This is a genomic window from Streptosporangium sp. NPDC049046, from assembly GCF_040649155.1.
GTDB lineage: Bacteria > Actinomycetota > Actinomycetes > Streptosporangiales > Streptosporangiaceae > Streptosporangium.
In genome coordinates, this window is the sequence record NZ_JBEZEZ010000010.1 from 229,070 (window position 1) to 284,289 (window position 55,220).

The following is a 55,220-nucleotide window of genomic DNA, read 5'->3' on the forward strand; positions in this document are numbered from 1 at the left end:
CGGGCGCGGCGGGCTGCCCGGCCTGTGCCTGCTGGTGACCGACTCTCCGGGGGGCACGCCCGCCAGGGCACGGCTCGACGCGGTGGCGGCCACCCTGGACGGCTTCGAGCTGTCCCGTGTCGACCTGGAACAGCGCAGGGAGGGTGATGTGCTCGGTGTGGCCCAGTCGGGGCGCAGATCGTCGCTGAAGATGCTCAGGCTGCTGCGTGACGAGGACGTCATCCACGCCGCGCGCCTGGACGCCGAGGCGATGCTGGAGGCCGACCCCGAGCTCGCCGGCCATCCCGTGCTCCGCGCCGAGATCGACAGGCTCCTCGCGGACGAGCGCGCGGAATATCTGGAGAAGACCTGATGGGGCGGGTGACGAGGTGTCCGCGGGTTCTTCTCGGGGCCGAGGGCGTTCACCGGCCCCTGTGCCCAACTGCGGGGACGGCCTCCCCCCGAATGCCGTCCCCGCTTGGGCCCACTCCCGGGTCAGGTGCCGAGAGCACCGGCGTGCGGAAGGGCTCACGATCACGCCGGTCGGCCTCCCCCTGGGTCACTTGGAGGCCGCAGGAATCATCATGCAAGGGACCGGCACCGGACGGAACGACCCTTACGCTTTCGTCGCCACTCCTTGCCCACTCTTGACCTAGATCACCTATCAGGACCCTTTTGACCTGCGGTTATGTGATGCGTCGCGACACGCCGGGGTGCGTGCGGCGCCGCTGCGCCCGCGGTGTGGACGGCGGCGCGGACGGCACTGAGAGGATGGCCGGGTGAGCCGAGTCATCGCGGGAAGCGCAGGAGGACGGCGGCTGGCCGTGCCACCGGGGCGGGGGACCCGCCCCACCAGTGACCGGGCGAGGGAGGGGATCTTCTCCACCGTGGGGTCGCTGATCGGCCCGCTGGAGGGCTGCCGGGTGCTCGACCTCTACGCGGGCTCGGGGGCGCTCGGGCTTGAGGCGCTCTCCAGGGGAGCGGATCACGCGCTCCTGGTGGAGTCGGACGCGAAGGCGATCCGGACGATCAGGCAGAACATCGCCTCGCTGGGACTGCCGGGGGCCGAGGTCGCCGCCGACAGGGTGGAGCGCCTGCTGGCGAGGGGCCCGGGGGGCACCGGAGACGCCGGAGATACAGAAGACACGGGGGGCGCCGGGAGACCGTACGACCTCGTCTTCGCCGACCCGCCGTACGCGCTGGCCGGCGAGGAGGTGGACGCGATGCTCGTGTCGCTGCGCGACCGGGGCTGGCTGGCCGAGGACGCGCTGGTCGCGGTGGAGCGGGAGAGCAGGGGGAAGGGTCTGGTCTGGCCCGCGGGGTACGAAGAGGAGAGGGTCCGTCGTTACGGCGAAGCGTCCGTTTGGTACGGTCGCGCCGCCGGGAATCCTTAGAGCAGGGGGTCCACCTTGCGTCGCGTTGTCTGTCCGGGATCCTTCGATCCCGTCACGAACGGTCATCTGGACATCATCGGCCGGGCTTCCCGGCAGTACGACGAGGTCGTCGTAGCCGTACTGATCAACATCGAGAAGAAGAGCCTCTTCACGGTGGAGGAACGCATCCAGACCCTCCAGACGGTCACCAAGGAGTACGGGAACGTCCGCGTGGACAAATTCCACGGACTCCTGGTCGACTACTGCAGGCAGCAGGAGATCCCCGCCATCGTGAAGGGCCTGCGCGCGGTGAGCGACTTCGACTACGAGCTCCAGATGGCGCAGCTCAACTACCGGATGTCCGGGGTGGAGACCCTGTTCATGGCCACCGGGCCCGAGGTCTCATTCCTGTCGTCCAGCCGCATCAAGGAGATCGTCAAGTACGGTGGGGACGTGGCCGGGCTGGTTCCCGATCTTGTACAGGAACTCCTGGTCGAACGGCTCAGGGGCTAGGCCCTGCTATTCTCTTGTTTCGGCCTTGCACGACGGCGATGATGCGCCATGCCTAACGAGAGCGAAATGACTCAGCACCTTGACCCCCGCGCCCCATGGGTGATCTCCACCCATGATCTTGGGCGACGACCGGGGTCGATGCGCCGGATGAATCTCGCGCTCCCGGCACCGGCGGACATCGGCGTCGACATGATCGGCGTCCCCAAGGACGCCGACGTCGAGCTGGACATCCGGCTTGAGGCGGTCATGGAGGGTGTGCTCGTCACGGGCACTGCGCAAGCCCCGCTGCGGGGGGAGTGCGCACGCTGCCTGGAACCGGTCATCTCGCGCAGCGAGGTGGACTTCCAGGAGCTGTTCTTCTACTCGGCAGAGGATGCTGCCGAGAGTGACTCGCTTCTCGACGGTGAGCTTCTCGACCTCGAACCCGTGTTTCGCGACGCGGTGGTGCTCACACTGCCGTTGAGCCCGGTCTGCGGTGAAGACTGCGCCGGGCTCTGCGTGGAGTGCGGTGTCAGGCTGGCCGATGCCGAGCCTGACCACGGCCACGAGGTGATCGACGCCCGCTGGGCGAAGCTGCAAGGTCTGGTTCCGGAACATAACAACGATCAGGAGAGCTGACGTGGCTGTCCCCAAGCGCAAGATGTCGCGGAGCAACACTCGCTCCCGCAGGTCGCAGTGGAAGGCCGCCGCGGTTTCGCTCGTGAGCTGCCCCCAGTGCCGCTCGCCGAAGCGTCCGCACGTGGCGTGTCCGACCTGCGGCACTTACAACCGCCGTCAGGTGATCGAGCCCTCCGCCTGATCGCATTCTGACCGACGGATGCCGACCGGGCCCGCCACGGGTCCCGGTCGGTGTCAACGTCTGCGCCCTCTGCGATGGCGGTCCGCCCGCGGCTGTGGTGGACGCCGGGGTTCGCGGTAGAACGCGTGCCCTCCCGGCGCCCACCACATCTTCGGGCATCTTCCTTTCCCTACCTTCGCCATCGCGCATTCGCTGAGAGAACGTGCGAGGAGAAGTCGTGGGTACAAGCGTCAAGCCTGTCGCCGTGGAGTTCGTCAAGGAAGAGCTGGAGCGCCTCCTTCTGGTGCGCCTCGACGTCGCGATCCTGGAGCGGGCGCTGACGCACCGCTCCTACGCGTACGAGAACGGCGGCCTGCCGACCAACGAGCGCCTGGAGTTCCTCGGAGACTCGGTGCTGGGCCTCGTCGTCACCGACACCCTTTACCGCAACCACCCCGACCTGCCCGAGGGGCAGCTCGCCAAGCTCAGGGCCGCGGTGGTCAACATGCGCGCCCTCGCCGACGTGGCCCGCACCCTGGGCCTGGGCCGCTTCCTGCGGCTCGGCCGGGGCGAGGAGGGCACCGGAGGGCGCGACAAGTCCTCGATCCTTGCCGACACCCTTGAGGCGCTCATCGGCGCGGTCTACGTGAACAGGGGCCTGGACGAGGCGTTCCGCGTCGTCCACCTGCTCTTCGACCCCCTCATCACCCGCTCCGCCTCGCTCGGCGCCGGGCTCGACTGGAAGACCTCCCTGCAGGAGCTCACCGCGTCCGAGTCGCTCGGCGTGCCCGAATACCATGTCGAGGAGAGCGGTCCCGACCACGCCAAGTCCTTCACCGCGGTCGTCCGCGTCGGTGGCGAGGGGTACGGCTCGGGGGCGGGGCGCTCGAAGAAGGAAGCCGAGCAGCAGGCCGCGGAAGCCGCCTGGAACCGCATCCGCGAGGACCGCGAGCGGCGCGAGGCCAGCTGATCCGTCGGCTGATCCGTCGCGAGAGGAGGGACGCATGCCCGAGCTGCCCGAGGTCGAGGTGGTACGCCGCGGCCTGGAGCGGTGGGTCTCCGGCCGGGTCGTCGCCCGTGCCGAGGTGCTCCACCCGAGGGCGATCAGGCGGCACGTCCCCGGCGCCGCGGAGTTCTCCGCCCGGATGGAGGGCCGCACGATCGGCCCCGCCGAGCGCAGGGGCAAATACCTGTGGCTGCCCCTGGGCGGCTCGGACGCGATCCTCGCCCACCTCGGGATGAGCGGTCAGCTGCTCGTCGTGGAGCCGGACTCGGCGCCGGAGAAGCATCTGCGCGTCAGGATCGGCTTCGCCGACGGCGGTCCCGAGCTGCGCTTCGTCGACCAGCGGACCTTCGGCCACGTGCTGGTGACCGGTATGACCCAGGCCGGCGGCCGGGCGGTGCCCGAGCCGATCGCGCACATCGCGGCCGACCCGTTCGAGAGGCACTTCGACGACGACGGGTTCGCCCACCGGCTGCGCGCCAGGCAGACCGAGGTCAAGCGGGCGCTCCTGGACCAGTCGCTGATCAGCGGTGTCGGCAACATCTACGCCGACGAGGCTCTGTGGCGGGCCAGGCTGCACGGCGCCCGTCCCACCGCGACGCTGACCGGACCGAAGGTGGCCGAGTTGCTGGCCGCCGCCCGGGGGGTGATGGCCGCGGCCTTGTCGGAGGGCGGCACATCCTTCGACAGTCTTTACGTGAATGTCAACGGGGAGAGCGGTTATTTCGACCGTTCCCTCGCGGTTTACGGTCGGCGCGACGAACCCTGCTCCCGGTGCGGTTCCCCGATCGTCCGCGAATCGTTCATGAACCGTTCCTCCTACAGTTGCCCCCGCTGCCAGCCCAGGCCCAGGAAGGTCGCGGCATGACGGAGGTACGGCTCACCGCCTGGGTGAGGGGCCGGGTGCAGGGGGTGGGTTTTCGCTGGTGGACGCGTGCGCGGGCGCTTGAGCTCGGCCTGGTCGGCTGGGCGCGCAACACCGAGGACGGCCGGGTCGAGGTGGTCGCGCAGGGCCCGGAGAAATCGTGTGCCAGGCTGCTCGAACTCCTCAGGGGCGGTGAGACTCCCGGCCAGGTCGCCGGAGTCGTCGAACGCTGGAGTGAGACCAAGGGCGGTGTCGAAGGTTTTGTCGAGCGCTGACCGCTTCCCCAAACCGCCCAAAATGAGGTATAGTTGACTGTCGAGAGTGCCTACTGGTGCATCCACCTGGAGCGTTCAGCTTGACCGTCTCCCTCACCGGTGCGACTCTTGATAAAGAACCACGCGCACCCCTCCCGCGGCAAAGAAGTGCGCGAACCAGTCTGGTCACTCAGCGTGGAGGACCCTTTACTATGGCGAAGGCTCTACTCGGCCACGTCGGCGGTCCCGACCCTCGTATGGTCTCGGAAATGCGTCGCCTCCAGCAGCGCATCCGTGATCTCGAGGGAGAGCTCACCCGGCTCCAGGCCCAGAACGACGAACTCGCGGCCAACACCCGCGATGAGGAGTTCAACCGTCTGCAGGATCGCGAGCCGGCCCTCACCTAACGGGGGCCGGGGCGGAACAACACTGTACAGGGACGCCTCGTTGGGGCGTCCCTTGTCATAGCGATACGCACGTCACATCCGTTACGTGCGCTGTATATGTCGTGCCAGGAAGGCAAGCTGCTCGGGTAACACCCTGCGGCGGTAGGCCGTGTCCTGGCACCCTTCTGTGATGCCGCCTTCGGCGGTGGCGCCCAGTGCCTTCAGGCCCTTCAGCATGGTCTGGGTCTGCCTGGCCCACGCGTCGCGCTCACCGCAGCCCAGCCAGACCGGGATGTCCACGAGCTCACGCAGTGGCGCCTGCGCCGCGCTCACCGTCGGCGACGCCGCGACCACCGCGGCCACCTGCTCGGGACCGAGCTCCGCGGCGAGCCTCAGCGCCCCGGCGCCGCCCGACGACCACCCCATCAGCCCGATCTTCGTGGTGTCCATCCCGTTCGTGTTCAGGTACGGCAGCAGGGTGCCGGGAATGTCGGCGGAGGGCCAGTCGTCGATGGAGACCACCGCGAAGCGCCCGCCTCCCGCGGCCAGGTAACGGTCGATCGCGTACACGTCGAACGGCGTGCGCGCGTCACCCGCGGCCCCGTGCAGCATGATCACCGCGGGGAGCCCGTCCTCGGCCCCCGGCGGCAGCCCTATGATCACCCGTCGCCGGTCGACCCGGCTGCGTTGGAGCGTTCCAGGAGAGGTCACCGGGGGCTCGGGAACCGCGCCGCAGACGATCTGGGCGTACGCGCCCCGGATGCCGTCGGGGCCGGCCGCCAGGGCGGCGCCACCGAGGCCGAGGGCGGCCAGCCCGCCGCCCACCAGGAAGGCACGTCGCCCGAGATGTCCCCTGTTGCCCGATGGGTGGGATGGAGCCTCGTCCCCGCCGCGTTCCGCGTCCATGCAGGGCACGATAGGCGGTGCGCGGGCGGGCGCGGGTGAAGAACGGTAGTCTTCCCGCGTGACCGCGGCAGTGGGCCGACAGTCGGCCGGCAGTGCTCTGACAGTGGTCTGACAGGGGCGGACGCGTTCACCGGCGCCCGGGACGCGGCGCGTGACACGCCGGTCGGCGCGGCCGCGCCATGAATGGGGGGGTTCGTTGTATCTCAAGACCCTCACCCTGCGCGGGTTCAAGTCCTTCGCCTCGGCCACCACGCTCCGGTTCGAGCCGGGCATCACCGCCGTTGTGGGTCCCAACGGATCCGGCAAGTCCAACGTGGTCGACGCCCTGGCCTGGGTCATGGGCGAGCACAGCGCCAAGTCGCTGCGCGGCGGCAAGATGGAGGACGTCATCTTCGCCGGCACCTCCTCGCGAGCACCGCTGGGACGCGCCGAGGTCACGCTGACCATCGACAACACCGACGGCATGCTCCCGATCGACTACACCGAGGTGACGATCAGCCGCCTGATGTTCCGGGCGGGCCAGAGCGAGTACGCGATCAACGGTGACACCTGCCGCCTGCTCGACATCCAGGAGTTGCTGTCGGACTCCGGCATCGGCCGCGAGATGCACGTCATCGTCGGGCAGGGCCAGCTCGACCAGGTGTTGCACGCGGGGCCCGAGGAGCGCAGGGCGTTCATCGAGGAGGCCGCGGGTGTCCTGAAGCACCGCAAGCGCAAGGAGAAGGCGCTGCGGAAGCTCGACGCGATGCAGGCCAACATGACCCGCGTCCAGGACCTCACCACCGAGCTGCGCCGCCAGCTCAAACCGCTGGGCCGCCAGGCCGAGATCGCCCGTAAGGCCGCCGTCATCCAGGCCGACCTGCGTGACGCCAGGCTCCGGCTGCTCGCCGACGACGTACTCACCCTGCGGACCACCCTGGAACGGGAGATGGCCGACGAGGAGGCCGTCCGCACCCGCCGCGCCGAGGTGGAGACCGAGCTGGAGCAGGGCCAGGTCGCCGAGTCGGAGCTGGAGTCCGCCGAGGCCGAGGCTCAGCCGCGCCTCGCCGCGGCCCAGGAGACGTTCTTCCGGCTCTCCTCCCTGCGCGAGCGCCTCAGGGGCCTGGCGGGGCTCGCCGCCGAGAGGCACCGGCACGCCACCGAGACCGCCGTGGAGCGGCGCGGGCGCGACCCCGAGGACTTCGAGCGCGAGGCCGAGGAGGTCCGCGAACAGGAGCGGGTCCTGGCCGAGTTGCTCGAAGGAGAGCGGGAGTCGCTCGCCGAGGCGGTGGCCAGGCGCGCCGAGACCGAGGCCGCGCTCGCCGCCGAGGAGCGGAGACTCGCCGCCGAGGCGAGGGCCGCCGCCGACCGGCGCGAGGGCCTGGCCAGGCTGCGGGGGCAGGTCGGGGCCGCGCGCAGCCGGGCGGGGGCCGCGGAGGAGGAGATCGGCAGGCTGAGAAACTCGCTGCGGGAGGCCGAGCAGCGCGCCGAGGAGGCCCAGGCCGAACACGAGGGCCAGGAGCGCGCCGAGCCGTCCGCCGACCCCGCTCTCGCCGAGGAGCTGGAGATCGCCCTGGAGACGGTCGAGCAGGCGAGGGAGTCCGTCGAGTCGGCCAGGGCCGGCGTCGAGGAGGCGAAGGCGGCCGTCGCGGGCCCCAACTCCGCGCTCGGCGCCGCCAGGGCCGCCCTCACCGCCGCACGCGAGGCCGACCAGCGGGCACAGCGCGAGGTGGCGGCCCTCGGGGCGAGGTTCGAGGCGCTGGAGATGGGCCTGGCCGGTGGTGCCGACGGTGGTGCCGCGTTGCTCGCCGCCGACCTGGCCGGGGTGCTCGGCCCGGTGGCGACCATGCTGTCCGTGCGCCCGGGCGCGGAGGTGGCCGTCGCCGCGGTGCTCGGGGCCGCGGCCGAGGCCGTCGCCGTCGACTCACTGCGCAGCGCCGCCGACGCCATCGAGTTCCTCAGGGGCCACGAAGGAGGCCACGCCACCCTCGTCATCGCCTCCGGCGGGGTGGGGGAGGCCCCGTCGGGCTCGCCGGGGCCGGTGCCGGTGACCGGAGCCGAGTGGGCGATCGACCTGGTCACGGTCTCCTCCGAGCTGCGGGCCGCCGCCGCCCACCTGCTCGCGGGCGTTCTGGTCGTGGACGACCTCGCGACCGCGAGCAAGGCGGTCGAGCAGGGTCCCGAGCTGCGGGCCGTCACCCGCGCCGGTGATCTCCTGGGATCCCACATCGCCCGCGGCGGCTCCGGGGGCGGTACCTCCGCGCTCCAGATGCGGGCCGCCCTCGACGAGGCCGCCGCGGACCTCGCCCGGGCCAGGGTCGCCGCCGAGCTGGCGGGAACGGAGCTGGAGGAGACCGCGGAGGCCGAGGCGGAGGCGCAGCTCGCGGTCGAGGCCGCACAGGCGCGGGTCGCCGAAGCGCAGACGGGCGTGCAGAACGCACAGGCGGGGGTGAACGCGGCGCAGGCCGCGCTGGACCGGGTGAGGGCGAGGCAGCGCGAGGCGGACCAGAAGGTCGCCGCGGTGGCGAGGCGGCTCGCCCAGCTGGGCGCCGCCGCCAAGGCGGCCCGCGACGAGTGCGAACGCCTGGCCGGGGGCGTACGGGCCGCCGAGGAGGCGCGCGACCGCGACGCGGCGGGTCTCGCGGAGCTGGAGGAGCGGCTCGCCGCGGCCGACGGTGCCGAGGAGCTGGAGACCGAGCCCAGCACCGACCTCCGCGACGAGCTCGCCGAGATCTGCGCGACGGCGAGGCAGGACGAGATGGAGGTCCGCCTCGCGGTGCGGACGGCGGAGGAGCGGGTCAGGGGCATCGAGGGCAGGGCCGAGGAGCTGACGCGCGCCGCCGAGCGTGAGCGCGAGGAGCGCTCCAGGGCGGCCGAGCGCCGCGAGTGGCGGCGCAGGCAGGCAGGGACGGCCCAGGCGGTCGTCCGGGGCGCCGAGCTGGCGCTGCGTGCGCTGGAGACCTCGCTGGAGGCCGCCGCGGGCGAGCGCGACGAGGCGGAGCTCGCGCGCGGGCAGATCGACGCCTCGCTCAAGGCTGTGCGGATCCGGGTCAGGGAGCTTTCCGGCGAGCTGGACAAACTGGTCAACCGGGCGCACGGCAGCGAGGTGGCCCGCACCGAGCAGCGGCTCCGCCTGGAGCAGCTGGAGGGGCGGGCGGTGGAGGAGTACGGCGTCGAGGCCGACACCCTCATCGCCGAGTACGGCCCCGGCGAGCCGGTTCCGACGACCGACGGCGACCCCGTTCCCTACGACCGCGACGAGCAGCTCAAGCGAGCCAGGGCGGCCGACCGCCAGATGTCCCAGCTCGGCAAGGTCAACCCGCTCGCGCTTGAGGAGTTCGCGGCGCTCGAGGAGCGGCACTCGTTCCTCACCTCGCAGCTGGAGGATCTCAAGAAGACCCGCCGCGACCTGTTGCTCGTGGTCAAGGAGGTCGACGACCGGGTCGAGCAGGTCTTCGGCGCCGCCTTCGCGGACGTGGCCCGTGAGTTCGAGACGATCTTCACGCGGGTGTTCCCCGGCGGTGAGGGCAGGCTGCTGCTCACCGATCCGGAGAACATGCTCACCACCGGCGTCGAGGTCGAGGCGAGGCCGCCGGGCAAGAAGGTGAAGCGGCTGTCGCTGCTGTCGGGCGGCGAGCGGTCGCTGACGGCGGTGGCGTTCCTCGTGTCCATCTTCAAGGCGCGCCCCTCGCCGTTCTACGTGATGGACGAGGTCGAGGCCGCGCTGGACGACACCAACACCCAGCGCCTGCTCACCCTCTTCGAGGAGCTCAGGCAGACCTCGCAGATCATCATCATCACCCACCAGAAGCGCACCATGGAGATCGCCGACGCGCTGTACGGGGTGTCGATGCGCGGGGACGGCGTCACCCAGGTCATCAGCCAGCGCCTGAGGGAACACGAGTCCGTCTGAGAGTGCGGTTCGCGAGCCTGTGCCCGTGATGCCGCAGTGTGATCGTATGGATTTGTAGCTTTATCGACGGTTGGCGGATCCAGTCGTGCCGTTCGGCGGCGGGCGGCCCACGACGCTCCCCGGCGGGCCGGCTTGGGCTTGCCGGCATGGTTCGCGTACTCCGGCTCAGCGCGAACTCACCGAGGCGTTCGCCGCTCGGTTTCAGGCGTCGGGGATCCAGTTTCCGTGGAAGCCGAGCGGGACGCGCACGGGCAGGTGGATGCGGGCCACGGGCGGTCCCGTGAAGTCCTGTGCCGACAGGATCACCAGGTCGGAGGCGCCTCGCTCGGGATCGGCGACATAGGCCATCAGGTAGCCGTCGTCCTCCTCGCCGCGACCGGACGGGTTGGCGACGAACGCCGCTTCCCCGACGGCGGCGTCGCGTGCGAAACCGTGCACCTCCGTCGTGCCACGCCGCAGGTCGTGCTTGACGAGTGCGTTGGTGAACGCCTCGTCGGGGTGCGGGCCGTCAGGTGTGAACGGCACGCCGTAGATCGGGCTCACCGCGGAGTAGCCGTAGCGGTGCGGGCGCGAGGCGAACGCGTCGTTCACACGGGGGAAGTCCTGAGCCCGGTCGTCGATGCGGCGCTGGTCCACCCTGCCGCTTGCCGGATCGATGGTCCAGCGGTCGAGCGTGGGCGAGATCGCGCCCGGATCGGCGACGTCGACCGGCCCTTCGGATCTGATCAGGTCGACCGTGATCGTGGAGCCGTCGTCGTAGGCGTTGAGTATGTGGCTGACATAGAAGGACTCGACCGGCAGCCAGCGGATGTCACCGCCCGTCCTGGGGAGCACGCCGACGCGCGCCTGGTGCTCGGGATCCCATCGGAACAGCATCGCTGTCATGCTGAACGTCAGCGGGATGTCGAACACGATGACGTAGTTCTCCGACAGCGCGAAGTCGTGCAGGAACGGGGTCTCACCGGACAGTGGAATGTCCGTCACACGGGTGACCGTGCCGGCGGGGTCGGTGACGATGTACTGCGCGAACGGCCGTCCGATCGCATAGGCCAGGGAGTGCAGGTCACCGGTGCGCGGATCCACCTTGGAGTGCGCGTTGGCGCTGGAGCCCTCGGGCGTGGCGGCCATCGGGCACGCCCCGATCGTGTCCAGCTCGTAGCCGAGCTCGTGAGGGAGCCCGCCGGCCTCGACGAGGGCGAGTGTGCGGCCGGCGTGGCCGATCACGTGGACGTTCGGGGACGGAGGCAGGAACGCGGGAGGCTCCTCCCCGCGCTGCAGCCTGTCCAGGGCGTCGGCGATCTCCGCCGAGCGGACCCAGCGGTTGCGGTACCACTCGGCGCGGCCGTCCCGGATGCGGACGCCGTGCACCATGCCGGCGCCGAAGGCGTAGAAGTGGGTGGCGGGATCTTCCACGCCCAGCGGGTTGGGCCCTATCCGGAGGTAGCGGCCTTCCAGGTCTGCGGGCAGACGGCCGGTCACGGGCAGGTCGTAGACGGTGACCTCCTCCTTGACAGGGGCGAAGTGGCCTTCGAAGTAGTGGTTGCGCCGGTCTTTGGTGGCGTCCTGCATGGTTCTTTCCTCCCGTTGGTACGGCGTACGACCGGGACGGTACCCTGCGTATAGGCGGGCATCAGCGGTTCAATGGGTGGCGATCGATCCTGTACTAGGACACAATTCATCGCCCTCACCGCCTCCACCAGGCAGGTGACGGCGTTCTTCGCGGGGGATGACCGCATTTTCTGTACTAGGACAGCAGCCGCTTCCGGCGTGAGGAGACGATCGATCGTGAACCGGCCCGGCGCTGCGCCGCCGTACCTGCGGATCGTCAGTGAGATCAAGCGGCGCGTCGAGGCCGGCGAGCTGCGTGCAGGCGACCGCGTTCCCTCCACCAGGCAGGTTGCCGAGCAGTGGGGGGTGGCCCCCGCGACTGCCGCCAAGGCGCTGAACACGCTGCGGCAGGAGGGAGTGGTGGTGGCCATCTCCCGCGTCGGCACCGTCGTGGCGGAGCCCGCGCCCGGCTCGTTTCCGCCCTCCCGCGTGCCGGGCGCCCCGCAACGGAAGGAAAGGCGACGGTCCGCCTCTGCGACCGTCCACGACGACAGGCGGGAGCGGATGGTCCGTACGGCGATCGCCATCGCGGATGCCCAGGGGTTCGACGCGGTGTCCATCCGCAGCGTCGCGACCGCGCTCGGCATCCCCACCATGTCGCTGTACGGGTACGTGCGCGGCAAGGAGGAGTTGGCCGCTCTCATGGTCGACACCGCGTTCGGCGAGCTGGAGCTTCCGGCGACACCTCCGGCGGGCTGGCGAGCGCGACTGGAACTCGCGGCCCGCCTGCAGTGGCGACTCTACCTACGGCATCCCTGGCTGCCCCGGCTCGTCTCGCTCACCCACCCGCAGCCCATGCCCAACATGCTCAGATACGGGGACTGGGGGATGGGCGTCGTGCGCGAACTGGGGATCGAGCCGGATGCCGGCAGGCTCGTGTGGTGGGCGGTGTCCAACTACGTCCGGGGGACGGCCACGAACCTGGAGCCGCAGGCCGAATCGGAGCGGCATACGGGCCTGTCCACCGGGGAGTGGTATTCGGCCTACCTGCCGAGGTTCCGTGCCGGCCTGCCCTCCGGCGCCCTCCCCGCGCACGTGGCGCCCGCGACCTTCGACCTGACCGGGTTCTTCGAGAGCGGCCTGCGAATCCTGTTGGACGGGGTCGCCGTGCTGATCGGCCGGCAGCGCCTGTCGTAGGAACGCGCTCCGCGCGGCCCCGGCGTTGAACCGCCCCTTGAGGGCGGAGGTAGCTTGCGGGCAACGATCGCAACCTGTAGGTTGCCATTTAATGGCAACCTACAGGTTGCGAAGGAGGGGTATGGTTCCGGACGAGATCGAACGTGTGGTGATACTGCGACACCCCGTCGAGCGGGTGTGGGCCGCGCTGACCACCGCGGAAGGGCTCTCACGATGGTTCGGCTCGGCAGCGGAGATAGATCTGCGGCCCGGCGGGCGAGCGTTCTTCCGTTGGGACGACCTCGACCAGGAATCCGTCGCCACGATCGCCGTGGTCGACCCACCGCACCGTTTCGCCTTCAGGTGGGCCATCGAGGGCCTGCCGGGGCACGGCACACCCCGGACACTCGTGGACTTCACCCTGGAGCCGGTACCGGACGGCACTCGGCTACGCCTTGTGGAGAGCGGGTTCACCCAGGCCGCCGACGATGTGGCCCGATCCGCTCACAAGGCCAACAGCCAAGGATGGGACACGGAGCTCGTCGACCTGGAGACCTACCTCGATGCGGCCGCCTGACGCGGAACGGCAGGCCGTCGCGGTGTTCGCGGCACTCACCGATCCGACGCGGCGGGCGCTGCTGGAGGAGCTCGCCCGGGCGGGTCCCGCGACCGTCACCGATCTGGCGCGGCGGTTGCCGGTCAGCCGCCAGGCGATCGCCAAGCATCTCGGCCAGCTCGCCGAAGCGGGCCTGATCAGCTCCGGCGAACCGACCGGCCGTCGCCATCCCTACCGGCTGGAACCAGCCGCCATTCACACGGCCCAGGTGTGGCTGGCCAGGCTCGCCCACAGGTGGGATGACCGGCTGGTCGCGCTGGAACGCGCACTGGACACCACCGCCACGAACCAAGGAGCCCCGCAAGAATGAGCAAGCCCGAATTCACAGCCGGCCTGAACATCGCCATGAAGATCCCCAAGGCGCAGTACGAGGTCACGGTGGCTTTCTACCGCGACACTCTGGGCTTCGACGTCAAAGAGGACGACGTCCCCTACGCTCCGACCGTCTCGAGAACCCATTCGGTGCGGTTCGGTGCCAACACGCTGTGGCTCGACTGCGTCGACAACTACAGTCGGCCCGACCTGTGGCTGCAACTCCACACCGACGACCTGGACGCGGCGACGAGAAAGCTGGCCGGCATCGGCATCCACCCGTGTGACGAGGTGGAGCCCCTGGAGAACCTCGACTCCAGAACCCACTGGATCAAGAACCCGGCCGGTGTCGTGCATCTGCTCGCGGAGTCCGGCCGATCCTGACGCCCCGCTGAGGCCGGCACGCCCCCGACAGGCGAAGCCCGGCTCCCGGCCTCCCGAGTCGCTCAAGCTTCGATGCCTCGACCACGTCCACGAGCACCGGGGTGTCGGAGCATCCCGGGGCGTCTGGAAAACTGTGGTCTTGTGGAAGCCTATCTCGGCATAATCGCGATCATCGTCGTCATCGCCCTGCTGGCGGCCGGCGGCATGCTCCTGCTGTTCAGGTCAGGGGGTAAGACCGCGCCGCCGCCGGTCCGGCCGCCGGAGGCGCCGTCGATCCCCGAGGAGACGAAGGCCCCCGGCCGGGGCTCGGTCGTGGACGACGACACGGCGACGACCACCGTGCCGCCGCCCGCCAGGCCGGTCGAGCCGGAGGTCACCGTCGTCGCGCCGGTGATCGAGATTCCTCCGCCGTCGGCGGGACGGATGGCACGGCTCCGCGCCCGGCTGGCCAGGTCGCAGAGCACGCTGGGCAAGGGGCTCCTCGAGCTGCTCTCCCGCGACCGTCTCGACGACGACACCTGGGACGAGATCGAGGAGACCCTGATCACCGCCGACGTCGGCGTGGCGCCGACCCGGGCGATGGTCGACGAGTTGCGCACCCGGGTGAAGGTGCTGGGAAGCCGGACGCCGCAGGAGGCGCGGGCTCTGCTCAGGGAGCAGCTGCTCGTCCAGATCGGCGTCGACATGGACCGCACGCTGCACGTCACGCCGCACGGCGAGCGTCCCGCGGTGGTCCTCGTGGTCGGTGTGAACGGCACCGGCAAGACCACCACCACCGGCAAGCTGGCGCGCGTCCTCATCGGCGACGGAGGCAAGGTCGTGCTGGGCGCCGCCGACACCTTCCGCGCCGCCGCCGCCGACCAGCTGCAGACCTGGGGGAACCGTGTCGGAGCCGCGGTCGTACGCGGGCCCGAGGGCGGCGACCCCGCCTCCGTGGCCTTCGACGCCGTCGCCGAGGGCATCGCGGAGAAGGCCGACGTGGTGATCGTCGACACCGCGGGGCGGCTGCACACCAAGACCGGTCTGATGGACGAGCTCGGCAAGGTCAAGCGCGTCATCGAGAAGAAGGCCACGGTCGACGAGGTCCTGCTCGTCCTCGACGCCACCACGGGTCAGAACGGCATGCGTCAGGCGCAGGTGTTCGCCGAGGTCGTCAACATCACCGGCATCGCCCTGACCAAGCTCGACGGCACCGCCAAGGGCGGCATCATCATCTCCGTCCAGCGCGAGCTGGGGGTCCCGGTCAAGCTGGTCGGCCTCGGTGAGGGACCCGACGACCTGGCCCCGTTCGACCCCGAGGTCTTCGTGGACACGCTCCTCGGAGAGTGAGTCCCACTGCCGCGGGCCGTACCCTCGCGAGGCCCCGAGCCGCCACGGGCCGGGGGTACTCCCCGGTGTCGCCCGGACGGCGCGCGGCGTCCGGGCCGTTTTCCCAGAGCCGTTCCCGGACGGAGGACCGGGTCAGCGCGGGGGGTGCTGCGGCAGGGTGCCGATGGGGACGACGAGCGGGGTGCCGGTCACCGGGTCCTCGATGACCTTGGCGTCCAGCTCGAAGACCTCCGCCAGCAGGGTCTCGGTGAGCACCTCGGCCGGAGGGCCCGCGGCGACGACCCTGCCGTCCCGCATCGCGACCAGGCGGTCGGCGTAGCGGGCGGCGAGGTTCAGGTCGTGCAGGACCATCACCACGGTGCGGCCCAGCTCTCCGTGGAGCCTGCGTACCAGCTCCAGCACCTCGATCTGGTGGGCCAGGTCGAGGAAGGTCGTCGGCTCGTCGAGCAGCAGCAGGTCGGTGCCCTGGGCGAGGGCCATGGAGATCCACGCCCGCTGCCGCTGCCCGCCGGACAGCTCGTCCAGCGGCCGCTCGCCCAGATCGAGCAGTCCGGTCATGGCGAGGGCCTCGCCGACCGCGGACTCGTCGTCGGAGGACCACTGGCGGTACCAGGTCTGGTGCGGGTGCCGTCCCCTCGCGACCAGGTCGGCGACGGTCAGTCCCTCGGGAGCCGAGGGGGCCTGCGGCAGCACGCCCAGGATCCTCGCGACCTCCCTGGAGGGCATCTTGTCGATGCGCTTGCCGTCGAGCAGCACCTCGCCGCCCGACGGCCTGAGCAGCCGTCCCATGGCGCGCAGCAGCGTGGACTTGCCGCATCCGTTCGGCCCGATGATCGTGGTCACCGTCCCGGCCTCGATCCCGAGGTCGAGACCGTCGACGACGACGCGGTCCCCGTACCCCAGCCTGACGTCGACGGCTTGCAGTCTCACTGGCGGGCCTTTCTGCGCACACGGACGAGGAGATAGATCAGGTAGGGGGCGCCGAGGACCGCGGTGACCACGCCCACCGGCAGTTCGACGGGGGTGAACGCGGTCCTGGCGACCAGGTCGGCGCCGGTGGTGAGGACCGCGCCCATCAGGGCGGAGACGACGAGCGGGGGCTGTGCCACTCCGGCCAGGCGCAGTGCGATCTGCGGGGCGGCGAGGGCGACGAACGCGATCGGCCCGGCCGAGGCGGTCGCCGTCGCCGCGAGCAGCACGGCCGCGAGGATCATCACCCCCCTCGCGAGGTTCATCCGTACGCCCAGGCCGGTCACGGTGTCGTCACCGAAGCGCAGCGCGCCGAGCGAGCGGGTGCCGAGCAGTGTCGCCGGGACGAGGAGGGCGAGCGCGAGCGCGACCGGCACCACATGCTCCCATCCCCGGCCGTGCAGTGAGCCGCTGATCCAGACCATGGCCCGGCTGCTGTCGTTGACGTCGCCGACGGTGAGCAGCCAGTACTTGAGGTTGGTGCAGATCGCCGAGACCCCGATGCCGATCAGGACGAGCCGGTAGCCGTCCAGGCCGTCGCGCCAGGCCAGCGCGTAGACCGCCAGCGCTCCGGCCAGCCCGCCCAGCAGGGCGACGAGGGGGACGCCCACCTCGGCGAGGGCGCCGCTGGTGCCGCCCCAGGTGTTTCCCGCCGCCACGATGACCGCGACCACGGTCACGCTCGCGCCGGTGGTGACGCCCAGGATGTCGGGGCTGGCCAGCGGGTTGCGGGCGACGGCCTGGGTGATCGCCCCGGCGAGGGCGAGCGCGGCGCCGACGAGGGCGCCGGTGAGCGCGCGGGGGAGCCTGAGCTCCATGATCACGAAATGGTCCGGGCCGTCGGCGGTGATCGCGTGAAGGACGTCGAGAACGCTCATCGGGATGTCGCCGAGCCGCATGCTGAGCGCCATGAACAGCGCCGTCATCGCCAGCAGGACGAGCGCCGCGACGACGGAGCGCGGCCGGAGCGGCCAGGAGGCGGGTCCGACGCGCAGGGCGCGCCTTCTCAGGGAGGGGGCGGTGGAGACGGTCACAGCCGCACCGGCTTCCTGCGTCGTACCAGGACGATGAAGAACGGCGCCCCGGCGAGGGCGAGGACCACGCCCACCTCCAGCTCACCGGGGAAGGCCACCACGCGGCCGATCACGTCGGCGAGGAGCAGGGCGGCGGCGCCCGCCAGGCCCGAGTACGGCAGCAGCCAGCGGTGGTCGGGGCCGGAGAGCGGCCGGGTGAGGTGCGGCACGATCAGGCCGATGAAGGCGAGCGAGCCGCAGGCCGCCACGGAGGCGCCGCTGAGCAGGGTGATGGCGGCGATGCCGACGGCACGGGTGAGGGTGATGTTCTGCCCGAGCGCACGGGCGACGTCCTCGCCCAGGGAGAGGGCGTTGAGGCCGGGCGCGTTGAACAGGGCGAGGAGCAGGCCGGCGGCGACGAACGGGAGCACCTGCCAGGCCACGTCGGCCCCCCTGGCCGCTATGGAGCCCGCCTGCCAGAAGCGGAAGACGTCCATGGCCTGCTCGTCCAGGAGGACGAGCGCCGAGGTGAGCCCGTACAGGAACGCGCTGACCGCGGTGCCCGCGAGGGCGAGGGTCACCGGGGTGGGGCCGCCTCTGCCGCCGGCCATGCCGAGGGCGAAGACCGCCGCGCTGGCGACGAGGGCTCCGGCGAGACCGAACCAGATGTAGCCGTACGGGCTGGTGACGCCCAGCGCGATGATGCTGAGGACCATCGCGAACGCGGCGCCCTGGGTGACGCCGAGCAGTCCGGGATCGGCGAGCGGGTTGCGGGTGTGGCCCTGCATGAGGGCGCCCGCGACACCGAGGGCGATCCCGGCCATGACGCCGATGGCGGTCCTGGGGATCCGCAGCGACCGCACGACGATGTCGTTCTCGGTGCCGGTGGGGCCGGTGAGCGCGTGCCAGACGTCGGCGGGAGGCACCGGTTTGGCGCCGACGGCGAGGCTCAGCACGACCGCCGCCGCGAGGACGGCGAACGATACGGCGAGGACGAGCAGGCGTCGCCGACGGGTTTTCTTCGGCCCCGCGAGGGGTGCGGGCCGTGCGACGGCCACCGCGTTGATCACCTGACCTCCCCTTTCTTGCCCGAGCCGGTACGAGTATGTCAGTTTAGGTATGGCTAAGCTAAATAAGGCTGACCTTAATTTGACGAAGGAACCGATGAAGATGAGAGCGTTGCGCGTCCTGGCCCTCGGAGCGGCGGGAGTGGTGCTGTCCGGTGGTCTCGCCGCCTGTGGTTCGACCACCTCGGGGAGCGCGGGGGAGACCTCGGGAGCCGCGGGCGCGTCCGCGGCTCCCGAGGCGAGCGACGCGGCGGCCTACCCCCGGACGGTGAAACACGTCATGGGGGAGACCGAGATCCCGGCCCGGCCCAAGCGGGTCGTCGCCCTCGACCAGAGCTTCGTCGACGCGGTGCTGACCCTGGAGACCGACGTCGTGGGGTTCACCAGCTACCGGGGCATCGATGACAAGCTGCCCGGCTATCTCGCCCCGGTCCTCGGTCACGCCAAGGAGGCCACGTCGGTCGGGACCCTGGAGCAGCCGAGCCTGGAGCGGATCGTCGCGCTCAAGCCCGACCTGATCATCTCCGCCAAGGTCCGCCACGAGGCGCTGTACGACAAGCTGGCACAGATCGCGCCGACGGTCTTCAGCGAGACCACGGGGGCGATCTGGCAGGAGAACCTCAAGCTCGTGGGCGAGGCCCTGGGCAAGGAGGATCTCGCCGAGCGCAGGCTCACCGAGTATCGGGACCGCGCCGCCAAGATCGGCGAGTCCATCAAGGCCAAGGACGGCGAGTTGCCCACCGTCTCCGTCGTCCGCTTCGCGGGCGAGCCGACCGTCCGCCTGTACGTGGAGAACTCCTACTCGGGACTGGTGCTGAAGGACGTCGGCTTCCCGCGCCCCGAGGACCAGCCGACCGTGACCGACACCATCATGGTTCCGATCAGCCAGGAGAACATCTCCCAGCTCGACGCCGAGCACATCTTCGTCGCGGCCTACCAGGACCCGGCGGTGAAGCCGGTGAAGGAGAAGTTCGAGGCCAACCCGCTCTGGGGCAGGCTCAAGGGCGTCAAGCACGACGTCAGCGACGCCACCTGGATGAGCGCCGTCGGCATCCAGGGAGCGCACTCCATCCTCGACGACCTGGCGACGTTCTTCGAGGTCGACCCGGCGAGGGCCGCCTGACCTCCCGCCCGGCGCCGTGACCGGTGGCGGGCCCGCGAGCCGAGACGGGGGCGTTCGGGTGAACCTGGGGGCGTGTCGATCCGTCTCTTAGAGGGAGATTAAGTCCCCAATGCGCGGGAAGCGGGGAGGCGTGGAGATGGGTGTCGGAGTTTCTCGGGGTGCGGGCCTCGCCCCGCCGGTCGGCCTCGGCCGTCCGGCGGGGGTGGCTTCCCGGGTCGTGGCGATCGACGTTTCCCCCCACCCGAAATGGGCTGCTACCTGGGGTTATGTGATGATAGACACATCTCCTACCGAATCGGGAGAACGATGTTACGATACTGAGACTTGTCCGGCTGTAGAGCGTGTCGCACCCGCCATCGGCACAGCCAAAGATCAATCCCCTGACCACGTAGAGCTTTTAACGGCCTCCTTACGAGGTGCCTGCGAGCATCGGATACGCCGTCAGAAGGGGTGCGTCACCACTTTGCCGGACGGTAATTGGGGGGAAAGCGCGAGGGGGGTCCAATGATCACGATGACGGAAGAGCAGCGCCAGGACTGGTTCGAACGCGATGTCGTGCCGGTCACCAGTCAGCTCTACGCATCCGCGATGCGTCTGACCCGTAACACCGCCGACGCCGAGGACCTGGTTCAGGAGACCGTCACCAAGGCGTTCACCTCCTACCACCAGTTCCGCGAGGGCACCAACCTCAAGGCGTGGCTGCACCGCATCCTGACCAACAACTTCATCAACGACTACCGCAAGAAGCAGCGCTCGCCCAAGCTCTCTGCCACCGAGGAGATCGAGGACTGGCAGCTCGCCGCCGCCGAGTCCCACATGTCCAGCGGTCTCAAGTCCGCCGAGACCGAGGCGCTGGAGCAGCTGCCCGACAGCGCGGTCATGAACGCCCTGCGCTCCCTGCCCGAGGACTTCCGGGTGGCCGTTTACCTGGCCGACGTGGAGGGCTTCGCCTACAAGGAGATCGCCGAGCGGATGGGCACCCCCATCGGCACGGTCATGTCCCGCCTCCACCGGGGCCGGCGCCAGCTTCGCACGATGCTCGAGGACTACGCCCGCGAGGAGGCCGGTCTCCGGGTGTCCGAGGAGGTCCAGGCCGCCTGACGGCCTCTCCGCTCCCGGTCCTTCCCGCCTTTCGACGTCACGTACGGCCCGCATCCCACGAGGGCGGGCCGTACGTGTGTCCGGGGATGGGCCGTCGTCGCGCGTCCGAGGGGCCGGTGAGTCCCTGTGTTCCCGTGCGTCCCGCCTGTCCGGGTCTGTCGGCGAAGAAGCGGTCAATCCAGCGTGATGTGGAGTCTCACCCTCAGCTCCCCGCCCACGCCGCGCACCTGCACCAGGTCGCAGAGCTGGCGGCTGATCCAGAGCCCGTAGCCGCGTGGTGACCCCGGCTCGGGCGGGAGGTAGCCGGGCAGCGGGACGTCCAGGTCACCGCCGCCGGAGTCGGCGATCTCGCACACGATCTCCCCGCCGGCCGTCCAGATGGACGCTCGGCCGTGTCCCGCCCCGTGCTCCACGCTGTTGGCCGCCATCTCCGAGACGCTCAGCACGAGTGAGGAGATCAGATCGCGTCCCAGACCGGCCCGGCTCGCGTGGTCGGTGACGAGCGCGCGCAGCCGTCCCAGCTCGTCCAGGGTGAAGTGGGTGACCACCGCGGACGGCGGCGCGTCGGGGAGGGGGAGGTCGTCTCCCGGCAGGGTGAACCGCTCCGGGGGGACATAGCGATCACTTCTTCGCAGGCCGGCGCCGGTCAGCTCCGTGGGGTGGGTGCGGAGGACATGATCGAGCGCCGGCGTCTCGTCGTACAGGCACCACATGCTGACCGGGACCCCGGCGAACGCGGCGTTGAGCACCGACTCGTAGCGGATCCACTCACGAACCTGCCGCTCGGTCCAGCCCGACCACACCGGCTCCCCGATGACCAGCGGCCGCTCTCGCTGCCGGACGTAGTCGTGGAAGGCGGCGAGGGTCCGCGTCGGGTGGGTGTACCACTCCTCGGCGGGGCGGCGGTCGATGAGGCGGGTGTCGGCACCGAAGGCGTCACCGACCAGGTCGAGTGCGCGCTCGCCCGTGACGACCAGGACCCGCCGGCCCTCGCGGAGGGCGCCGGCGATCAGGGGCTGGAGGAGTCCAAGAAGGCCGGAGTCGGAACCGTACGCGACAGCCGTGTGCGCGAACGGCCCGCCGGAGTCGAGGAACGCCCGCTCGGGCTGCACGGGGATGACCGTAACAAGCGCCCGGCTTCAACACAACAGAGTCAGTTCGCGACATCGTGTCAACCGGACGCGATCAGCGCGACCGCGGCGAGGGTGAATCCGATCCCCACCGCCTGGACCGTGTTGAGCCGCTCTCCCAGGAAACGGCGGGCGAGCACCAGGGTGCTCGCCGGGTAGAGCGAGACCAGGACGGCGACGAGGCTGAGCATCCCGCGCTGCTGGGCGAGCACGAAGAGCACGTTGGCGACCATGTCGAGCGCTCCGGCCGCGATGATGACGGGCAGCGTGCCGGGTCCGGGACGCGAGAGGCGGCCGACGGCGAGGGCCGACAGGGCGATGAAGGTGATCGAGATCAGGCGGGCACCGAAGAGCGGCCACATGCCGCTGTCCGCCGGAGCCTGGGCGATGATGATGAAGAACCCGCCGAAACCCGCGCCCGCGGCGAGCGAGGCGAGGATCGGGCCGTATCCTCCGCTTGTCTCCCCGCCCGACGAGCCGCGGCTCACCAGCAGGACCGCGAGCAGCGCGAGAACCACCCCGGCCAGCGCGACCGGCTCGGGGCGCTCCCCGACGGCGAGCCCGAACAGCACGGGCAGCGCCGCGGAGAACGTCGCGGTGATCGGCGCCACGACCGACATCACGCCGCCCGCCAGCGCCCGGTAGAACAGCACGACCCCCGCCGTGCCGCAGAGGCCGGAGGCCGCGCCCCAGGCGAGGGCCGCGGGCGTGGGGCGCTCGGGCAGGAACGGCAGCAGCGCGGCGATCAGGGCGAGCCCGGCGATCTGGGAGAGGAGCACCACCGCGAGTACCCGTGATCTGCGGGTGGCCAGCCCGCCGAGGAAGTCGGCGGCGCCGTACACCACCGCGCAGGTCGTCGCCAGCACCACAGCCGTCACAGGTCACCTCGGTTCAATGGAGTGTACTGAAAGTACAATATATGTAGTGCAATAGAGTGCAAATCGGGTTCACTACACTGAACTCATGGATCCAGAGACGATCACCGCCGCGGTCGCCAACAACGTGCGGGCACAGCGGGCGCACCGGCAGATGACCCTCGACGAGCTCGCTGCGCGCTCGGGAGTGAGCCGGGGCATGCTCGTCCAGGTCGAGCAGGGCAGAACCAACCCGAGCATCAGCACGCTCACCCGCATCGCCGACGCGCTCGGGGTGACGGTCGCGCGAATGGTGGAGGTCTCCGACACCCCCGTGGTCCGGGTGGTCAGCGGCGCCGACGTCGTCACCTTCCCGCACGGCGTCTCCAGCACCGCGCGCCTGCTGGTCGGCACCGACGCGCCCGCCATCCTGGAGCTGTGGGACTGGCGGCTCGCCCCCGGCGACCACCACGACGGCGACGCCCACCCCCCGGGCACGCGCGAGATGCTGACCGTCCTCGAAGGGCGGCTCACCCTCTCGGTGTACGGCAAGAGCCACATCGCGGAGACGGGCGACGCGGTCGTGTTCAGCGCCGACCGCCCGCACCGGTACGCCAACGAGGAGGACACCCCCCTGCGGTTCATGATGGTGGTGACCGAACCCCGCGAGACGCCCGACCGTTCCTGAGCCGTCGAGCGGACCGACCCGGGCCCCGCCCGGCCGACACCTGGCCGTTTTCCGAGGCCCGGTGGGCGCGTGCCGCGCCATGTCATGGCCGCCCGCATATGCGTGGTCCGCCTGTCTTGGGCACTTTGAAGCTCTAACCGGTCCCATCGGATGAGACGGCCACCAGATGCGTATCTCTCCGGATGTGGCGTGAAGTGGCGCGTCGGTACGGGTAACCGGCGGTCGATGCCTCATCCTGGTGGAATACCCGGTCATGATCTTGCGGGGGGACCCCGCCGGGCTGCTCGCCGTCCCCGCGATGCTTTCGGGGGGAAGCATGCGGGTATGGCGGGTGTGGATCGTGCCGGTGGCGTCGCTGCTCGCGCTCTGGGGATGCACCTCCCCGGTCACCATGGTGGGTTCGGTGGAACGGGCGACCGTGACCTCTCCCGCCCCCACGGGACCCGCGGGGCCGGAGAAACCCGCCACCGTCCCCGGGCTCGGACCCGGCGCGGCACGGCGGCACTGGGCGTGGGAGGACCTCCCCGTCTCTCCCCGGGCGCGCCGCATCGACTGCGAGCGAAGCAGGTGCGTGGCGCTCACCTTCGACGACGGGCCGGGGACCTACACCGAGTCCCTGCTCGACATCCTCGCCAGGCACCGGGCCAAGGCGACCTTCTTCGTCGTCGGACGCATGGCCCTGGGAGACGGCGAGAAAACCCTGCGCAGGATGGTGGCCGAGGGACACGAGCTGGGCAACCACACCTGGGACCACCCGCAACTGCCCCTGCTGTCACAGGCCGGGATCAGGGAGGAACTGGGGCGTACCCAGTGGCTCGTCAAGCAGGCGACCGGGGTCGCGATGATCCTCATGCGCCCGCCGTACGGGTTGACCGACGCCCGGGTCGCCACCGAGAGCCGCTATCTGGGGCTCGCCCAGATCATGTGGGACGTCGACACGCTCGACTGGCGTGACCATGACCCCGCGGTCATCGCCCGGCGCGCGGCCCAGGCCGAGCCGGGTTCCATCGTGCTGATGCACGACATCCACCTCTCCACGATCCAGGCCGTCCCCCGGATGCTGGACGAACTCGCCGCCAAGGGCTACAGGTTCGTGACGCTGTCCGAGTTGTACGGCGGACGCCCCAGGCCGGGGAGGAAGTACTACACGGGCCGGGACGACCGCACCGCCGACGAGGAGGCCGGTGAGGAAAGGGGCGGAAGGCTCCTGGGGGAGTCCGGCGAAGAAAGGGGGGAAAGGCGCGGGAGAGTCCCGCGAAGGGAGGGATGACGCGCCGGGGAGGAAACCCGGTGGAAGGCCCGGCGGAAGAGGCGTGAACCTTTCGCACCCGTTTCCCGACTGTCCAGGGCGAGGAGGCAGGGTGACTGACGAACTGCTGGTGGTCCGGTGCCGGCTCGGCGAGCGTGAGGCGTTCGCGGAGCTGGTGAGGGCCTGGCACGATCCGGTGTGGAACTACGTACGGCGCATGCTGGGACCCTCGCGGGCCGACGACGTGGCTCAGGAGGTCTGGGTGGCCGTGGTGCGCGGGCTGCCGCGCCTGAAGGAGCCGGGCAGGTTCGCGCCCTGGCTGTTCACGATCGCGAGGCGCGCGGTGGCCGACAGGCTCCGCGAGGAGTACGCCAGGCCCGAGATCCCGCTGGAGGAGGAACGGGCGTCCGCCGATCCCGCCGACGCCCTCGTGGAGAGCGCCGACCTGCTCGCGGGTCTGGCCGGCCTGCCGGTCAGGGAGCGGGAGGTCCTCGTGCTGTTCTACCTGCAGGACCTCTCCCTGGAGGACTGCGCGCAGGTCTGCGCCGTCCCCGTCGGCACAGTCAAGTCACGCCTGTCCCGCGCGCGGCGCATGCTGCGCGAACAGCTCACGGAGGAGGGATACCGATGAACCCCGATGACATGATCGCCAGGCTGTCCGGCCCGTTGTCGCTGCGCCGCCGGATCGCCAACGTCGTGGCGCTGCTCGGCGGCCTGGGCGGGGCGCTGTTCGTCGGCCTGCTGTGGGCCACCGAGCCCGCCCTGCCCGGCCGTACGCACCTCGCCTTCGGCGCGCTGGTCGCGCTCGGCCTGGCCTGGGCCGGTTACGGGGCCTGGGCACTGAGCCGCAGGACCCCGCTGTTCGCCCTCGACCGGGTGATCGCCGCCTGGCTGGCGGTGGCCGCGACGGGCCTGCTGACGGCGGGAACGGCCGCGGTCGCCGTCGCGAAGGGCACCTGGACGGGCATGGCGGGGGTCGCCGTCGCCGCGACGCTGACCGTGCTCGCGGTGGCCGTCCTGCTCAGGGCCCGCGCCGACCGCGCCGCCCTGCTGCGACGTAAGCGCGAACTCGGCGGCTGAGGCCCGCCGCGGCGAGAGCCGCGGCGAGGCAGGCCATCGGGACCGACGGCAGCACGTAGCGGTGGTCGAAGTCGAGCACGGCGACCGGGGCGAGAAGCAGGAAGACGGCCGCGGCCCATGGCAGCAGGGCCGCGCGCCGCCGCCCGACGGCTCCGGCGCCGCCCAGCAGCAGGAGCGCGCCGAGCAGCGGGCCGTGCAGGACCCCGGGGTAGTGATAGGCGCCGAGAAGGCTCCCGTAGGGCTCGACCGACGACATCCCCCGGATGTCGCCGTCGTACTCCCGGCGCACCTGGTCGATGAGCGGGAAGGCGGGCAGCGGCCAGGAACCGACGGGGAACGTGAGGGCGGGGGAGACCCGCAGGGGATGGCGCACCGGGGTCGCGGCGAAGGTGAGCGAGGTGTCGCGGACGACCTCGCGGAGATAGTCGAACGGCTGCGCGGCGATGGCGCGCAGCGCGAAGGACCTGGCCAGGTCGTTGTGGGCGAACCGGCCTCCCGGCAACCTGTTGAGCGAGGCGTCGGCTGCCCAGACGTACTCGGAGGCGGCGTCGACCACCGTGCCGTTCGGGCAGAGCACCGCCTCCCTCGCCGGTGGTCTGATCACCGAGCAGTCGGCGAACGTCATCGTGCGCGCCCACAGCGCCACGCCGTCGGAGCCGCTCAGCGCGAACCGCCCGTGGTGCTGCTGGTACCAGCCCGCGTAGGCGGCGAGCGGCAGCAGTCCGGCGGCGGCCAGCGCGACCACCCGCTTCCAACCGGCCCGCCGCAGGAGCAGGTGGAGCAGGACCAGACCGAGCAGCGGCACCGCGACCGTGCGGGTGAGCCCGGCCAGCGCCAGCAGCAGGCCCGCCACGGCGGCCGCCCGCGCCGAGGGCCTCGCCCGCCACATCAGGACCGTGAGAGCCGCGGTGATGAGGAAGATGAGCTGGGTGTCGGAGAGCACGGCGTGTTCGAGCCGCAGGAACGCGGGGTTGAACAGCAGGGGCAGGGTGGCCAGCGCCGCACCCCACCCGGGGAGCGCGTGACGGCGCAGCACCAGATAGATCATCAGGGCCGTGCCCAGGCCCATCAGGTGCTGCAGGCCCGCGACGAGCACGACGCTGTGGAAGGGCAGCAGCAGCCTGAGCAGGAAGGAGTACCCGGCCGGATGGAACGCGCCCGACGGCTCCAGGTGGACCGCGGTGTTGAGATAGGTGAAGGAGTCGTACCAGTAGAGCTGGGCGGTGTCGTAGCCGAGCATGACGAGGACGCGGAGCCCCGCCGCCGACGCGATCGCGACGGCGAACGGCAGGTGACCGCCGAGGAGGCGGTTACCCGGCGCGCTCGGTCCTGGCGCTGTGGGTACGGTCGTGACGCCGCCGGGTGAGGCGAGCATGGATGTTCCCCCGATTCAGGGCCGGAGAATTCCGGCACGGTGGGAGCAGTCCAGCGAGTGATCGATAACCTTGACGTCACCGAATCCGGTTATGCCCGCGTTATGCGACCTGTGGCACGCTGGCGCGATTCGGCCCAGGGGGAGGCACACTGTGCGGGTTTTGGTCGTCGAGGACGAGAGAATGCTCGCCGACTCGATCGCGGAAGGGCTGCGCGGGGAGGCGCTCGCCGTCGACGTCGCCTACGACGGGGAGGCGGCGCTGGAACGGCTACGGCTGCACGCCTACGACGTGCTCGTCCTTGACCGGGACCTGCCCGGCCTGCACGGCGACGACGTGTGCAGGACCGTGGTCGCCGAGGGCGGCGAGGTGCGGATCATCATGCTCACCGCGGCGGGCGACGTGCGCTGCAGGGTGGAGGGACTCGCCCTGGGCGCCGACGACTACCTGCCCAAGCCGTTCGCCTTCGAGGAGCTGACGGCCCGCGTCCACGCACTGGGCCGCCGGGTGCGCCCCGCCGACCCGCCGGTGCTGGTGCGGGCCGGCATCAGCCTGGACCGGGCGCACCGGCAGGTGTTCCGCGACGGCCGCTACGTGCCGCTCGCCCGCAAGGAGTTCGGCGTGCTGGCCGAACTGCTGCGCGCCGCAGGGGCGGTGGTCTCCAGCGAGACGCTCCTGGAGAAGGTGTGGGACGAGCACACCGACCCGTTCACCAACACGGTGAGAACGACGATGATGAAGTTGCGCCGGAAGATCGGCGACCCGCCGGTCATCGAGACCGTCACGGGAGTGGGATACCGGATTCCATGAGGATGAGCGTTCGTTTCCGGCTCGCCGTCATCTGCGGCACGGTGACCCTCTACGTCGGCGTCATGCTGGTCGGGGGACTCGCCTTCCTCGTACGGCAGAGCCTGGAGCCCCGCGACGGGTTGCGCCATCCCGAGTACATCCGGGTCGCGGGGTCCTACTACGGACCCCAGCATTCCGAGTACCGGGTGGCGGAGCAGCGCGTCGCGCAGGTGAGGCGCGTCTACCAGGCCGACACGATCAACAAGGTCCTCACCCTGGGCGGCCTCGCGGTGTTCGTGAGTGCCGGGCTCGCGACGGTGATCGGCTGGCGGGCCGCGACCTGGGCGCTCCGCCCTGTGAGGGAGGTCACCGCGAGCGCGCGGCACATCGCCCAGAGCCATGACCTCAGCGGCCGCATCACCTACGCCGGCCGCGACGGCGAGGTCAAGGAACTCGCCGACATCGTCGACACCATCGTCGGCCGTCTCGCCCGCTCCTTCGACGGTCAGCGGCGCTTCGTCGCCAACGCCTCCCACGAGCTGCGCACCCCGCTCACCATCAACCGCACCCTCGTGGACGTGGCGGTCAGGCGGCCCGACGCGACGGAGGACGTCAAGCGGCTCGGCGAGTCCCTGCTGCTGGTCAACGCCCGCCACGAGCGGCTGATCGACGGTCTGCTCGCCCTGACCGAGGGCGAGCAGGCGGTCCTCGACCGCCGTCCCTTCGACCTGACCGACGTGGTCGAGCACGTGCTCGACCTGGCGGGCAAGGAGGCGGGAGAACGCGAGGTGGCCATCCACCGGCTGCTGGACCCCGCGCCGACCGCCGGTGAGCCGGTGCTGGTCGAGAGGCTCGTGCAGAACCTCGTGGAGAACGCGATCCGGCACAACCACGCCGACGGCGAGGTGTGGGTCTCCACCCGCTCTCGCGCCGACCGGGTGGAGCTGGTGGTGGCCAACACCGGGTTGCCGGTGCCGCACTACGAGATCGAGACGATCTTCGAGCCGTTCCGGCGGCTGCACGGCGACCGGCTGCGCTCCGAGCGCGGCAGCGGTCTGGGCCTGTCGATCGTGCGGGTCGTCGCCGAGGCCCACGGCGGCACCGTGACCGCGAGCTCCCGGGAGGAGGGCGGTCTGACGGTCGCCGTCGAGCTGCCGCGCGAGAGTCCCTGACGCCCGGTCGTCGTATCGGGCGCGATTCCGCGACCGGTTCCCCGGCACGGGGAGTCCTCGGCCGGATCGGCCGACCGGCGCTCGGCTGGGGCGATCGGTTCTCTGGCATGGGGGGTTCTCGGCCGGATCAGCTGACCGGTGCTCGGCTGGGGCGACCGGTTCCCTGGCGTGGGGAGTCATCCCCGGGGCCTTTGGCGGCCCGATTCGGGTGGGTCCGGTATGGCTCCTTCTCCCCACCGGAGCCGTACCGGACGAAGACGTCAGGTGAGCAGTGTCACGAGCGTGGCGAAGGCCACCCACGCGAGCAGCAGGGCCAGGTGCATCCGGCCGGTCAGGACCTGCATGGTGATCCCCCCTTTCTACGGGGAATCCTGCCCGGCCGCTCTTGGAAGGCGGTTGGGAGTCACTGGTTCCCGGTGATCACACCGCAGGCGATGCGCCCGCCGGAGTCTCCCGCCTTGAGGGTCTCCGCGTCCGGGCCGGTGCCGGGGGTCGGGTCGGCCGGGTGACTGTAGCGGTCGGGAATGTTGGAGTGGTTGTCCGGCAGGGCGTGGATGACGACGGCGCTGCCGTCGCCGTCGAAGAGCTGTCCCACTCTGAACCGGTCGGTCACGACGGTCGCCGCACCGGTGCCGTCGGTGGCGACGAGGAGGTTGGGCAGGTCACCGGAGTGGTGGCTGTGCTTGACCGGTGGGATGGTGAAGTGCGGGCCCGCGCTGGCGAAGGGGCTGCCGGTGACCGGGTCGATCGACTTCGGGTCGCAGACGCCCTTCGCGTGAACGTGGAAGCCGTGGTATCCGGCCTGCAGGCCGCCGACGGTGATCGTCAGCTTGGACTTGCCGTCCGGCTGCTCGACGATGCTCAGGGAACCGACGTTCTTCCCCGCGGTGTTCTTGACGACGGCCTTGGCCGACGACTGGGGCCCCGGCGACGACATCGGTGAAATCTGCGACATATGTGACGTGTGTGGCATCTGCGACATCTGTGATATCGCCTGGGCGGCCGGAGCCGGCACCGTCGTCCCGAGCGCGACGGCCAGGGCGAAACAGGTTCTGTGAAGCATGAGACATCCCCCCGTACGAGTCCCGGGCTCCCCGAGACGGCGGGGAGACCGGTACAGGCTTCCTACCCCAGGTGAGGGCGGGAACCGGGGGCACCACGCCGTCTCATCGGGCAAAGCCGTGCCGTGCGAGGCCGTCCGACGCGCGACCGGGCCGTACGGAGGCGTACCGCCCGAGGCCGCGCCGGACGAGCGTGACGGGAAAGTCGTACGAGACGAGACCACCCCCGTCCCGCCGGAGATGCCCGGCGGGACGGGGGTGGTGAGGATCAGTTGGCGCGCTTGGCGCGGGCGGTGGTGCGGGCGCGGGTCGAGGCGTCGAGGACGACCTTGCGGATGCGCACGTTCTCCGGCGTGATCTCCACGCACTCGTCCTCGCGGATGAACTCCAGCGCCTGCTCCAGCGAGAGCTGACGCGGCGGGATCAGCGTCTCCGTCGTGTCGCTCGTCGAGGAGCGCATGTTGGTGAGCTTCTTCTCCTTGGTGATGTTCACGTCCATGTCGTCGGAGCGCGAGTTCTCACCGATGATCATGCCCTCGTAGACCTCGGTGGTCGGCTGGACGAACAGGACACCGCGCTCCTGCAGGTTCAGCATGGCGAACGGGGTCACCGGGCCCGGCCGGTCGGCGACGAGCGAGCCGTTGTTGCGGGTGCGCAGCTCGCCGAACCACGGCTCGTAGTCCTCGAAGACGTGGTTCACGATGCCGGTGCCGCGGGTCTCGGTGAGGAACTCGGTGCGGAAACCGATCAGGCCGCGGGCCGGGACCACGAACTCCATGCGGATCCAGCCGGTGCCGTGGTTGGTCATGTGCTCCATGCGGCCCTTGCGGACGGCGAGCAGTTGCGTGATCGCCCCGAGGTATTCCTCAGGGCAGTCGATGGTCACCCGCTCGACCGGCTCGTGGACCTTGCCGTCGACGAGCTTGGTGACGACCTGCGGCTTGCCGACGGTGAGCTCGTAGCCCTCGCGGCGCATCTGCTCGACCAGGATGGCGAGCGCGAGCTCACCACGGCCCTGCACCTCCCACGCGTCGGGGCGGTCGGTCGGCAGGACGCGCAGCGACACGTTGCCGACGAGCTCCTTGTCGAGCCGGTCCTTGACCATGCGGGCGGTGACCTTGGAGCCCTTCACCCTGCCGACCAGCGGAGAGGTGTTGGTGCCGATGGTCATGGAGATCGCGGGCTCGTCGACCGTGATGAGGGGGAGCGGGCGCGGGTCGTCGGGGTCGGCGAGGGTCTCACCGATCATGATGTCCGGGATGCCGGCGATCGCGATGATGTCGCCGGGCCCCGCCTCCTCGGCGGGCTTGCGCTCCAGCGCGTCGGTCATCAGCAGCTCGGTGATCTTCACCCGCTGGATGCTGCCGTCGGTGCGGCACCAGGCGACCTGCTGGCCCTTCTTGATGGTGCCCTGGTGGATGCGGCAGAGCGCGATCCTGCCCAGGTAGGAGGAGGCGTCGAGGTTGGTGACGTGCGCCTGCAGCGGGGCCGTCGGGTCGTACACCGGGGCCGGGATCGTGTTCTTGATGACCTCGAACAGCGGCTCCAGGTCCTCGGAGTCCGGCATCGCCGCGTCCTCGGGACGGTTGAGCGAGGCGCGCCCGGCCTTGGCCGAGGCGTAGACGATCGGGAAGTCGATCTGCTCCTCGGTGGCGTCCAGGTCGATGAAGAGCTCGTAGACCTCGTCCACGACCTCCTTGATCCGGGCGTCGGGGCGGTCGACCTTGTTGATGCACAGGATGACCGGCATCTTGGCGGCGAACGCCTTGCGCAGCACGAACCGGGTCTGCGGCAGCGGCCCCTCGGAGGCGTCGACCAGCAGCACGACACCGTCGACCATGGACAGGCCCCGCTCGACCTCACCGCCGAAGTCGGCGTGGCCGGGGGTGTCGATGATGTTGAGCGTCATGCCGCCGTGCTTGACGGCGGTGTTCTTCGCGAGAATGGTGATCCCCTTCTCGCGCTCAAGGTCGTTGGAGTCCATGACGCGGTCGTCCACGTCCTGGTTGACGCGGAAGGCGCCCGACTGCCAGAGCATGGCATCCACGAGAGTGGTCTTGCCGTGGTCGACGTGCGCGATGATCGCGATGTTCCGCAGGTCGTCGCGGCTGTTCAAAGGCATGATGGAGTCTCACTCTGTGATCGTGGAGGCTGACCGCGGACTGTGCGGCCCTCCCATTTTAGTTGATCCGGACAATCGCTCTCACGCGTCCGGCATATGAAGTGCGTCAATTCGCCCGCGGGACACCCTCCAGCCCTCCGGCGGAGGGCGGCGGGAGGTAGCGCGGATCGCGGTTTCGGCCTTGCCGCGGCGGGTTCGCGACCGGGCCGGGGGTGTCCGGTGCGCGGTCGGAGGTGAGCGAGGCGGACCGGCTGTGAACGGGGCACGGAAGTAAGGGGGACGAAGAAGGGGGACGGGCGGGACGCGACCGGGCGACCGGCACTGCCTAAGCTCGGATCCATGCCTCTCGCACCCTCGTTTCCCGCGATGCTCAGAACCCGGGACAACCTGCGGATAGACGCCGCCCACACCCCTTCACGCGGCGAGGACGATCTCGGGATCGTCCTCGCCCACGGCTTCACCGGATCGTTCAGGGAACGCGCCACACGCCGTATCGCCCACGTGCTCAGCGGGTTCGGCGGGGTGGTGGCGTTCGACTTCAGGGGACACGGCCGTTCCGCAGGTATGTCGACCGTGGGAGACAGGGAGATCTTCGACATGGAGGCGGCGGTACGGCACGCGCGGGCGATCGGCTACCGCAGGGTGGTGACCGTCGGGTTCTCCATGGGCGGTGCGGTCGCCGTACGGCACGCGGGGGTGCTGGGCGGCGTGGAGGCGGTGGTGTCGGTGAGCGCGCCCGCCCGGTGGTACTACCGGGGGACCAGGCCGATGCGCCAGGTGCACTGGGCGATCGAGAGGCCGGCCGGGCGGCTCGCCGCGCGGCTCGGCAAGCGCACCCGGATCATGAAGGGCGTGTGGGACCCGCTCCCGCTGGCGCCGTACGAGGCGGCGGCGAAGATCTCACCAGTGCCGCTCCTGGTCGTGCACGGCGACGCGGACCGGTTCTTCCCCCTCGACCACGCGCACCAGATCTACGAGGCCGCGAACGAGCCGAAGGAGCTGTGGATCGAGCCCGGCTTCGGCCACGCGGAGACGGTGGCCACACCGGATCTGGTCCGTCGCGTCGGGAGGTGGGTCGCGACCCGTTCCGGCCCTCCGGAATGTCTATCCTCGTGAAGATTGACCGTATGGCGAAGGCGACGCGGCAAAGGTGACGTGACGGCGGCGGGCAGCGGCGACGGCCGCGGGTAGTGGCCCAGGCAGCGGTACGGACACCGGCCCGAGGCGGCGGCACGGGCAGCGGCGAGGCGGCGGCGAGGGGACGGAACAGGACGCATGCGAAGCATCTACGTTGCGGGTCTTGGGCGGGGAGACGGCAGGCAGATCGTCGAGCTCGGCATGATGGAGCTGCTGAGCGGGCGGGCCGACCGCACGGGAGTGTTCCGGCCGATCACCGGTGGCGGTGAGGACCGGGTGATGGAGCTGCTCCGGGCCAGATACCGCCCCGCGGCCTCGGCGACCGGGGTGAGCGCCGAGGAGGCCGCGGAGATCTACGCGGAGCGGGGTGCCGAGGAGCTCATCGGCCGCCTGGTCGCCCGCTTCCACACCCTGGAGCGCGAGTGCGACGCCATGCTGGTGCTCGGCAGCTTCTTCGACACCGACGACCTGCCGCGCGAGCTCGCCTTCAACGCCCGCCTCGCCGCCGAGTTCGGCGCCCCGGTGATCGTGGTGGTGGGCGCGCACGGCGACGACGCCGAGGAGATCGCGACGGAGATGCGCACCGGCTACCAGGTCTTCTCCGACCTGGGCTGCACCGTGCTCGCGGTGATCGCCAACCGGGTGCCCGAGGGCACGGTCATCGAGTGCGACCTGCCGGTGCCCCACTACGCCGTACCGGAGCACCCCTCACTGTCGGCGCCGACCGTCGGACAGGTCATGCGGGCCGTGGACGCCGAGCTCATCCAGGGCGCCGAGGACGGCCTGCTCCGCGACGTGCTCGGCTTCGTCTTCGGCGGGGCCACGCTCCCGGTCTTCCTTGAGCACCTCGTCGACGGCGCGCTCGTGATCACGCCGGGCGACCGCGCGGACCTGCTGCTGGTCTCGCTCGCCGTCGAGGCCGCCGGTACGGCGAGGCCGGCCGGGGTCGTCCTCACCGTGGGGGAGCGGCCCAGCGAGGCCGTGATGGAGCTCACCGCCCGCCTCGCGCCCGGCGTGCCGGTGCTCGCGGCCAAACAGGACAGCTTCACCGTGGCGACCACCCTCGCCGAGCTGGAGGGACGGCTCACCGCGGACAACCCCCGCAAGATCGAGACGGCCCTCGGCCACTTCGAGGCGCACGTGGACGCGACCGGTCTCGCCGACAGGATCGAACTGACCCGCTCGGAACGGGTCACCCCGATGATGTTCGAGCACACCCTGCTGGAACGGGCGCGGGCCGACCGGCGCCACATCGTGCTGCCCGAGGGCGAGGAGGACCGCATCCTGCGGGCGGCCGACATCCTCCTGCGGCGCGGCATCGTCGACCTCACCCTCCTCGGCAGGGAGGACGTGGTGCGGCGGCGGATCGGCGACCTCGGCCTCGACCTGTCCGGGGTGACCGTCGTCGACCCGCTCACCTCGCCGCTGCGGGAGTCGTTCGCCGAGGAGTACGCGGCGCTGAGGGCGCACAAGGGGATGACCTTCGAGCCGGCGATGGACGTGGTCGCCGACGTCAACTTCTTCGGCACGATGATGCTGCACCGGGGCCTGGTGCACGGCATGGTCTCCGGGGCCGCGCACACCACGGCCGCCACGATCCTGCCCGCCTTCCAGATCATCAAGACGGTGCCCGACACCTCGATCGTCTCCTCGGTCTTCTTCATGTGCCTGGCCGACCGGGTGCTCGTCTACGGCGACTGCGCGATCAACCCCGACCCCGGCGCCGAGATGCTCGCCGACATCGCGATCTCCTCGGCCCGTACGGCGAGGCGGTTCGGCGTCGAGCCGAGGATCGCGATGCTCTCCTACTCCACCGGCGAGTCGGGCAGCGGTGCCGACGTCGACAAGGTCCGCGCCGCCACCGCCCTGGTCGCGGAACGGGCACCCGACCTGCTGGTCGAGGGGCCGATCCAGTACGACGCGGCGGTGGACGCCAGGGTCGCCGCCGCCAAGCTGCCCGGGTCGCGGGTCGCCGGCCGGGCGACCGTGCTGATCTTCCCGGACCTGAACACCGGCAACAACACCTACAAGGCCGTGCAACGCTCGGCCGGAGCCGTCGCGGTCGGACCCGTCCTGCAGGGGTTGCGCAGGCCGGTCAACGACCTGTCGCGCGGAGCCCTGGTCACCGACATCGTGAGCACCGTCGCCATCACCGCCGTACAGGCGCAGGAGGTCACCGAATGAGCGAACGAGCCGCGCGGACGACCGAGGTCTCCGGCCTGGACGGGGGTGCCGACCACGTGCTCGTCCTCAACTCGGGGTCCTCCTCGCTGAAGTACCGGCTCCTGTCCGGCGCCGAGCGGCTCGCCTCGGGAACGGTGGAGCGCATCGGCGAGCCCGGCTCCCCGGTACCCGACCACCGGGCGGCGCTGAAGGCCGTCGCCGAGCGGCTCGCCGCCGAAGGACTGGGACTCGACTCACCGGAACTCACCGCGATCGGGCACCGGGTGGTGCACGGGGGGACGGACTTCACCCGGCCCACCCTCATCACCGACGAGGTGGTGAGAGGGATCGAGCGACTCATCCCACTCGCGCCGCTGCACAACCCCGCGAACCTGGCGGGCATCGAGGTCGCCAGGCGGCTCCGCCCCGACCTGCCGCAGGTCGCCGTCTTCGACACCGCCTTCCACGCCACGATCCCCCCGGCCGCCTCGACGTACGCGATCGACCGCGAGGTGGCCGCGCGGCTGGGCGTGCGGCGTTACGGCTTCCACGGCACCTCACACGCGTACGTCTCGCGCCAGGCCGCACTCCTCGCCGACGGGCCCGAGGCCAACGTGATCGTCCTGCACCTCGGCAACGGGGCCAGTGCCTCGGCGGTGTCCGCGGGGCGGTGCGTGGACACGTCCATGGGCATGACCCCGCTCGAAGGGCTCGTGATGGGGACCCGCAGCGGCGACCTGGACCCGGCGGTGGTCCTCTACCTGGCGCGTACGGCGGGCATGTCCCTCGACGAGATCGACGCGCTGCTCAACCGGCGCAGCGGCATGCTCGGCCTGTGCGGGGACAACGACATGCGTGCGGTGACGGAGCGGGTGGCCGCGGGCGACCCCGACGCCGAACTGGCCCTCTCGGTCTACTGCCACCGGCTCCGCAAGTACGTCGGCGCCTACTACGCCGTCCTCGGCACGGTCGACGTCATCGCCTTCACCGGCGGCGTCGGGGAGAACTCCGCCCTGGTCAGGGAGCGGGCGCTCGCGGGTCTCTGGGCGCTCGGCATCGTCGTCGACCCGGTGCGCAACGCCCGCGGCGACACGCTCGTCTCCGCCGACGGCGGGGCCGTGAAGGTCGCGGTGATCCCCACGGACGAGGAGTTCGAGATCGCCCGCCAAACTCTTTCCGTCGTTTCCCGAACCTTTCGCGGCTGAAAGACGTCTATCACGGCAGCGGATGGAATCCGCCGGGAGAAGTGCGCGAAACCGAATCATCGTTCGGGGATCGTCGCAGGCCATACTTCTCGTGGCCGGACGGTCGCCCAGCGTCGCGGGGGTGCGTTGGGCGGCCGTCCGGCGGTGTGCCCGTACGACTCGTCGCGAGCCGTACGGGCACACCTGGGGGTGGTCAACGGACCGACCCGGCAACCGTGGAACGGTGTGCGCCGTACGGGCACGCCCGGGGAGCGGTCCCCTCAGCCCAGACGGGCGATCGACTTGTACTCCAGATAGGCGGACAGCCCTTCCGGACCCAGTTCGCGGCCGAGGCCGCTGCCCTTGAAACCGCCGAAGGGCGAGCTGTTCTCGATCATGAAGAGGTTCACGCCGTAGGTGCCGGTGCGCACCTGGCGGGCGATGTCCATGCCGCGCTCGGTGTCGGCGGTCCACACCGTCCCCGCCAGGCCGTAGTCGCTGTCGTTGGCGATGCGGACCGCATCCTTCTCGTCCTCGTACGGGATCACGGCCAGGACCGGCCCGAAGATCTCCTCGCGGGCGATGCGCATCTCGTTGGTGGCCCCCGCGAAGACGGTCGGCGCCACGTACCAGCCGCGGTCGTAAGGGCGCTCCAGACCGCCGACGACCGGCTTGGCGCCCTCGTCGATGCCGATCCTGATGTAGCTCTCGACCCGCTCCTGCTGCCGCTTGGCGACCATCGGGCCGATGCCGGTGGCCGGGTCGGCGGGGTCGCCGACCGGCATGCCCCGCACCATCGCCGAGACCGCGTCCACGACCTCGTCGTAGCGGTTGCGCGAGGCGAGGATGCGGGTCTGGGCGACGCACGCCTGGCCGTTGTTCATCAGCGAGGCGATCGAGAGGAAGCCCATCGCGGAGGGCAGGTCGCAGTCGTCGAGGATGATCGCCGCGGACTTGCCGCCCAGCTCCAGGGTGCACCGCTTGAGCTGCTCGCCGCAGATCGCCGCGATGCGCCGACCGGCGGCGGTGGAGCCGGTGAAGGCGACCTTGTCCACACCGGGATGGGAGATCAGGTACTCGCTCGTCTCGCGCCCGGCGGCGACGATGTTGACCACGCCGTCGGGGATGCCCGCCTCCTTGATCATCTCGGCCAGCAGGTAGGAGTCGAGCGGGGTCTCGGGCGCGGGCTTGACCACGACCGTGCATCCCGCGACGAGGGCCGGGGCCAGCTTGATCATGATGACGAACTGCGGGACGTTCCACGGGACCACCGCGGCGACCACGCCCACCGGCTCGCGGCGGACGGTCACGCTGCCGAACGTTCCCGGGCGCTCCTCCTCGACGGGGAAGGTCTTGCCCAGCTCGGCGTAGTACTGGAGCATGCCGAGCGGCTGCGGGGCCTGCGCCAGCTGGGAGAAGGTGATCGGGGAGCCCATCTCCAGGGTGATGAGCTCGGCGATCTCGCCCTGGCGGGCCGCGTAGATCTCGGCGAGCCTGCCGACGACGGCCGCGCGCTCGGCCATCGTCATCCGCGGCCACGGGCCGTGGTCGAACGCCTGGCGGGCGGCGGCCACCGCCCGGTCCATGTCGGCCGGGGTGCCGTCGGGGACCCGGCCGACGACCTCCTCGGTGTGAGGGGAGACGACGTCGATGACGCCGGTTCCCGCGGGGGCCACCCAGTCGCCTCCGATGAAGAGCGTGTCGTGCTGGCGCATGATGTGTTGCCTCCTGGTGGGCGGGCCAGAGTCGCGATTCTCGGATGGTCTCATCGGCTGGGGAGGACGCGACGCGCCCTGCCGGTGCTTGAGACGCTGTTTGAGACCGAATCATGTTCTACCGCTGATGACAAGAGTCGCCGGACGTCTTCGGAGCCCTTCCCGCGCTCTCCCCGTGTCCTCGTGGCGTCTCGGCCAGATCCTCGCCGTGTCCTCGTCGGACTCCTTGTCATGCTCTTGGTCGGACTCTTCGTCGCGCTCTTCGTGACGCTCGTGGGGCGCTCTTCGTGACGGTCCCGGCGATGGCCTTCGCGGGGTCTTGACGATGGTCTTCGTGATGCTCTTCCCGGTGCGGACGGCGTGGTGTGTTCTGTGCGAGGATTCACCGGAGTGACAGGAGTGGCATGTCCTGCAGTACTTCTTTAAATCCCCCTAAAGGGGCATATAGTTCACCAATGGTGCGCGAGTTCCTTCGTTCCGGTGGCGAGCGTCAAGATCGCCTTCTATAGTTTCGCTCCGTCTATGAGGGTGCTCGGAGGTGAGCGAAGCGTGAGGCCAACTCGCGCAGCCGCATTGGCTGTAACACTCACCGTGATGCTCCTGTCGCCTGCCGTCGCCGGAGCCGCACCCCTCCGGACCGCCAGACCCAACCCCGAGGCCGAACTCAAGAGGCTCACCCAAGAGGCCGCCGCGATCAACAAGAGTTACCGCGGTCAGGTGCAGAGCCTGGAGGAGACCCGGGTCCAGGCGGGCAAGGCCACCACCACCGCCAAAAGCCTCAGGCGCGCCCTGGCCAGGGCCGAGACCGACGTCGTGCGCTTCGCCCAGACCGCCTACATGGGCGGCGCCCTCGACGACGGCAGCCTGCTGAGCTTCCAGGGCGACGCCAACCAGGCCCTCAGCCAGGCCGCCACCATGTCCCACCTGGCCAGCCGCCGAGCCAGCCAGCTCAACCGGGTCAGGGACCTCATCAAGAAGGCCAAGACCGCGGAGAAGTCCGCCGACGCGAAGATCGTCAAGCTCAAGAAGGACATCGCCGACCTCAAGCGACAGCGGGTCAGGATCGAGAGACTCCTGGCCAAGTACGGCTTCCAGACCCCCTCGGGCAACGGCGGCCTCACCCCCCGTACGGTCACCATGCGCAACCTCGTGCTGCAGAACTTCCCGATGCCCTACGGCTACGGCTGCCTGCGCCCCGGCGACCCCGGCGAACACGGCAGCGGCCGGGCCTGCGACTTCATGATGAGCTCCGGTGGCAGCGTCCCCGCGGCGGACGCCCTGGCGCGCGGCAACCGCCTCGCCCAGTGGGCCATCGACAACGGCAACCGCCTCGGGGTCATGTACATCATCTGGCAGCAGAAGTACTACGACGTCCGCACGGGCGCCGGATGGAAGATGATGTCCAACCGAGGCGGCAACACCGCCAACCACATCGACCACGTGCATATCTCGATGTTCTGAGCTGCCGGTTCTCTGACCTGCGGTGATCTCGTTCGGTGGGGCTTTCAGGGCACATCCAGGGCACTTCGGCCCGTCGCCCACGCGTCCTCGATGACCTGCCTCATGCGGTCTTCGCTGGAGGGCATGAGGTGCGTGTAGGTCCGCAGGGTGAACCCGGGGTCCGCGTGCCCGAGGAAGTCGGCCACCGCCTTGATGGACACACCCCGCTCCAGGAGCACCGAGGCGAAGTGATGGCGGAGCATGTGGAAGCCGTTCTCACGGGTCGTCGGGATGCCCGCCTTGATCAGGGTCGGCTTCCAGACGAAGCGGTTGAACTCGGTCCGGTTGATCAGGCTGTGCAGCCTGGTCGTGAAGATCAGCTCTGCCGAGTGCGGCGGCCCTTCCAGCATTCGCCAGGGCAGTGTGATCTCGACCGGAGGGAAGGCCAGTTGGTGATCGGAAAGCCGCAAGGCAAGGCTCTCCGGCAGCGGAACGTCACGGACCTTGCCGCCCTTGGGCGGGGCGAAGAGCATCTGACGGTCCTTCAGCATCTTGACCTGCCGCCGCACGTGGACGACTCCGGCCGCCAAGTCGATGTCGTCGACGGCCAGGCCGAACGCCTCGCCTTGCCGGAGTCCGAGCGTCGCAGCCGCCTGGACCATGACCTCGTAGCGTCGTGCGACGGCACCGGCGACGGTCTTCACCTGCTCCACCGACCAGGGCGTGATCTTCTTGGACTCCGCTCTCGGCGGCTTCACCGATCCCGCGTGACAGGGGTTCTTGGGGATCACCCCGTCGTCCACGGCGGCGTTCAGGAGCGCGGACAGGTGGGCGAAGACGGTCCGGACGTAGTTCGGGGCGAGCTTCTTCTGAAGACCGCGCAACCACGCCTGAAGAAGGCTGGGACGCAGCGCCCGCAGCTCCCTCTCCCCGAGGACGGGATAAACGTGGAGCCGTAGACGGATCTCCACTAGCTCGTACGACGACCGGTCGAAGGTCTGGGCCTCAAGCCAGTTCTCGCCGTACTCCCTGACCGTGATCTTTCCGGCGTTCGGATCGATGTAGGTACCGCGGTTCAGCTCGTTCGTGATCTGTGCGTCGAACGCCTCCGCGCAGGTGTTCGCGTCCTGGCCGGCCTTCTTGGCGAAGTTCCTCTTGCGCTGGCTTCCGGACTCGTCACGCCAGCGCACCTGCCACCGATCGCCGATGCCGTACTCGGAGCTGCGGACCTTCTTCGTGGTGCCGTCAGGCTGCTTCACCATCTTGTGCCAGCGGTCGTAGACGGTCACGGCTGCCTCCGCACCCAGGCCACGACGTCTTCCGGCAGGTAGCGAACATGACGGCCGACCTTGTGACTCTCCGGACCGGTGCCGAGGTGACGCCACTGGTAGAGCGTGGCGACGGGCACTCGCAGGAAGCGCGACGCCTCGGCCACGCCCCAGAGGCTGTCATCGAGAGTCATGCGACCCCCAGGGATGCGACGTACCGGTAAGGGCACTCACCAGAAGCGCGTCACCGACGGAGAACCCCTTGCCTGCGTACTCCCAGTTGGTGATGACGATGACGGTGTCCTCGTCGAAGAGGGGCAGGCGTCCGGTGGTGACCTCTTCGGTGCGGGCGAAGTCGCGGCGTTCGTCGCGGATGGAGCCGATGGTGATGGAGTAGTGGCGGGAGCGGGTGGAGAAGTGGCCGCGGAAGCCCAGCATGTGGGACCAGTGGGCAAGGCGGAGATCGGCCAACTCGTCCAGGGCGCCCAGGCGCTGGCATTCGGCGATGAGGCGGCGGGGATGGTCGCGGAGGTTGAAGGCGGCCAGGTCGTCGAGGGGGTTGATGCGCCGGTCCAGGGTGCCGACGCACTCGGCGGCTTTGGTGGCGTACTTGGCGATGTAGCCGGCCACGGCCTGGTCGGAGAGTTCGCCGTCCATGGTGATCTGACGGACGTCGAGCTGCTGGCCCCAGCGCAGAATGCGCGCCGGTTCGTCGCCTGTCGCGGGAACGGTCACGGTCACCGCTCGGACGGCGTGCTGTACGGCGTGCGTCAGCATCTCCGCCGTCGCCCAGCCCGGAGGCGGTGAGCCGGGTCCGTCCGGCCCGTCGAGGCGGATGACGGCGTGGAAGTGGACGACCCCGCGCTTCTGGTACTCGGCGACTTTGGCGAAGGAGATCGTCAGGCGCTCGCGGAGCTCCCGCAGGGTCAGGCCAGCCGTCTTGGCGACGCGTCGCCGCAGAGCGTCGGTGAAGCGCTGCCAGAGCTTCGGGGAGACCGCGTTGAACAGCACCGATCCCGTGTACTCGTAGCAGTCCGGGCACAGCGGTTCACCGAGACACGATTCGTCGGCTCCGTGTCGGGTGGTGCAGGATATGACGCGCCCGTGCGAGCAGGTCTGCGCGTCGCGGCGGGCGTGGCAGGGCAGGGTCTTGCCGTTCTTCTCCCGTCGGGTGTGGACGACTCCGAATGATGGGGCTGTCAGGGTGATGAACAGGCACGGGTGTGCGGTGACCGAGGTCGGGACACCCTTGCCGCCCACCAGGCCCGCGCGGATCAACTGGTAGGTGTCGGCGCGGTAGACCTCGGCGCAGGCCGGGCAACGGGAGGCGCGGCGGGTCTTGCACGGCAGGTGCAGGACGCCTTCGGGTTCGGTGGCGGTGGTGTAGCGGTGCAGGAGCCGGCCGGTGGCGCGGTCGACGTGCAGGACGCGGCCCCGCATGTGGATGGGCTGGCGACAGCCGCCGGTGGCGCGGAGCCGAGCGGCCCAGCGGGGGTACTTCGGATCGTTCAGGCGAGTGATCATGCCTGCGATCGCGTGCGTGTCGGGGCGTGTTGTGGGCAAGATGGTCTCCTCCTTTCACTCGTTGGGTGAGGGGGATGGCCCCCGACCTGGCAGGCGTCTTGGCGGATGTACGGCCAGGCCGGGGGCGCCGACGGTTTCAGCAGAAGCCGAGACCGTCGCAGGACTCGCAGGTGATGCCGTGGCTGTCGAGGCCGGTGCCCCCGCAGTCGCAGCACCGCCACCGCTTGGGCGCGATCAGCGCGGGCGGTTCCTGCTCGCTGTCGTGCGCGGGTGTGAGGTCTTCTTTCATCGGGCGGCCTCGGAGGTGGTGCGCAGGGTGCGCAGCAGGTCAGAGGCGAGCTGGTTGGACACGCCCAGGCGGGCGCGCAGGGTGTCGCGGCTGATCGGCTTGCCCTGGGCGTTCTGGTACTCGGCGGCCACGCGGCGGGCATAGTCGACGAGTTCCGAGGACGGCCCGTCCGCGGCTTCGTCCTGGCCGTCCTTGTCGTCCTGGGTGGCGGGGACGAGGGCGGGCACCGGGGCCAGCTCGGAGGACGGGGATGGGGACGGTTCGAGGCTGGGGCCAGAAGCGCGGCGTTCGAGCATGGAGACGGCGATTAGGAACGCGCCCGCCGGGGTGGCGGCGGTGATCCAGCCCCAGGTGGAGGCTTCGGCTTGGTGGAGGTTGGCGGACAGGGACAGGACGATGCCGAGGATGAGGACGAGGGTGGGCCAGGAGGCCAGGCCGTCCCGGACGCGTCCGGTCTTCTTGTCGCGCTGGCGTTCGCGGGCGGCCATGACACAGGTGAGGTCGACGCACACGGCGACGGCCCAGGCCATCCAGCCGCTCTGTCCGTGTTCGGTGGCGGTGTCGCGGATGTGGGTGAACGAGCCGGCCCCGGCGATCGCGGCCAGAAGGATCACTGGTCCGGAGTCGAGCAGGGCGGCGAGCAGGTTTCGCGTCATGGTTCCTCCCTTCAGAAGTCAGTGGGTACGGGGGGTTAGGCGGGGACGTCGACCGGTTGGGCGGCGGTGAGGTCGTCCCAGGACGGGGTCAGGTGCGCGTAGGTCTTGGCGGCGTGTTCGGCGGTGTTCTCGGCGACGTAGAAGGAGCGGGCCCGGTACCACTGGCCGTCTTGGGAGGCGACGATCGCGACGCCGGGGGTTTCGGCGGGGATCGCGCGGGCGGAGACCAGGGCGGCGGGGTCGAGGTCGCCGAGGGTCATGGTCGCGGTTTCAGGGTCGTTGACCCGGTGGCAGATGCGTCCCGAGCACTGGGCGCGCAGTGCGGTGACGCCGGGGCCGAGGTCGGAGCCGATGCGCTGGCCGGAGCAGAACAGGTAGATCCCGAACGCGCGGCCGAGCTGTCCGATGCGCAGCAGTGCGGTGGAGGTCCTGGCGATGTCGTCCTTCTCGGACTTGTCGGCCATCAGGTACAGCTCGGCCAGCTCGTCGACGAGTACCACGACCGGAACCGGGCGCACCGCCGGAGGGGGCTGCCAGATGTTGCGGGCGCCGGTCATCCGGCACAGGCCCATCCGGTCGATCATCATGCCGATCAGGTCGGCCAGCAGCCGGGTGCATTCGGCGCGCTCGGTGGCCAGCGCGGACAGGCGTGCGGCGTAGGGGGTGAACTCCACGCCGCCTTTGAGGTCGAAGCCGACCAGGGCGACCGGTTGCGGGGCCAGGCCGACGAGCAGGGCGTTGGCGAGGTTGGACTTGCCGGACTGGGTGGCTCCGGCGTTGATCCAGTGCGGCACGGTCCGGAAGTCGATCACCCAGGGTTTGCCGGTCTCCAGCCGTCCCACGGTGACCTTGAGCAGGTCGGTGGAGGGCGGTAGCCGGTCGACCTGGACGAGGGGGTCGCGGATGGTGGTGTTGATGACGAGTCGTCCGGGGCGGGGTGAGGAGACGCGGACGGCGTGCACGCCCCAGGAGTGGGCGAGGCGTTCGGCGGCCTGGGCGTAGTCATCGGGGATCTGGCCTTCCAGCAGGTGCAGGGTGGCGCGCCAGCCGTGCCGGGTGGGCATGGGCAGCCACATCCAGGGTTTGGTGTCGACGGCGACTCGGCGAAAGCGGCGCCGTACCTTGACGGTGCCGGTGGAGACGAGGGCGCCGGGGGTGAGGGTGAAGGCCCAGCGCGCCCGCTTCTTCGTCAGCCCGCACCCGAGGGCGACCTTGCGCCAGGTGGCGCGAACGCTGAGCGCGGTGAGCGGGTAGGCGGCGACCAGCCAGAACGACCGGCGATGAAAGCGCCGCCACGCCCACAGAGTGACCGCGATGGAGGCCAGGACGATGAGGGCGAGCCTCAGGGAGTCAGGCACCCTGCTCTCCCGCGGGGATGCCGGAGACGGGGACGATGGAGGTGGCTTTGTAGCTGATACCCCATCGCGAGGCGCCGTTCTGCGGGATCTCCCAGACGTAGCCGACCATTGCGGTCGGCACGACGTCCTGGCCGGGAGCGATCGGGGGTTGTCCGGAGGTTCCGACCTTGACCAGTTCGATCCGGCCCAACTCGTCCTCGGCGAGCAGGACGGACTCGTAGATCTTGTTGCCCTCCTTGTCGGTCTTGATCTTGCCGGTGTCCTGGTCGACCACGCGGGGACGGGCGGCCTTGACGCAGGTGAAGCGGAGTCGGTGGACATCGACGGGGATCGGGATGTTGCGCATGGATGTACCTCCTTATTTGGCTAGGACAACATAGTCAACCTAGTTGCCATGGGTGTCAATGGTCGCGTGGTTGGCTTGGTCGCGCCTTTGTGCTGAACTAGGGAGCACTCGCGACAGAAGAGGGGCGATGGTCAAGAACACCGGGCGACCCGGCTATCTGCAGATCGCCGACGACCTGCGCGAGCAGATCCGGCGCGGCACCTTGGCACCCGGAAATCCGCTGCCGTCCACGACCCAACTCGCCACGACGTACGAGGCGTCGCTGAGCGTGGTGAAACTCGCCGTCGGGGTGCTACGAAACGAAGGGCTGGTCATCGGCCAGCAGGGCAAGGGCGTCTTCGTCCGCGACGACGCCGCCCCGGCTTTGCCGCCGGCTGCGGAGGAGCTGGCCGAGATGCGGGCCACACTGCGGGATCTGTCGCAGCGCCTGGAACGGGTGGAGTCGAAGTTGGCCGAGCGCGAGTAGTTCGCCGCTCATCCGCGCACGTGGCAGCCAGTGACCCGCCGCGCCAAGCCCGCCGCCCGGGTCGGAGGAACGCCGCCCAGGGACATCCGCCGGTCCTCCTGGCACATGCCGACCATGACGAGCACGTAGCCGACCACTACGGCCGCCCCGAGGACGAGGCCGATGATCAGCGGGATCGTGGTCACGTCCAGTTCACCCCCGCCTCGGCAAGGTTGCGCGGCCGGCCGGCCGGGCGCCTGCTCTGCCCGCGCCGCTTGCTCGTCCGGCGCTTGGCCGCCTGCCCCTGACGCCGGATCCACCGGTCCCGGGCCAGGCACTTGCGGCAGGCGATCCGCCCCTCCTCCAGGGTCGCGCCGCACACGCAGGCGGGCGTCTCGTCGATCGGCCGAATGTCGTTGATCACGGTGTCTCTCCTCTCGATCGCTGCTGTTGCTGCCTTGCGATATCGAGAGTGCGGCACAGAGGCGGGACGAGATCACTACAGGATGGGACATGTTCAGGACGTCCGGTCTACGATTGCCACGTCCCTGGACGTCCCTTTTTACGGGCAGGTGAGATGGCGAACGAGCGGTTGCGCACGGCATTGCTGGAGCGGGGAACGACGATCGCCGAACTGGCCGAGGCCATCGAGGTGGACGCCAAGACCGTGGAGCGGTGGATCACCCAAAGCCGCACCCCCTACCGCAAGCACCGCTTCGCCGTCGCCAAGTACCTCGACGCCGAAGAGGCCTACCTCTGGCCCAACGCTCTGACGCCCAAACAGGCCGCCGCGGTCTCCGAGACCGAGATCGTCACCGTCTACCCGCACCGCTGGGCCGTGCCCCGGGACGCCTGGGGACGTCTGTTCTCCGCTGCCCGAGAAGAGATCGGCGTGCTGGTCTACAGCGGCACCTTCATCTCCCAAGACACCGGCCTCATGCGCCTGTTCGCCGACAAGGCCAAGGCAGGCGTACGGGTGCGAATCCTGCTCGGCGACCCCGATTCACCCGAGGTCGCCCAGCGCGGCGCGGACGAGGGCATCGGCGACGGCATGGCTGCCCAAATCCGGATGTCGCTGGTGCTGTACCGGCCGCTTCGCCAGGTCGAAGGGGTAGAGATTCGGCTGCACCGCACGGTGCTGTACAACTCCATCTACCGCGGCGATGACCAGCTTCTGGCCAACACCCACCTGTACGGCATGCCCGCCGGAGACGCACCCGTCCTGCACCTGCGCAAGGTAGTAGGCGGCGGCATGGTGTCCACCTACCTCGACAGCTTCGAAGCCGTCTGGGCCGGAGCCAGGCCGGTAGAGTCCTGACCCATGGCCCGCCGGATCGACTTCTACGACGACCCCTCCGCACCCGCACCCAACAGCCTGGTCCCCTCGGTCAACGTCGTCGTCACCAACGACGCCGGGGACATCCTGATGATCCACCGCACCGACAACGACAACTGGGCCGTCCCCGGCGGAGCCATCGACCTCGGCGAGTCCCTCCCAGCCGCGGCCATCCGCGAGACGCTGGAGGAGACCGGCATCACGTGCGAGATCACCGGCATCGTCGGCACCTACACCGACCCCAAGCACGTCATCCTCTACACCAGCGACGGCGAAGCCCGACAGGAGTTCTCCATCGTGCTCACCGGCCGCCCGCTCTCCGGCGAGCCAACGCCGAGTGACGAGTCCCGCGAAGTGCGGTGGGTGCCGCGCGGCCAGGTCGACTCACTGACCATGGACCGCTCGATGCGCATGCGCATCGGCCACTACCTAGCCGGCACCACCGGGCCGTACATCGGCTAGCGCGACCTGAACCGCCCGCACCGCCGAGGTGATGCACGGCGTCGCGTTGGCGATCGACCGGCTCACCAGATGCTCGGGACCGTACCGGGAATGGATCTCCGCCAACCGCACATCGACCTCCAGGGGAAGCCCGTCCGGGCTGGTGGTCATGTCGCAGTAGGTCAGCGCCTCCACCAGCTCCGGACGCTCCCGGTCGAACTCCTCGTTCAGCACGTCCAGCAGGCCGCGCTCGGTGGCCTCATAGACCGCGCACGAGTGATGCGCCACCAGCCGGACGAGCTTGTCATCGGCCTGATGCACCTCGCGCAGGTAACGGGCACCGTCGAGCGGATGGAACCCGGTGTCGACCAGCTGCGGCGCATACCCGATGTCATGCAACCAGGCCGAGGCGGTCAGCAGGTCGGACTCCTGGCCCAGGATCGGCGCCAGCGACTCGGCACGCGCGGCCACCCCTTGCGTGTGCGCCCACCGGCGCGGCAACGGCTGCTCCAGCAGCTCTTTGGCCAGGTCACGCGCCCACTCAGCTTGTCCCATGCGGTTCACGATAGACGCCGTCCCCCGAGGCGAATCCAGTGCGCAAGCCGAGACGTCCCAGGACGTCTCAGTCCGGGAGAGGACGGACAAACCGGCCCTTGCCATGAGCGGTCACGATCAACCCCTCGCGCTCCAGCTCACCGAGGGCATGGCGCACCGTGTTGCGCGAAGCCCCGTACTGCTGCCGAAGCGCGTTCTCACTCGGCAACGCCGCCCCGACAGCCAGGACACCCCCGCGGATCTGTGTCCGCAGATCCCTCGCGATCACCTGATACCGGTATTCCGCCGCGCCGACCTGGCGCCCCGCCTCCTTCACCACGCGCCCCTTGCCGGGCATCGTGACGATCAGCCCCTCGCTCTCCAGCATGGCCAGGCCACGACGGACGGTCGTGCGGGCCACGTGGAACTCCGCGACTAGGGCCGCCTCGGAGGGCAGAGCCCCGCCGGCCGGATACTCGCCAGAGGTGATCTTTTCGCGGAGCCGGTCGGCGATCTGAGGATAGACCAGCCCGCCGGTCAGCCACCTGCTCGTCTCAGAGATCATCGACTCAGGTACGGTACGCGTCGGCGATCTTGCTCAGATTGACAGTCAGAGGCTCCTGCTCACCCTGGCGCCAGCCCTCCCGGGCCGCGGTGGAAATCCGCTTGGCCGCACTCGCCAGACGCAGCGAAGAGGTCCGCTCATCCAGCTGGTCGCCCCAGTAGAACCAGTGGAACGCCGTCTGGACATAGACCCGCCGGATACGGAAGTGCCGGTCGACGACCTCCAGGCATGGCTGTCCGGTGTTGTCGACGATCAGAACGGTGGTGATCTCCAGCGAGGACAGCTGCTCGCGCAGCAAGGTCAGCAACTCCTGCTGGTGGGCGCGCTGTCTTTCTCGTGCGGTGGTCATGGATGTGCTCCTGTCAGCGTGGCGGGCGCAGTCCCTTGGGTGGGAGCCCGTGCCGACGAGCTTTGTCTTCCGGGGTCGGAGATCGACACCGCAACTTAGGGACGTCTAGGGACGTCTTATGTTAACGTCGCAGGCACTGACCGTGCCACGGGAGGTGCCATCCCATGAACGAGAACCTGCGCCACGCCCTCATCCGCGCGCGGCTCCAACCCCTCGACGTCGCCACCCACCTGACCGTCGACCCCAAAACCGTCACCCGCTGGCTGGCCGGCCGCATCCCCCACCCCCGCCACCGCCTGGCCGTCGCGGATCTTCTCGACGTCGACGAGAACGACCTGTGGCCTGATGCCATCCGCCACCGCTCAGGGCTCACCCATGAGTTGAAGGCCGTCTACCCGCACCGGTGGGCAGTGCCGGCGGACACTTGGCGCACGTTCTTCGCGTCCGCCACGACCAACATCGACATTCTTGTCTACAGCGGCTTGTTCCTCGCCGAAGACTCCGGACTCCTGCGCATCCTCACCGACCGAGCACAGGCCGGGGTACGCGTACGCATCCTGCTCGGCGACCCCGAAAGCCCACACGTGACAACCCGCGGCACCGAGGAAGGCATCGGCGGCGACGTCATGGCCAGCAGGGTCAGAAACGCCCACGCCCTCTACCGGCCACTCCAAGACGTCGAGCGAGTCGAGCTGCGGCTGCACCGCACGGTGCTCTACAACTCCATCTACCGCGCCGACAACGAACTCCTGATCAACCTGCACGCCTACGGCACCCGAGCCCCCGAAGCACCGGTCATCTACCTGACCCACACCGAAGCCAACAGCACCGCAACGACCTACCTGACCAGCTTCGAACACGTCTGGACCAGCGCCGAACCCGCAGGCCGGAGTCTCTGACAGCCAGCCCGCTCAAGATGTCGGGGCTCAGGACCCGTGCGACAGATCCGGCTCGAGAGGTGGGTGACACTCCAGCTAGATGATCTTCGATATGTTCTTGGGTGACAGTACCGCGGGTTGGTACGACCATGGATGTTGCGGGTTCGGTTCTTAGCGGAGCAAAACGGTTAGGGCAGGTCGTAGACCGTGACCGCGATACCGCGCTCGGTCAGCTGCTTGAGGATAAGCGGTTCGATGTGCTCCCAAGAGCCGCCTGCGAGACCAGCTCCGATCCGAGGCATGTGGACACTCGCGTGGAGGCTCAGCGATTCGTCGCCCAGGCGGGACAGGCAACGCTCCAGGGCGTCGTAGCGGACAGGCGGGCCGTCCTTGGTGGGCCGGATACCGTGCTGGCCGATCATGTTCGCGACCCACAGCCCGGGCTCGACCTGCACCAACCGGATTGCGCCCAGCTGGAAGTCGTCACCAGAGCGGTGCCAGGCTCGGTAGTCGGTTTCCGGCTGTGGCCAGTGCCGGGAGAGAGAAAGGACGAAGCCCCTGCCCCAGCCGCCGATGTCGTTGCACACGTGGCTGATGACCTTTGGTCCCTGGCCGTGGGGATGGGTCGCGTCGCCGGTCACATAAGAGATCACGGTGTGGAAGGTACGCCAGCCTCATGACATTCGTGTCCCACGCGATCATCGGTAGAAGATGTCCTGCGGATGCCGGGCATCGGAAGCTGCGGCTTTCGAACTTTGAACCGGGCGATGGGCTTGGTGGTGGTGCGGGCGACCTCGGCGATGACCTGGCCGGCGCGGGTGATGCGGAAGGTGCCGTCGGTGGCTTCGACGGTCACCGTCGCTCCGGCGTGACCGATACCGACGCCGATGCGCTGCCCGGCGACGGCGATCCAGCCGCGGCTGCTGACCCGCCGCTGCACCCGCAGCGGTTCGGCGGCCGGCCGGGGCGCGGGCCCGGCAGGGCGCGCATCGCGCAGCCGGGCCGTCTCATCCTCGGTGAGCGGATTGGGCAGGCTGCGCAGCAGCGTGGACCCGTCACTCAGGTGCAGCACGGCGCCCTCCAGGCGGACGGTCAGCCGGCGTCCAGCGAACGGCGAGCCGACCGGGAATGACCGGCCACCGAGGGAGACCACGTCGGAGGCGTTGACGGTCCGCTCCACCTCGATCGCCCCGCCGGCGCCGGGGCGGGCTGGTGCGGCGGGTTGGAGGCGAGTACCGCCCTCAGCGATCAGCTGCCGCAGATGCTGGAGGGTGAGCCGGGAGGGCACCTTCTTGATCCTCACCCCGGCGGCCAGCAGCTCGACGGTGCCGGCGTCGGCTCGCAGGGTGAGCGTCAGACCGGCACGGTGGGTGCCGAGCCAGAACTGCTGCCCGCAGACGGTCAGGTTGCCCGAGGCCGGCACGACCCGGGTGAACTCCACCGCCAGATCCACCGGATCGATTCCGTTCACCGGCATCACCGGCGTTGCTGTCTCGACCGGCACCGGTGCCACCGTCACCGGCTCATCGATGGTCTCAGGTGCGGGGGTGCTCCTGCGGCGCGCAGGTCCGCAGGCAGGCGCAGCGGCAGCCGCTCGCCGGAGCGGGGCCGGAATCGGTCGGTGGGGCGGGCCATGTCCAGCGCTTGGTGGGGGCGGTGGGTGTTGTAGTCGGCGACGAAGGCGTCCAAGACCTGCTGGGCGTGCTCGATGCTGTCGAACGGGCCGTGGTCGTTGAGCAGTTCGCGGCGCAGACTCTGGTGGAAGCGTTCGACCTTGCCGGTGGTGGTGGGCGAGTGCGGGCGGGTCAGCCGGTGGGTGATGGCGTTCTCGCGGCAGATCCGGTCGAACAGCACTTCTCCGCCGCGGCCGAAGCGGGCGGTGAACTGCTTGCCGTTGTCGGTCAGCAGCTCATCAGGGACGCCGTGGCGACTCAATGCGTCGACCAAGGCCAGGCACACAGCCCGGCCGGTGGGCCGCATCACCACGGTGGCGGCCACGCAGTAACGGGAGTGGTCGTCGACGCCGGTGACGATCTTGCATTCGGTGCCGTCGGCCAGCATGATCCCGCCGACGATGTCCATCTGCCACAGCTGCATCGGCTCAGAACGCTGCCAGCGCTTGTAATCCTCGCGCCGCCGCCCCCGAGGAGCGAGCTGCACCAGGCCATGACGCACCAGCACCCGATGCACCGTCGCCCGGGACGGCACCGGGCCGGGACAGGGGCGACGGGTCAGCTCCCACGCCAGCCGGCGGGCACCCCAGCGGGGATGGTTACGGCGCAGCTCACAGATCAACGCCTCCACCGCGGCCGGGGTTCGAGCCGGGGAGGTATGCGGGCGCGACGAGCGGTCCGACAACCCGTCCAGGCCCTGATCGCGATAGCGGCTCAGCCACCGGTGCACCGTTTGACGCGAGACTCCGAACCTGCGGGCGACCTCGGTGACGCTCGCCCCGGATGACACCTGCAGCACGGCTTGGTACCGCTGCTCGACCACGCTCAACTCCGCCAGCACTCGGCGAAGTGTCACACACGTCCTGAGCACGATCTGTCACGCAGGTCATGAGACCCGACACCAGCCCGCTCAAGATCGAAAGAAACTTATCTGTTCGTCTTTTAAAGGCGGCCCGCTGCGCGGCCCGCCGGGCGCGCCGACCGGTCTGCGTGCCCGGCTGCGGCTCTTCGGCCGGTCCGGGCACGCACCGCCCTGCGCGCCCTCAAAGCCGGGAAATCGCCAGTAAATGCCGTGACGATCGCTCACTTCGGTTCTCATGTCTCGGGCTGGGGCGATCGACTGCCGCGAACCGACTTCGTCGGCTCTTGCCACCGAACGACCGGGCCTGCCGAGCGCGTCCACGGCGCAGAGATCGTCAATGTCGACGACACGTGAAACTGACCCCCAGGCGACGCTCGGGTTCTAGTGCTTGTCGCAACACACCTGATCATGAAGGGCGTGTTGATGGCGAGGCGAGGGCCCAAGCGCAGGCTAGATGTGGAGTCGGAGTACTGGCAGCTGGTGCTGTCCGGCATGGGAACGGTCGGAGGCGTGTCGGGCTCTCGGAATCGGGCGCAAGACCAGCTACCGGTGGGGGCGAAGCACAGCGGGCTAACCAATATTAGGAGTCTCGCCGAATGTCACGCAATGAGAACAATTTGGACCAGGAAGTCGAGTGCTAGCCAGTGCCCATGTGATGTGGCTCCCGATAGCCTTACCTCCGGCCAATAGGAGCAAGTGGGGAGAGCACGCGGGCATGTTCGAGCGCGGAATGCGGGTGCGGCTCCGGGATCGGCTATGGGAGGTCGAAGGGGTTCGCGGGGGTGGGACAGAGACCTTCCTGGATCTCCGCCGAGCCGATGATCGCCCCGGTCCACGCCGTCTCACCGTGCTCGCCAAGGCCGAGCCTACCCTGAAGGCGGAAGCGGCGACTCGCCTTCGTTTCGAGCCGGGTAATCCCGTACGGCTCGCTGAGCTGCACGACGCCCTTGCACTCACCATGGCCCACGGGAAAGGTGACCTCCTCGCCGTTGAGCACGGACGCATCGATGTTGAGCCTTACCAACTCGTTCCGGTTCTTGCGGGATTGCGACGCCCGAAGGTCCGGCTGCTGATCGCTGATGATGTCGGTCTCGGTAAGACCATCGAAGCTGGCCTTGTCCTGCTGGAGCTTGCCCGACGTGGCCGTGCGGACCGGGTCCTCATCGCCTGTCCGGCGGGCCTGCAGGATCAGTGGGTCGAGGAGATGCGGTTCCGCTTCAACCTGGACTTCGCCAAGGTCGACAGCAAGAAATGGTTGGAGCTCCGCCGCGACAACCCAACCACGGTGAGTCCGTGGACGGCCGTGCCGTACGCGGTCTCCTCGATCGACTACCTGAAGAACAACCTCACCGCGATTCAGGCCGCTCCGCCGTTCGACGTAGTCATCATCGACGAAGCGCATCACGTGGCCCGTGCCTACGCGGGAGAGGGCCGTTCGTCGGCCACCGACCGAAGCCGCCTCGCTCGCACGCTCGCGGATCACAGTCGGGAACTGCTGCTGCTATCCGCCACGCCGCACAACGGCTACCCGGAGTCGTTCGCCAGCCTCTTGCAACTGCTGTCTCCGCACCTGGCCGCTGACGACGGACGCCTTGACCCGGAGCTGGTTCGTCCATACATCGTGCGTCGACTCAAGGACGACGTCGCCCGGGGCAACCCACCGCAGCCGATCAGCCGCCGCAATCCGCCGCAGCCGATCGAGGTCACTCCGACCGGCAGGGAGAAGGAGATCCATCAGCGGCTTCGTGGCCATAGCAAGCGTGTGCTGCGGGCGCTTCGCGGCAAGGACTCCTACTACGTTCAGGCCTTCGCCCTGGAGGTGCTGCGGAAGCGGGCGCTCTCCAGCCCGTATGCCCTGCGTGAGAGCCTGCGCCGCCGCGCGGAGAGCATGGGTGTGCCTGCTGTCGAGCACATCGGGCGCAGACGGCGGGACGCGTTGCAGCAGTATCGTGGGGATACGGTCCTTCCGGAGACCGAGCTCGGCACGGTCGAAGAGATTGCTCTCGAAGGCGTGGCGGCCCACCTTCCGGAGGAGGATCTTCAGGAAGAGCGCCGTCTTGTCGCGACCCTCCTGCAGATGGTCGAAGCGCTGACACCGGGGGATGACAGCAAACTCACCCGGCTGCGCGGCTGGCTGGAGGGTTTCCGCGCGGGACGCCGCGGTGAACGGGTCATCATCTTCACCGAGTACCGCGACACCCTGGACTATCTGGAGGCGAACCTCGGGCTCGGACCGGTGCTGCGCATCGACGGGCAGGTCTCGCTGGCGAAGCGGCGGGCGGTGCTTGAGCGGTTCGCCGCCACCCCTGGAGCCATCCTCCTGGCCACCGATGCCGCCGGGGAGGGACTCAACCTCCAGGACGCCTGCCACGTCGTGGTCCACTACGAACTTCCGTGGAACCCCAACCGGCTGGAGCAGCGCAACGGACGCGTCGACCGGTACGGCCAGCGGAACGTTGTCGAGATCAGCTACCTCTACCTGACCGACACCCGGGATGAGGAGATCCTGCAGCGGTTGCGCCAGAAGCTCGCGGTGATCTCCAAGCAGCTCGGTTCCAGCAGTGACGTGCTCGGCGTCGGTGGTCACAACGAGATCATCGACGGCCTGCTTGAGGACCTCTCCGACCAGGAGCTCGAGGAACGGCTCGAACGGGTCGCCCAGCAGGTTCGCGACTACTTGGAACGCACCGGCGCGCTCGCCCTCATGCAAGGCATGCGCAATGAAAAAGAGGCAGAAGCGGACACCACTGCCGCTCGTGAGCAGGCACGCTGGCTGCTCCCCGACTTCGAGGAGTTCCGGCGGCTGGTCACCTCCGTGGTCCAGCAAAGCGGTGGCCGGGTATCCGGCACCGGAGACGTGATCGAGATCAACGCCGGCCCGCTCCTCAGCCAATACCCTCAGGTTTCGGCGGAGCCGTTCCCGGCGACCTTCAGTCGTGCGGCGGCCCTTGA

Annotated in this window: 58 protein-coding genes (2 of these 58 running past the window's edge); 32 read left to right on the forward strand and 26 right to left on the reverse strand. The window is 69.8% G+C overall.

Annotated features, from left to right (window positions below; all coding sequences use genetic code 11):
* The 9 genes from recG to AB0B96_RS16830 form a co-directional block, all read left to right on the forward strand.
* Positions 1-352 carry the end of an ATP-dependent DNA helicase RecG gene (gene recG, locus AB0B96_RS16790; protein ID WP_362899500.1) on the forward strand. It extends 1,820 nt beyond the left edge of the window, so 352 of the gene's 2,172 nt are visible here — the last part of the coding sequence; the start codon falls outside the window, past its left edge; the stop codon is at positions 350-352.
* 406 nt (positions 353-758) lie between these two features.
* Complete coding sequence (gene rsmD, locus AB0B96_RS16795; RefSeq protein ID WP_362899502.1) at positions 759-1,373, forward strand: 16S rRNA (guanine(966)-N(2))-methyltransferase RsmD; 615 nt, start codon at positions 759-761, stop codon at positions 1,371-1,373.
* Positions 1,374-1,388: 15 nt separating this feature from the next.
* Complete coding sequence (gene coaD / locus AB0B96_RS16800; protein WP_350949349.1) at positions 1,389-1,865, forward strand: pantetheine-phosphate adenylyltransferase; 477 nt, start codon at positions 1,389-1,391, stop codon at positions 1,863-1,865.
* A 66-nt stretch (positions 1,866-1,931) separates the two neighbouring features.
* Complete coding sequence (locus AB0B96_RS16805) at positions 1,932-2,483, forward strand: YceD family protein (RefSeq protein WP_362899504.1); 552 nt, start codon at positions 1,932-1,934, stop codon at positions 2,481-2,483.
* A 1-nt stretch (position 2,484) separates the two neighbouring features.
* Positions 2,485-2,664, forward strand: coding sequence for a 50S ribosomal protein L32 (rpmF, locus tag AB0B96_RS16810; RefSeq protein WP_012894381.1), 180 nt, complete (start codon positions 2,485-2,487; stop codon positions 2,662-2,664).
* Positions 2,665-2,908: 244 nt separating this feature from the next.
* On the forward strand, positions 2,909-3,613 hold the full coding sequence (gene rnc / locus AB0B96_RS16815) for a ribonuclease III (RefSeq protein WP_362899670.1): 705 nt from the start codon (positions 2,909-2,911) through the stop codon (positions 3,611-3,613).
* 34 nt (positions 3,614-3,647) lie between these two features.
* Entirely contained in the window at positions 3,648-4,514 is an 867-nt protein-coding gene (gene mutM, locus AB0B96_RS16820; protein WP_350949347.1) for a bifunctional DNA-formamidopyrimidine glycosylase/DNA-(apurinic or apyrimidinic site) lyase, read from the forward strand.
* Complete coding sequence (locus AB0B96_RS16825) at positions 4,511-4,786, forward strand: acylphosphatase (protein WP_350949346.1); 276 nt, start codon at positions 4,511-4,513, stop codon at positions 4,784-4,786. The genes mutM and AB0B96_RS16825 overlap by 4 nt, the downstream gene beginning before the upstream one ends.
* Positions 4,787-4,977: 191 nt before the next feature.
* Entirely contained in the window at positions 4,978-5,172 is a 195-nt protein-coding gene (locus tag AB0B96_RS16830) for a hypothetical protein (RefSeq protein WP_089213397.1), read from the forward strand.
* Positions 5,173-5,253: 81 nt separating this feature from the next.
* On the opposite strand, the gene AB0B96_RS16835 is transcribed toward AB0B96_RS16830, so the two are convergent.
* A complete protein-coding gene (locus AB0B96_RS16835) occupies positions 5,254-6,057 on the reverse strand; it encodes an alpha/beta hydrolase-fold protein (RefSeq protein ID WP_362899507.1) in 804 nt (267 codons plus the stop codon).
* 196 nt (positions 6,058-6,253) lie between these two features.
* Between AB0B96_RS16835 and smc the strand changes: the two genes are divergently transcribed.
* Positions 6,254-9,949 carry a chromosome segregation protein SMC gene (gene smc, locus AB0B96_RS16840; RefSeq protein WP_362899509.1) on the forward strand — a complete coding sequence of 1,232 codons (3,696 nt, stop codon included), beginning with the start codon at positions 6,254-6,256 and terminating at the stop codon, positions 9,947-9,949.
* Between the two features lie 201 nt (positions 9,950-10,150).
* Here the strand turns inward: smc and AB0B96_RS16845 are convergent, their stop codons facing one another.
* Entirely contained in the window at positions 10,151-11,518 is a 1,368-nt protein-coding gene (locus AB0B96_RS16845) for a carotenoid oxygenase family protein (protein ID WP_362899511.1), read from the reverse strand.
* Between the two features lie 216 nt (positions 11,519-11,734).
* On the opposite strand from AB0B96_RS16845, the gene AB0B96_RS16850 reads away from it, so the two are divergent.
* From AB0B96_RS16850 to ftsY, 5 genes are all read left to right on the forward strand, one after another.
* Positions 11,735-12,694, forward strand: a complete 960-nt coding sequence (locus tag AB0B96_RS16850) for a GntR family transcriptional regulator (RefSeq protein WP_362899513.1) — start codon at positions 11,735-11,737, stop codon at positions 12,692-12,694.
* Positions 12,695-12,815: 121 nt separating this feature from the next.
* The gene (locus tag AB0B96_RS16855; RefSeq protein ID WP_362899515.1) at positions 12,816-13,250 is read left to right on the forward strand and encodes an SRPBCC domain-containing protein; all 435 of its coding nucleotides are present in this window, start codon (positions 12,816-12,818) and stop codon (positions 13,248-13,250) included.
* Positions 13,237-13,599, forward strand: coding sequence for a metalloregulator ArsR/SmtB family transcription factor (locus AB0B96_RS16860; protein ID WP_362899517.1), 363 nt, complete (start codon positions 13,237-13,239; stop codon positions 13,597-13,599). The genes AB0B96_RS16855 and AB0B96_RS16860 overlap by 14 nt, the downstream gene beginning before the upstream one ends.
* Positions 13,596-13,985, forward strand: a complete 390-nt coding sequence (locus tag AB0B96_RS16865; RefSeq protein WP_362899520.1) for a VOC family protein — start codon at positions 13,596-13,598, stop codon at positions 13,983-13,985. Before AB0B96_RS16860 ends, AB0B96_RS16865 begins: the two co-directional genes overlap by 4 nt.
* A 141-nt stretch (positions 13,986-14,126) precedes the next feature.
* Positions 14,127-15,314, forward strand: coding sequence for a signal recognition particle-docking protein FtsY (gene ftsY, locus AB0B96_RS16870; protein ID WP_362899522.1), 1,188 nt, complete (start codon positions 14,127-14,129; stop codon positions 15,312-15,314).
* 132 nt (positions 15,315-15,446) lie between these two features.
* Here the strand turns inward: ftsY and AB0B96_RS16875 are convergent, their stop codons facing one another.
* From AB0B96_RS16875 to AB0B96_RS16885, 3 genes are read right to left on the reverse strand one after another with little or no spacing between them, the layout of a single operon-like run.
* Positions 15,447-16,244: an ABC transporter ATP-binding protein gene (locus tag AB0B96_RS16875; protein WP_350949337.1), complete on the reverse strand. Its 798-nt coding sequence runs from the start codon at positions 16,242-16,244 to the stop codon at positions 15,447-15,449.
* Complete coding sequence (locus tag AB0B96_RS16880; protein WP_362899524.1) at positions 16,241-17,317, reverse strand: iron chelate uptake ABC transporter family permease subunit; 1,077 nt, start codon at positions 17,315-17,317, stop codon at positions 16,241-16,243. Before AB0B96_RS16880 ends, AB0B96_RS16875 begins: the two co-directional genes overlap by 4 nt.
* Positions 17,314-18,366 carry an iron ABC transporter permease gene (locus AB0B96_RS16885; protein ID WP_362899526.1) on the reverse strand — a complete coding sequence of 351 codons (1,053 nt, stop codon included), beginning with the start codon at positions 18,364-18,366 and terminating at the stop codon, positions 17,314-17,316. Before AB0B96_RS16885 ends, AB0B96_RS16880 begins: the two co-directional genes overlap by 4 nt.
* 100 nt (positions 18,367-18,466) lie before the next feature.
* Here AB0B96_RS16885 and AB0B96_RS16890 point away from each other — a divergent pair, with 100 nt between their 5' ends.
* Together AB0B96_RS16890 and AB0B96_RS16895 are read left to right on the forward strand one after the other, a co-directional pair.
* Positions 18,467-19,486 carry an iron-siderophore ABC transporter substrate-binding protein gene (locus AB0B96_RS16890; protein ID WP_362899528.1) on the forward strand — a complete coding sequence of 340 codons (1,020 nt, stop codon included), beginning with the start codon at positions 18,467-18,469 and terminating at the stop codon, positions 19,484-19,486.
* Positions 19,487-19,990: 504 nt separating this feature from the next.
* Positions 19,991-20,587 carry a sigma-70 family RNA polymerase sigma factor gene (locus AB0B96_RS16895; protein WP_350949333.1) on the forward strand — a complete coding sequence of 199 codons (597 nt, stop codon included), beginning with the start codon at positions 19,991-19,993 and terminating at the stop codon, positions 20,585-20,587.
* Positions 20,588-20,760: 173 nt separating this feature from the next.
* Here AB0B96_RS16895 and AB0B96_RS16900 read toward each other — a convergent pair whose 3' ends face one another.
* A complete protein-coding gene (locus tag AB0B96_RS16900) occupies positions 20,761-21,699 on the reverse strand; it encodes a sensor histidine kinase (RefSeq protein WP_362899530.1) in 939 nt (312 codons plus the stop codon).
* Between the two features lie 59 nt (positions 21,700-21,758).
* Positions 21,759-22,595 (reverse strand): DMT family transporter, encoded by an 837-nt coding sequence (locus AB0B96_RS16905; protein WP_362899532.1) that lies wholly within the window; start codon positions 22,593-22,595, stop codon positions 21,759-21,761.
* Positions 22,596-22,680: 85 nt separating this feature from the next.
* On the opposite strand from AB0B96_RS16905, the gene AB0B96_RS16910 reads away from it, so the two are divergent.
* From AB0B96_RS16910 to AB0B96_RS16925, 4 genes are all read left to right on the forward strand, one after another.
* Positions 22,681-23,259 (forward strand): XRE family transcriptional regulator, encoded by a 579-nt coding sequence (locus AB0B96_RS16910; RefSeq protein WP_362899534.1) that lies wholly within the window; start codon positions 22,681-22,683, stop codon positions 23,257-23,259.
* A 253-nt stretch (positions 23,260-23,512) separates the two neighbouring features.
* On the forward strand, positions 23,513-24,529 hold the full coding sequence (locus AB0B96_RS16915) for a polysaccharide deacetylase family protein (RefSeq protein ID WP_362899535.1): 1,017 nt from the start codon (positions 23,513-23,515) through the stop codon (positions 24,527-24,529).
* 91 nt (positions 24,530-24,620) lie between these two features.
* Entirely contained in the window at positions 24,621-25,139 is a 519-nt protein-coding gene (locus tag AB0B96_RS16920; protein ID WP_362899536.1) for a sigma-70 family RNA polymerase sigma factor, read from the forward strand.
* Complete coding sequence (locus AB0B96_RS16925; RefSeq protein WP_362899538.1) at positions 25,136-25,588, forward strand: hypothetical protein; 453 nt, start codon at positions 25,136-25,138, stop codon at positions 25,586-25,588. Before AB0B96_RS16920 ends, AB0B96_RS16925 begins: the two co-directional genes overlap by 4 nt.
* Here the strand turns inward: AB0B96_RS16925 and AB0B96_RS16930 are convergent.
* The gene (locus AB0B96_RS16930) at positions 25,530-26,963 is read right to left on the reverse strand and encodes a phospholipid carrier-dependent glycosyltransferase (RefSeq protein ID WP_362899540.1); all 1,434 of its coding nucleotides are present in this window, start codon (positions 26,961-26,963) and stop codon (positions 25,530-25,532) included. The two genes, AB0B96_RS16925 and AB0B96_RS16930, sit on opposite strands and share 59 nt — an antisense overlap.
* A 151-nt stretch (positions 26,964-27,114) precedes the next feature.
* On the opposite strand from AB0B96_RS16930, the gene AB0B96_RS16935 reads away from it, so the two are divergent.
* Together AB0B96_RS16935 and AB0B96_RS16940 are read left to right on the forward strand one after the other, a co-directional pair.
* Positions 27,115-27,771, forward strand: coding sequence for a response regulator transcription factor (locus AB0B96_RS16935; protein ID WP_362899542.1), 657 nt, complete (start codon positions 27,115-27,117; stop codon positions 27,769-27,771).
* A gap of 2 nt (positions 27,772-27,773) precedes the next feature.
* Positions 27,774-28,922, forward strand: a complete 1,149-nt coding sequence (locus AB0B96_RS16940) for a HAMP domain-containing sensor histidine kinase (protein WP_362899544.1) — start codon at positions 27,774-27,776, stop codon at positions 28,920-28,922.
* A gap of 403 nt (positions 28,923-29,325) precedes the next feature.
* On the opposite strand, the gene AB0B96_RS16945 is transcribed toward AB0B96_RS16940, so the two are convergent.
* Positions 29,326-29,859: a superoxide dismutase family protein gene (locus AB0B96_RS16945; RefSeq protein WP_362899546.1), complete on the reverse strand. Its 534-nt coding sequence runs from the start codon at positions 29,857-29,859 to the stop codon at positions 29,326-29,328.
* A gap of 392 nt (positions 29,860-30,251) precedes the next feature.
* Positions 30,252-32,105 carry a translational GTPase TypA gene (gene typA / locus AB0B96_RS16950; RefSeq protein WP_350949322.1) on the reverse strand — a complete coding sequence of 618 codons (1,854 nt, stop codon included), beginning with the start codon at positions 32,103-32,105 and terminating at the stop codon, positions 30,252-30,254.
* 339 nt (positions 32,106-32,444) lie between these two features.
* Between typA and AB0B96_RS16955 the strand changes: the two genes are divergently transcribed.
* The 3 genes from AB0B96_RS16955 to AB0B96_RS16965 all read left to right on the forward strand — a co-directional run bounded on the left by AB0B96_RS16955 (position 32,445) and on the right by AB0B96_RS16965 (position 36,610).
* Positions 32,445-33,221, forward strand: a complete 777-nt coding sequence (locus tag AB0B96_RS16955; protein ID WP_362899549.1) for an alpha/beta fold hydrolase — start codon at positions 32,445-32,447, stop codon at positions 33,219-33,221.
* A gap of 159 nt (positions 33,222-33,380) precedes the next feature.
* Positions 33,381-35,426 carry a phosphate acetyltransferase gene (pta, locus tag AB0B96_RS16960; RefSeq protein WP_362899551.1) on the forward strand — a complete coding sequence of 682 codons (2,046 nt, stop codon included), beginning with the start codon at positions 33,381-33,383 and terminating at the stop codon, positions 35,424-35,426.
* The gene (locus AB0B96_RS16965; protein WP_362899553.1) at positions 35,423-36,610 is read left to right on the forward strand and encodes an acetate kinase; all 1,188 of its coding nucleotides are present in this window, start codon (positions 35,423-35,425) and stop codon (positions 36,608-36,610) included. The genes pta and AB0B96_RS16965 overlap by 4 nt, the downstream gene beginning before the upstream one ends.
* Before the next feature lie 260 nt (positions 36,611-36,870).
* Here the strand turns inward: AB0B96_RS16965 and AB0B96_RS16970 are convergent, their stop codons facing one another.
* Positions 36,871-38,304: an aldehyde dehydrogenase gene (locus tag AB0B96_RS16970; protein WP_362899555.1), complete on the reverse strand. Its 1,434-nt coding sequence runs from the start codon at positions 38,302-38,304 to the stop codon at positions 36,871-36,873.
* 594 nt (positions 38,305-38,898) lie between these two features.
* On the opposite strand from AB0B96_RS16970, the gene AB0B96_RS16975 reads away from it, so the two are divergent.
* Positions 38,899-39,765, forward strand: a complete 867-nt coding sequence (locus AB0B96_RS16975) for a hypothetical protein (RefSeq protein WP_362899557.1) — start codon at positions 38,899-38,901, stop codon at positions 39,763-39,765.
* Between the two features lie 44 nt (positions 39,766-39,809).
* On the opposite strand, the gene AB0B96_RS16980 is transcribed toward AB0B96_RS16975, so the two are convergent.
* From AB0B96_RS16980 to AB0B96_RS17010, 7 genes are all read right to left on the reverse strand, one after another.
* On the reverse strand, positions 39,810-41,033 hold the full coding sequence (locus AB0B96_RS16980; protein ID WP_362899559.1) for a tyrosine-type recombinase/integrase: 1,224 nt from the start codon (positions 41,031-41,033) through the stop codon (positions 39,810-39,812).
* Positions 41,030-41,206, reverse strand: coding sequence for a helix-turn-helix domain-containing protein (locus AB0B96_RS16985; protein ID WP_350976569.1), 177 nt, complete (start codon positions 41,204-41,206; stop codon positions 41,030-41,032). The genes AB0B96_RS16980 and AB0B96_RS16985 overlap by 4 nt, the downstream gene beginning before the upstream one ends.
* Positions 41,193-42,575 carry a replication initiator gene (locus tag AB0B96_RS16990; protein WP_362899561.1) on the reverse strand — a complete coding sequence of 461 codons (1,383 nt, stop codon included), beginning with the start codon at positions 42,573-42,575 and terminating at the stop codon, positions 41,193-41,195. Before AB0B96_RS16990 ends, AB0B96_RS16985 begins: the two co-directional genes overlap by 14 nt.
* A gap of 97 nt (positions 42,576-42,672) precedes the next feature.
* Positions 42,673-42,825 (reverse strand): hypothetical protein, encoded by a 153-nt coding sequence (locus tag AB0B96_RS16995; RefSeq protein WP_362899563.1) that lies wholly within the window; start codon positions 42,823-42,825, stop codon positions 42,673-42,675.
* Complete coding sequence (locus AB0B96_RS17000; protein ID WP_362899565.1) at positions 42,822-43,481, reverse strand: DUF2637 domain-containing protein; 660 nt, start codon at positions 43,479-43,481, stop codon at positions 42,822-42,824. The genes AB0B96_RS16995 and AB0B96_RS17000 overlap by 4 nt, the downstream gene beginning before the upstream one ends.
* A 35-nt stretch (positions 43,482-43,516) precedes the next feature.
* The gene (locus AB0B96_RS17005) at positions 43,517-44,839 is read right to left on the reverse strand and encodes an FtsK/SpoIIIE domain-containing protein (RefSeq protein ID WP_362899567.1); all 1,323 of its coding nucleotides are present in this window, start codon (positions 44,837-44,839) and stop codon (positions 43,517-43,519) included.
* Positions 44,832-45,185 (reverse strand): hypothetical protein, encoded by a 354-nt coding sequence (locus AB0B96_RS17010; protein WP_362899569.1) that lies wholly within the window; start codon positions 45,183-45,185, stop codon positions 44,832-44,834. Before AB0B96_RS17010 ends, AB0B96_RS17005 begins: the two co-directional genes overlap by 8 nt.
* A 127-nt stretch (positions 45,186-45,312) precedes the next feature.
* Here AB0B96_RS17010 and AB0B96_RS17015 point away from each other — a divergent pair, with 127 nt between their 5' ends.
* Positions 45,313-45,651, forward strand: coding sequence for a winged helix-turn-helix domain-containing protein (locus tag AB0B96_RS17015; protein WP_362899571.1), 339 nt, complete (start codon positions 45,313-45,315; stop codon positions 45,649-45,651).
* A gap of 8 nt (positions 45,652-45,659) precedes the next feature.
* Here the strand turns inward: AB0B96_RS17015 and AB0B96_RS17020 are convergent, their stop codons facing one another.
* Both AB0B96_RS17020 and AB0B96_RS17025 read right to left on the reverse strand, forming a co-directional pair.
* Complete coding sequence (locus AB0B96_RS17020; RefSeq protein WP_362899573.1) at positions 45,660-45,836, reverse strand: hypothetical protein; 177 nt, start codon at positions 45,834-45,836, stop codon at positions 45,660-45,662.
* On the reverse strand, positions 45,833-46,054 hold the full coding sequence (locus AB0B96_RS17025; protein ID WP_362899575.1) for a hypothetical protein: 222 nt from the start codon (positions 46,052-46,054) through the stop codon (positions 45,833-45,835). The genes AB0B96_RS17020 and AB0B96_RS17025 overlap by 4 nt, the downstream gene beginning before the upstream one ends.
* Before the next feature lie 153 nt (positions 46,055-46,207).
* Here AB0B96_RS17025 and AB0B96_RS17030 point away from each other — a divergent pair, with 153 nt between their 5' ends.
* A complete protein-coding gene (locus tag AB0B96_RS17030) occupies positions 46,208-46,948 on the forward strand; it encodes an XRE family transcriptional regulator (protein ID WP_362899577.1) in 741 nt (246 codons plus the stop codon).
* 3 nt (positions 46,949-46,951) lie between these two features.
* Positions 46,952-47,428, forward strand: coding sequence for an NUDIX domain-containing protein (locus AB0B96_RS17035; RefSeq protein ID WP_362899579.1), 477 nt, complete (start codon positions 46,952-46,954; stop codon positions 47,426-47,428).
* Here AB0B96_RS17035 and AB0B96_RS17040 read toward each other — a convergent pair.
* From AB0B96_RS17040 to AB0B96_RS17050, 3 genes are all read right to left on the reverse strand, one after another.
* Positions 47,396-47,962, reverse strand: a complete 567-nt coding sequence (locus AB0B96_RS17040; protein WP_362899581.1) for an HD domain-containing protein — start codon at positions 47,960-47,962, stop codon at positions 47,396-47,398. The two genes, AB0B96_RS17035 and AB0B96_RS17040, sit on opposite strands and share 33 nt — an antisense overlap.
* A gap of 67 nt (positions 47,963-48,029) precedes the next feature.
* Entirely contained in the window at positions 48,030-48,506 is a 477-nt protein-coding gene (locus AB0B96_RS17045) for a GntR family transcriptional regulator (RefSeq protein ID WP_362899583.1), read from the reverse strand.
* Positions 48,507-48,510: 4 nt separating this feature from the next.
* Positions 48,511-48,855, reverse strand: coding sequence for a hypothetical protein (locus tag AB0B96_RS17050; protein WP_362899585.1), 345 nt, complete (start codon positions 48,853-48,855; stop codon positions 48,511-48,513).
* A gap of 164 nt (positions 48,856-49,019) precedes the next feature.
* On the opposite strand from AB0B96_RS17050, the gene AB0B96_RS17055 reads away from it, so the two are divergent.
* Complete coding sequence (locus tag AB0B96_RS17055; protein ID WP_362899587.1) at positions 49,020-49,754, forward strand: XRE family transcriptional regulator; 735 nt, start codon at positions 49,020-49,022, stop codon at positions 49,752-49,754.
* 167 nt (positions 49,755-49,921) lie between these two features.
* On the opposite strand, the gene AB0B96_RS17060 is transcribed toward AB0B96_RS17055, so the two are convergent.
* The 3 genes from AB0B96_RS17060 to AB0B96_RS17070 are packed head-to-tail and all read right to left on the reverse strand — an operon-like array spanning position 49,922 to position 52,262.
* Entirely contained in the window at positions 49,922-50,386 is a 465-nt protein-coding gene (locus tag AB0B96_RS17060) for a macro domain-containing protein (RefSeq protein ID WP_362899589.1), read from the reverse strand.
* Positions 50,383-51,252, reverse strand: a complete 870-nt coding sequence (locus tag AB0B96_RS17065) for a hypothetical protein (RefSeq protein ID WP_362899591.1) — start codon at positions 51,250-51,252, stop codon at positions 50,383-50,385. Before AB0B96_RS17065 ends, AB0B96_RS17060 begins: the two co-directional genes overlap by 4 nt.
* Positions 51,249-52,262, reverse strand: a complete 1,014-nt coding sequence (locus tag AB0B96_RS17070) for an IS481 family transposase (RefSeq protein WP_362899593.1) — start codon at positions 52,260-52,262, stop codon at positions 51,249-51,251. The genes AB0B96_RS17065 and AB0B96_RS17070 overlap by 4 nt, the downstream gene beginning before the upstream one ends.
* An 853-nt stretch (positions 52,263-53,115) precedes the next feature.
* On the opposite strand from AB0B96_RS17070, the gene AB0B96_RS17075 reads away from it, so the two are divergent.
* Positions 53,116-55,220: the 5' portion of a helicase-related protein gene (locus AB0B96_RS17075; protein ID WP_362899595.1), read on the forward strand. It continues 706 nt past the right edge of the window; the window shows 2,105 of its 2,811 coding nt (coding positions 1-2,105); it begins with the start codon at positions 53,116-53,118; the stop codon falls past the right edge of the window.

What these genes read in the sequence shown, in the direction of transcription:
- AB0B96_RS16805 (WP_362899504.1), top strand. Translation starts at nt 1,932, where the DNA reads ATGACTCAGCACCTTGACCCCCGCGCCCCATGGGTGATCTCCACCCAT.
- mutM (WP_350949347.1), top strand. Translation starts at nt 3,648, where the DNA reads ATGCCCGAGCTGCCCGAGGTCGAGGTGGTACGCCGCGGCCTGGAGCGG.
- AB0B96_RS16825 (WP_350949346.1), top strand. Translation starts at nt 4,511, where the DNA reads ATGACGGAGGTACGGCTCACCGCCTGGGTGAGGGGCCGGGTGCAGGGG.
- AB0B96_RS16830 (WP_089213397.1), top strand. Translation starts at nt 4,978, where the DNA reads ATGGCGAAGGCTCTACTCGGCCACGTCGGCGGTCCCGACCCTCGTATG.
- AB0B96_RS16835 (WP_362899507.1), bottom strand. Translation starts at nt 6,057, where the DNA reads ATGGACGCGGAACGCGGCGGGGACGAGGCTCCATCCCACCCATCGGGC.
- AB0B96_RS16845 (WP_362899511.1), bottom strand. Translation starts at nt 11,518, where the DNA reads ATGCAGGACGCCACCAAAGACCGGCGCAACCACTACTTCGAAGGCCAC.
- AB0B96_RS16855 (WP_362899515.1), top strand. Translation starts at nt 12,816, where the DNA reads ATGGTTCCGGACGAGATCGAACGTGTGGTGATACTGCGACACCCCGTC.
- AB0B96_RS16860 (WP_362899517.1), top strand. Translation starts at nt 13,237, where the DNA reads ATGCGGCCGCCTGACGCGGAACGGCAGGCCGTCGCGGTGTTCGCGGCA.
- AB0B96_RS16865 (WP_362899520.1), top strand. Translation starts at nt 13,596, where the DNA reads ATGAGCAAGCCCGAATTCACAGCCGGCCTGAACATCGCCATGAAGATC.
- AB0B96_RS16890 (WP_362899528.1), top strand. Translation starts at nt 18,467, where the DNA reads ATGAGAGCGTTGCGCGTCCTGGCCCTCGGAGCGGCGGGAGTGGTGCTG.
- AB0B96_RS16895 (WP_350949333.1), top strand. Translation starts at nt 19,991, where the DNA reads ATGATCACGATGACGGAAGAGCAGCGCCAGGACTGGTTCGAACGCGAT.
- AB0B96_RS16910 (WP_362899534.1), top strand. Translation starts at nt 22,681, where the DNA reads ATGGATCCAGAGACGATCACCGCCGCGGTCGCCAACAACGTGCGGGCA.
- AB0B96_RS16915 (WP_362899535.1), top strand. Translation starts at nt 23,513, where the DNA reads ATGATCTTGCGGGGGGACCCCGCCGGGCTGCTCGCCGTCCCCGCGATG.
- AB0B96_RS16925 (WP_362899538.1), top strand. Translation starts at nt 25,136, where the DNA reads ATGAACCCCGATGACATGATCGCCAGGCTGTCCGGCCCGTTGTCGCTG.
- AB0B96_RS16930 (WP_362899540.1), bottom strand. Translation starts at nt 26,963, where the DNA reads ATGCTCGCCTCACCCGGCGGCGTCACGACCGTACCCACAGCGCCAGGA.
- AB0B96_RS16940 (WP_362899544.1), top strand. Translation starts at nt 27,774, where the DNA reads ATGAGCGTTCGTTTCCGGCTCGCCGTCATCTGCGGCACGGTGACCCTC.
- AB0B96_RS16945 (WP_362899546.1), bottom strand. Translation starts at nt 29,859, where the DNA reads ATGTCGTCGCCGGGGCCCCAGTCGTCGGCCAAGGCCGTCGTCAAGAAC.
- typA (WP_350949322.1), bottom strand. Translation starts at nt 32,105, where the DNA reads ATGCCTTTGAACAGCCGCGACGACCTGCGGAACATCGCGATCATCGCG.
- AB0B96_RS16955 (WP_362899549.1), top strand. Translation starts at nt 32,445, where the DNA reads ATGCCTCTCGCACCCTCGTTTCCCGCGATGCTCAGAACCCGGGACAAC.
- pta (WP_362899551.1), top strand. Translation starts at nt 33,381, where the DNA reads ATGCGAAGCATCTACGTTGCGGGTCTTGGGCGGGGAGACGGCAGGCAG.
- AB0B96_RS16965 (WP_362899553.1), top strand. Translation starts at nt 35,423, where the DNA reads ATGAGCGAACGAGCCGCGCGGACGACCGAGGTCTCCGGCCTGGACGGG.
- AB0B96_RS16970 (WP_362899555.1), bottom strand. Translation starts at nt 38,304, where the DNA reads ATGCGCCAGCACGACACGCTCTTCATCGGAGGCGACTGGGTGGCCCCC.
- AB0B96_RS16975 (WP_362899557.1), top strand. Translation starts at nt 38,899, where the DNA reads ATGCTCCTGTCGCCTGCCGTCGCCGGAGCCGCACCCCTCCGGACCGCC.
- AB0B96_RS16985 (WP_350976569.1), bottom strand. Translation starts at nt 41,206, where the DNA reads ATGACTCTCGATGACAGCCTCTGGGGCGTGGCCGAGGCGTCGCGCTTC.
- AB0B96_RS16995 (WP_362899563.1), bottom strand. Translation starts at nt 42,825, where the DNA reads ATGAAAGAAGACCTCACACCCGCGCACGACAGCGAGCAGGAACCGCCC.
- AB0B96_RS17000 (WP_362899565.1), bottom strand. Translation starts at nt 43,481, where the DNA reads ATGACGCGAAACCTGCTCGCCGCCCTGCTCGACTCCGGACCAGTGATC.
- AB0B96_RS17010 (WP_362899569.1), bottom strand. Translation starts at nt 45,185, where the DNA reads ATGCGCAACATCCCGATCCCCGTCGATGTCCACCGACTCCGCTTCACC.
- AB0B96_RS17015 (WP_362899571.1), top strand. Translation starts at nt 45,313, where the DNA reads ATGGTCAAGAACACCGGGCGACCCGGCTATCTGCAGATCGCCGACGAC.
- AB0B96_RS17030 (WP_362899577.1), top strand. Translation starts at nt 46,208, where the DNA reads ATGGCGAACGAGCGGTTGCGCACGGCATTGCTGGAGCGGGGAACGACG.
- AB0B96_RS17035 (WP_362899579.1), top strand. Translation starts at nt 46,952, where the DNA reads ATGGCCCGCCGGATCGACTTCTACGACGACCCCTCCGCACCCGCACCC.
- AB0B96_RS17040 (WP_362899581.1), bottom strand. Translation starts at nt 47,962, where the DNA reads ATGGGACAAGCTGAGTGGGCGCGTGACCTGGCCAAAGAGCTGCTGGAG.
- AB0B96_RS17045 (WP_362899583.1), bottom strand. Translation starts at nt 48,506, where the DNA reads ATGATCTCTGAGACGAGCAGGTGGCTGACCGGCGGGCTGGTCTATCCT.
- AB0B96_RS17050 (WP_362899585.1), bottom strand. Translation starts at nt 48,855, where the DNA reads ATGACCACCGCACGAGAAAGACAGCGCGCCCACCAGCAGGAGTTGCTG.
- AB0B96_RS17055 (WP_362899587.1), top strand. Translation starts at nt 49,020, where the DNA reads ATGAACGAGAACCTGCGCCACGCCCTCATCCGCGCGCGGCTCCAACCC.